Origin of the sequence: Nocardia sp. XZ_19_231 (assembly GCF_015355705.1) — a bacterium.
Taxonomy (GTDB): Bacteria; Actinomycetota; Actinomycetes; order Mycobacteriales; family Mycobacteriaceae; genus Nocardia; species Nocardia salmonicida.
Window position 1 is genome coordinate 1030473 of the sequence record NZ_JACUZI010000002.1, and the last position, 56683, is coordinate 1087155.

50 protein-coding genes (1 of these 50 running past the window's edge) are annotated in these 56683 nt (G+C 66.1%); 29 read left to right on the forward strand and 21 right to left on the reverse strand.

The genetic code is table 11. From position 1 onward, the window contains the following. Nucleotides 1–9: the final stretch of a type VII secretion protein EccCa gene (eccCa, locus tag IBJ82_RS11830; protein WP_194825919.1), read on the forward strand. Its footprint begins 4053 nt before the window's first position; 9 of the gene's 4062 nt are visible here — the last part of the coding sequence; the start codon falls outside the window, past its left edge; the stop codon is at nt 7–9. 1 nt (nt 10) lies between these two features. Here eccCa (IBJ82_RS11830) and IBJ82_RS11835 read toward each other — a convergent pair whose 3' ends face one another. After that, complete coding sequence (locus IBJ82_RS11835; RefSeq protein ID WP_194825920.1) at nt 11–598, reverse strand: GNAT family N-acetyltransferase; 588 nt, start codon at nt 596–598, stop codon at nt 11–13. Beyond that, nucleotides 595–1404 carry a GntR family transcriptional regulator gene (locus IBJ82_RS11840; protein WP_228536852.1) on the reverse strand — a complete coding sequence of 270 codons (810 nt, stop codon included), beginning with the start codon at nt 1402–1404 and terminating at the stop codon, nt 595–597. Before IBJ82_RS11840 ends, IBJ82_RS11835 begins: the two co-directional genes overlap by 4 nt. 281 nt (nt 1405–1685) lie before the next feature. On the opposite strand from IBJ82_RS11840, the gene IBJ82_RS11845 reads away from it, so the two are divergent. Further along, nucleotides 1686–2078 (forward strand): DUF4254 domain-containing protein, encoded by a 393-nt coding sequence (locus tag IBJ82_RS11845; protein WP_194825922.1) that lies wholly within the window; start codon nt 1686–1688, stop codon nt 2076–2078. Between the two features lie 28 nt (nt 2079–2106). On the opposite strand, the gene IBJ82_RS35330 is transcribed toward IBJ82_RS11845, so the two are convergent. Further along, the gene (locus tag IBJ82_RS35330) at nt 2107–5265 is read right to left on the reverse strand and encodes an AAA family ATPase (RefSeq protein WP_370585275.1); all 3159 of its coding nucleotides are present in this window, start codon (nt 5263–5265) and stop codon (nt 2107–2109) included. Between the two features lie 320 nt (nt 5266–5585). Between IBJ82_RS35330 and infA the strand changes: the two genes are divergently transcribed. From infA to IBJ82_RS11905, 11 genes are all read left to right on the forward strand, one after another. Next, nucleotides 5586–5807 carry a translation initiation factor IF-1 gene (gene infA / locus IBJ82_RS11855; protein ID WP_003418601.1) on the forward strand — a complete coding sequence of 74 codons (222 nt, stop codon included), beginning with the start codon at nt 5586–5588 and terminating at the stop codon, nt 5805–5807. A 145-nt stretch (nt 5808–5952) separates the two neighbouring features. Continuing rightward, complete coding sequence (gene rpmJ / locus IBJ82_RS11860; RefSeq protein WP_056818299.1) at nt 5953–6066, forward strand: 50S ribosomal protein L36; 114 nt, start codon at nt 5953–5955, stop codon at nt 6064–6066. Nucleotides 6067–6247: 181 nt separating this feature from the next. After that, nucleotides 6248–6619, forward strand: coding sequence for a 30S ribosomal protein S13 (rpsM, locus tag IBJ82_RS11865; RefSeq protein WP_194825923.1), 372 nt, complete (start codon nt 6248–6250; stop codon nt 6617–6619). A gap of 9 nt (nt 6620–6628) precedes the next feature. After that, the gene (gene rpsK, locus IBJ82_RS11870) at nt 6629–7042 is read left to right on the forward strand and encodes a 30S ribosomal protein S11 (protein WP_019045110.1); all 414 of its coding nucleotides are present in this window, start codon (nt 6629–6631) and stop codon (nt 7040–7042) included. Nucleotides 7043–7066: 24 nt separating this feature from the next. Further along, on the forward strand, nt 7067–7672 hold the full coding sequence (gene rpsD, locus IBJ82_RS11875; protein WP_067448178.1) for a 30S ribosomal protein S4: 606 nt from the start codon (nt 7067–7069) through the stop codon (nt 7670–7672). Nucleotides 7673–7763: 91 nt separating this feature from the next. Further along, entirely contained in the window at nt 7764–8822 is a 1059-nt protein-coding gene (locus tag IBJ82_RS11880) for a DNA-directed RNA polymerase subunit alpha (RefSeq protein ID WP_056818293.1), read from the forward strand. 21 nt (nt 8823–8843) lie between these two features. After that, on the forward strand, nt 8844–9359 hold the full coding sequence (gene rplQ, locus IBJ82_RS11885; RefSeq protein WP_194825924.1) for a 50S ribosomal protein L17: 516 nt from the start codon (nt 8844–8846) through the stop codon (nt 9357–9359). Between the two features lie 82 nt (nt 9360–9441). Further along, nucleotides 9442–10263 (forward strand): tRNA pseudouridine(38-40) synthase TruA, encoded by an 822-nt coding sequence (gene truA, locus IBJ82_RS11890; RefSeq protein ID WP_194825925.1) that lies wholly within the window; start codon nt 9442–9444, stop codon nt 10261–10263. A 305-nt stretch (nt 10264–10568) separates the two neighbouring features. Next, nucleotides 10569–11561 carry a helix-turn-helix domain-containing protein gene (locus IBJ82_RS11895; RefSeq protein ID WP_194825926.1) on the forward strand — a complete coding sequence of 331 codons (993 nt, stop codon included), beginning with the start codon at nt 10569–10571 and terminating at the stop codon, nt 11559–11561. A gap of 230 nt (nt 11562–11791) precedes the next feature. Beyond that, the gene (locus IBJ82_RS11900; RefSeq protein ID WP_194825927.1) at nt 11792–12742 is read left to right on the forward strand and encodes a helix-turn-helix domain-containing protein; all 951 of its coding nucleotides are present in this window, start codon (nt 11792–11794) and stop codon (nt 12740–12742) included. 255 nt (nt 12743–12997) lie between these two features. Continuing rightward, a complete protein-coding gene (locus IBJ82_RS11905) occupies nt 12998–13948 on the forward strand; it encodes a nitrilase-related carbon-nitrogen hydrolase (protein WP_194825928.1) in 951 nt (316 codons plus the stop codon). Between the two features lie 13 nt (nt 13949–13961). On the opposite strand, the gene IBJ82_RS11910 is transcribed toward IBJ82_RS11905, so the two are convergent. Further along, nucleotides 13962–15338, reverse strand: a complete 1377-nt coding sequence (locus tag IBJ82_RS11910) for an ATP-binding protein (protein ID WP_194825929.1) — start codon at nt 15336–15338, stop codon at nt 13962–13964. Nucleotides 15339–15618: 280 nt separating this feature from the next. Between IBJ82_RS11910 and IBJ82_RS11915 the strand changes: the two genes are divergently transcribed. Together IBJ82_RS11915 and IBJ82_RS11920 are read left to right on the forward strand one after the other, a co-directional pair. After that, a complete protein-coding gene (locus tag IBJ82_RS11915) occupies nt 15619–16584 on the forward strand; it encodes a helix-turn-helix domain-containing protein (protein ID WP_194825930.1) in 966 nt (321 codons plus the stop codon). A 109-nt stretch (nt 16585–16693) separates the two neighbouring features. Next, the gene (locus IBJ82_RS11920) at nt 16694–17566 is read left to right on the forward strand and encodes a nitrilase-related carbon-nitrogen hydrolase (protein ID WP_194825931.1); all 873 of its coding nucleotides are present in this window, start codon (nt 16694–16696) and stop codon (nt 17564–17566) included. A gap of 49 nt (nt 17567–17615) precedes the next feature. Here the strand turns inward: IBJ82_RS11920 and IBJ82_RS11925 are convergent, their stop codons facing one another. Next, nucleotides 17616–17951 carry a metal-sensitive transcriptional regulator gene (locus IBJ82_RS11925; protein ID WP_370585276.1) on the reverse strand — a complete coding sequence of 112 codons (336 nt, stop codon included), beginning with the start codon at nt 17949–17951 and terminating at the stop codon, nt 17616–17618. A 133-nt stretch (nt 17952–18084) separates the two neighbouring features. On the opposite strand from IBJ82_RS11925, the gene IBJ82_RS11930 reads away from it, so the two are divergent. After that, nucleotides 18085–18891 (forward strand): S-methyl-5'-thioadenosine phosphorylase, encoded by an 807-nt coding sequence (locus tag IBJ82_RS11930; protein WP_194825932.1) that lies wholly within the window; start codon nt 18085–18087, stop codon nt 18889–18891. Here IBJ82_RS11930 and IBJ82_RS11935 read toward each other — a convergent pair whose 3' ends face one another. Next, complete coding sequence (locus IBJ82_RS11935) at nt 18892–19872, reverse strand: GAF domain-containing protein (RefSeq protein ID WP_194825933.1); 981 nt, start codon at nt 19870–19872, stop codon at nt 18892–18894. It abuts the gene before it with no gap. A 104-nt stretch (nt 19873–19976) separates the two neighbouring features. Here IBJ82_RS11935 and IBJ82_RS11940 point away from each other — a divergent pair, with 104 nt between their 5' ends. After that, a complete protein-coding gene (locus tag IBJ82_RS11940; RefSeq protein ID WP_194825934.1) occupies nt 19977–20537 on the forward strand; it encodes an NADPH-dependent FMN reductase in 561 nt (186 codons plus the stop codon). A 4-nt stretch (nt 20538–20541) separates the two neighbouring features. Here IBJ82_RS11940 and eccE read toward each other — a convergent pair whose 3' ends face one another. After that, complete coding sequence (eccE, locus tag IBJ82_RS11945) at nt 20542–22185, reverse strand: type VII secretion protein EccE (RefSeq protein ID WP_194825935.1); 1644 nt, start codon at nt 22183–22185, stop codon at nt 20542–20544. A 113-nt stretch (nt 22186–22298) separates the two neighbouring features. On the opposite strand from eccE, the gene eccB reads away from it, so the two are divergent. After that, entirely contained in the window at nt 22299–23777 is a 1479-nt protein-coding gene (gene eccB, locus IBJ82_RS11950; RefSeq protein ID WP_194825936.1) for a type VII secretion protein EccB, read from the forward strand. Here eccB and IBJ82_RS11955 read toward each other — a convergent pair. The 3 genes from IBJ82_RS11955 to eccD all read right to left on the reverse strand — a co-directional run bounded on the left by IBJ82_RS11955 (nt 23774) and on the right by eccD (nt 28205). Further along, a complete protein-coding gene (locus IBJ82_RS11955; protein WP_194825937.1) occupies nt 23774–24541 on the reverse strand; it encodes a potassium channel family protein in 768 nt (255 codons plus the stop codon). The two genes, eccB and IBJ82_RS11955, sit on opposite strands and share 4 nt — an antisense overlap. A gap of 782 nt (nt 24542–25323) precedes the next feature. Continuing rightward, nucleotides 25324–26679 carry a type VII secretion-associated serine protease mycosin gene (mycP, locus tag IBJ82_RS11960; RefSeq protein ID WP_370585277.1) on the reverse strand — a complete coding sequence of 452 codons (1356 nt, stop codon included), beginning with the start codon at nt 26677–26679 and terminating at the stop codon, nt 25324–25326. A 59-nt stretch (nt 26680–26738) separates the two neighbouring features. Next, nucleotides 26739–28205 carry a type VII secretion integral membrane protein EccD gene (eccD, locus tag IBJ82_RS11965; protein WP_194825938.1) on the reverse strand — a complete coding sequence of 489 codons (1467 nt, stop codon included), beginning with the start codon at nt 28203–28205 and terminating at the stop codon, nt 26739–26741. Between the two features lie 187 nt (nt 28206–28392). On the opposite strand from eccD, the gene eccCa (IBJ82_RS11970) reads away from it, so the two are divergent. The 4 genes from eccCa (IBJ82_RS11970) (at nt 28393) to IBJ82_RS11985 (ending at nt 35394) form a co-directional block, all read left to right on the forward strand. Then, nucleotides 28393–32430, forward strand: coding sequence for a type VII secretion protein EccCa (gene eccCa, locus IBJ82_RS11970; protein WP_194825939.1), 4038 nt, complete (start codon nt 28393–28395; stop codon nt 32428–32430). Further along, nucleotides 32427–33857: a type VII secretion-associated protein gene (locus tag IBJ82_RS11975; RefSeq protein ID WP_194825940.1), complete on the forward strand. Its 1431-nt coding sequence runs from the start codon at nt 32427–32429 to the stop codon at nt 33855–33857. Before eccCa (IBJ82_RS11970) ends, IBJ82_RS11975 begins: the two co-directional genes overlap by 4 nt. Next, nucleotides 33854–34417, forward strand: a complete 564-nt coding sequence (locus IBJ82_RS11980; RefSeq protein WP_194825941.1) for a hypothetical protein — start codon at nt 33854–33856, stop codon at nt 34415–34417. The genes IBJ82_RS11975 and IBJ82_RS11980 overlap by 4 nt, the downstream gene beginning before the upstream one ends. Nucleotides 34418–34776: 359 nt before the next feature. After that, entirely contained in the window at nt 34777–35394 is a 618-nt protein-coding gene (locus IBJ82_RS11985) for a hypothetical protein (RefSeq protein ID WP_194825942.1), read from the forward strand. 122 nt (nt 35395–35516) lie between these two features. Here IBJ82_RS11985 and IBJ82_RS11990 read toward each other — a convergent pair whose 3' ends face one another. The 8 genes from IBJ82_RS11990 to IBJ82_RS12025 all read right to left on the reverse strand — a co-directional run bounded on the left by IBJ82_RS11990 (nt 35517) and on the right by IBJ82_RS12025 (nt 44399). Then, nucleotides 35517–35819 (reverse strand): WXG100 family type VII secretion target, encoded by a 303-nt coding sequence (locus IBJ82_RS11990; protein ID WP_194825943.1) that lies wholly within the window; start codon nt 35817–35819, stop codon nt 35517–35519. Nucleotides 35820–35852: 33 nt separating this feature from the next. Further along, nucleotides 35853–36176: a WXG100 family type VII secretion target gene (locus IBJ82_RS11995; protein WP_194825944.1), complete on the reverse strand. Its 324-nt coding sequence runs from the start codon at nt 36174–36176 to the stop codon at nt 35853–35855. Nucleotides 36177–36519: 343 nt separating this feature from the next. Beyond that, on the reverse strand, nt 36520–37752 hold the full coding sequence (locus tag IBJ82_RS12000; RefSeq protein ID WP_194825945.1) for a hypothetical protein: 1233 nt from the start codon (nt 37750–37752) through the stop codon (nt 36520–36522). A 24-nt stretch (nt 37753–37776) separates the two neighbouring features. Beyond that, on the reverse strand, nt 37777–39042 hold the full coding sequence (locus IBJ82_RS12005) for a hypothetical protein (RefSeq protein ID WP_194825946.1): 1266 nt from the start codon (nt 39040–39042) through the stop codon (nt 37777–37779). 31 nt (nt 39043–39073) lie between these two features. Further along, a complete protein-coding gene (locus IBJ82_RS12010; RefSeq protein ID WP_194825947.1) occupies nt 39074–40618 on the reverse strand; it encodes a serine/threonine-protein kinase in 1545 nt (514 codons plus the stop codon). Between the two features lie 87 nt (nt 40619–40705). After that, nucleotides 40706–41938 (reverse strand): hypothetical protein, encoded by a 1233-nt coding sequence (locus IBJ82_RS12015; protein WP_194825948.1) that lies wholly within the window; start codon nt 41936–41938, stop codon nt 40706–40708. Further along, entirely contained in the window at nt 41935–43128 is a 1194-nt protein-coding gene (locus IBJ82_RS12020; RefSeq protein ID WP_194825949.1) for a hypothetical protein, read from the reverse strand. Before IBJ82_RS12020 ends, IBJ82_RS12015 begins: the two co-directional genes overlap by 4 nt. Nucleotides 43129–43199: 71 nt before the next feature. After that, nucleotides 43200–44399 carry a hypothetical protein gene (locus IBJ82_RS12025; protein WP_194825950.1) on the reverse strand — a complete coding sequence of 400 codons (1200 nt, stop codon included), beginning with the start codon at nt 44397–44399 and terminating at the stop codon, nt 43200–43202. A 165-nt stretch (nt 44400–44564) separates the two neighbouring features. Between IBJ82_RS12025 and IBJ82_RS35335 the strand changes: the two genes are divergently transcribed. Then, entirely contained in the window at nt 44565–45875 is a 1311-nt protein-coding gene (locus IBJ82_RS35335; RefSeq protein ID WP_194825951.1) for an FHA domain-containing protein, read from the forward strand. On the opposite strand, the gene IBJ82_RS12035 is transcribed toward IBJ82_RS35335, so the two are convergent. After that, nucleotides 45872–47317 carry a metallopeptidase gene (locus IBJ82_RS12035; protein WP_194825952.1) on the reverse strand — a complete coding sequence of 482 codons (1446 nt, stop codon included), beginning with the start codon at nt 47315–47317 and terminating at the stop codon, nt 45872–45874. The genes IBJ82_RS35335 and IBJ82_RS12035 overlap by 4 nt on opposite strands. Before the next feature lie 107 nt (nt 47318–47424). Between IBJ82_RS12035 and IBJ82_RS12040 the strand changes: the two genes are divergently transcribed. The 6 genes from IBJ82_RS12040 (at nt 47425) to IBJ82_RS12065 (ending at nt 54528) form a co-directional block, all read left to right on the forward strand. Further along, entirely contained in the window at nt 47425–49959 is a 2535-nt protein-coding gene (locus IBJ82_RS12040; protein WP_194825953.1) for an FHA domain-containing protein, read from the forward strand. Between the two features lie 70 nt (nt 49960–50029). Continuing rightward, nucleotides 50030–51379: a hypothetical protein gene (locus IBJ82_RS12045; RefSeq protein WP_370585278.1), complete on the forward strand. Its 1350-nt coding sequence runs from the start codon at nt 50030–50032 to the stop codon at nt 51377–51379. Nucleotides 51380–51595: 216 nt separating this feature from the next. Then, nucleotides 51596–52039, forward strand: a complete 444-nt coding sequence (gene rplM, locus IBJ82_RS12050) for a 50S ribosomal protein L13 (RefSeq protein WP_194825954.1) — start codon at nt 51596–51598, stop codon at nt 52037–52039. After that, nucleotides 52036–52560, forward strand: coding sequence for a 30S ribosomal protein S9 (gene rpsI, locus IBJ82_RS12055; protein ID WP_194825955.1), 525 nt, complete (start codon nt 52036–52038; stop codon nt 52558–52560). The genes rplM and rpsI overlap by 4 nt, the downstream gene beginning before the upstream one ends. Nucleotides 52561–52704: 144 nt before the next feature. After that, nucleotides 52705–54042 (forward strand): phosphoglucosamine mutase, encoded by a 1338-nt coding sequence (gene glmM / locus IBJ82_RS12060; RefSeq protein WP_194825956.1) that lies wholly within the window; start codon nt 52705–52707, stop codon nt 54040–54042. A gap of 129 nt (nt 54043–54171) precedes the next feature. After that, the gene (locus IBJ82_RS12065) at nt 54172–54528 is read left to right on the forward strand and encodes a hypothetical protein (RefSeq protein WP_194825957.1); all 357 of its coding nucleotides are present in this window, start codon (nt 54172–54174) and stop codon (nt 54526–54528) included. Here the strand turns inward: IBJ82_RS12065 and IBJ82_RS12070 are convergent. Continuing rightward, on the reverse strand, nt 54525–54950 hold the full coding sequence (locus IBJ82_RS12070; protein ID WP_194825958.1) for a hypothetical protein: 426 nt from the start codon (nt 54948–54950) through the stop codon (nt 54525–54527). The two genes, IBJ82_RS12065 and IBJ82_RS12070, sit on opposite strands and share 4 nt — an antisense overlap. A gap of 4 nt (nt 54951–54954) precedes the next feature. Further along, nucleotides 54955–56595, reverse strand: a complete 1641-nt coding sequence (locus IBJ82_RS12075; RefSeq protein WP_194825959.1) for an ABC-F family ATP-binding cassette domain-containing protein — start codon at nt 56593–56595, stop codon at nt 54955–54957. Between the last annotated feature and the right edge of the window lie 88 nt (nt 56596–56683).

The window sequence follows — 56683 nt, forward strand, 5'->3', positions numbered from 1 at the left end:
CCGGTGTGAGTCAGTCCCGGACCGAAGCCGCCGAGAATCTCCGCTGTGCGGTGAACCTCGGCGGCAGTCGCGACGGCCAGGTGCGGGTCTGCCGCTCGAACAGGGCCTTCGACGGACCGGCGGCCGCCGGACCCGCGGTCCGCGTCAGTGCGAAGCCCGCGCGGCGGTAATAGTTGTGGAGTGCGGTGTTGGTCGTCCACGCGTCCAAGCGGACCCACGGCCGGTGTTCACAGTCTGCGAGGTGTGCCGCGTGGGCCAACATATGATCGCCCACCCGCAGACCCGCGAACCGCAGATCGACGATCATGAAATGCACGATCACCGACTCCGCCAACTCCCACGCCGACCACAGACCGGGATCGGCCCGATGATTGACCGTGATCGTCCCCGCGGACTCGCCGTCCACCTCCGCGATCCACGTCTCACCCTGATCCAGCGCCCGCCCGACCGCCCCGGCGAAGATCTCGATCGGCCGTCCGCGTCCCGCCACCGTCCACTGATCCGACCCGCGTGCGGTCAGCCACGACGTGCGCTGCACGCGCAGGCGGCAGATCAGCGGCAGGTCGCCCAGGGTTGCCGGGCGCAGGCGCACCGTCATGGCAGCGCGACGGCCAACCGGGGTGCGATGCCGAGGGTGCGGGCGATGATGTCGGTGCCCGTGGTGTCGCCGAGCTGGTAGGCCAGCTGATTGCGGCCCGCCAGGGAGCGGTGTCGGGTGGCGCGGGTGACGCGTTCGTGGTTGGCGCCGATGCGCAGGTGGTCGAGCAGGACGGTGCCGGTGGCTACGCCGAGGACCGCCGCCTCCTCGGCGGTGGCGGCGCGGGCCAGCAGGGTGTCACGGTGGGCGGTCTCGCTGTAGCCGCGGTCGGCCAGGCGGCGGGTGGTGCCCTCGGGGATGTCGTGGGGGGAGTCGATGCCCGCGGCTTCGGCGAGGTCGCGGGGGTAGAAGCTCACCTCCCACGACCACGGTTCGTTGTCGAGGTACTGCACCACCGTGCGGGCCAGTACCCAGGAGTCGGCGGCCAGGCCGAGCCAGCGCGCGACTTCGGTGTCCGCGGGTTCCATCCTGGTGCTGAACTGCTTGGACGGGACGCGGTTGGCCGCGCGCGCGATCTCTTCGAAGATGTCGTGCGACGACTGGGGCCGATCGCGACGGATGTGGTCGGTGACCACCGATTCCAGTACTTCCTGGTTTCGCACGATAGTGCCGCGGGAAGTCGCTGTGTAGACCAGATTTTCAGCGACCAGCACCTGAATCGCATTGCGTGAGGTGGTGATCGAGACCTGCATCTGATCGGCGAGCTCGGAGTGGCTGGGTAACCGGTCGCCCGGTTTCCATGTGCCCGCGCGGATCTCCTCACGGAGGAGGTTCGCGATCCGGAGATAGGTCGGACCGTCCGCCATCATGCTCCTCGGTAGGTCGTGCAGGTAACGAAGTGTACTCGTATCGGTTACCTACGGCCGAGTAATGCTTGACAGAAAGCTTGCGAGGTTTATTGTAATGAACGTCCTGATCCGGTGCTCTGCGGCGATGACGGCGAGGCAACGTGGCTGGTTCGGAGAGTTCAACAGTTGTAATGGCTTTCCCCGACACCGTGCGGAGTGTCGATACCGCCGGGCTCCCGGCAGCTACCGGTCCGTTACCCCTCTCGGACATTCTCGTCCGGGCGTGTCGCGGACATCGGGTGGTCGGTGGACCGCTGCTGTGGTTCGCGCGTGACCTGGCCGTGCTGCACGAGAAACGCGTCGTCGGGCGCGGGGGACGGGTCGACACCGATCCGGTGGTCCTACGCGAAATAGACTGTCGCCGTAGCGAACTGGTGCTGGCGATCGACGACTGGGTGCTGCGAGGAGTGCCGCAGCATCGTCTCGGCGCGTCGCTGCACACCGAGACCGTCGGCGCGGTCATCGACCGCATGGCCGAGGCTTCCGTGCGAGCACATCATGCCCTCATGACGTTGGCCGCCAACGACGAGATGCTGCACTGCGCGTGGCACCACCTGGCCGAACTGGCCGATGCCTACGACGATCTGGTGCGCGACGTGCTGTCCGGGCGCAGGCGGCTGCCGGAGTGGTGACCTGACGCTGCGTGGTTCGTCGTGCGCGTCAGCCGAGGCGGTGGTGGTGAACGCTGAACTCGTCGGCCACCGTCGCCGCCAATTCGACATAGGCGCGCTTGGTGGTCTTGTGCAGGCGGTGCAGGTCGATTTCGGCGCCCTCGGAGAGGTGCTCGTCGAAGGGGATGATGTGGACGGCGCGGCAGCGGGAGAGGAAGTACTGGCGCAGCTGCTGGACGCCGACGTTGGGTGAGCCCTCACGCGGCAGGTTGATGACGACGACGGCGTTGCGGACCAGGTGGTCGTGGCCGTGCAGCGACAGCCAGTCCAGGGTCGCGGCCGCGCTGCGGGCGCCGTCGATGGCGGCCGAGGAGATCAGCACGAGCGAGTTGGCGAGGTCGAGGACGCCGCTCATCGCCGAGTGCATCAAGCCGGTGCCGCAGTCGGTGAGGATGATGTTGTAAAAGCGCTGCAGGATGCGGGCTACGGCCCGGTATTCCTCATCGTTGAACGCTTCCGACGCGGCCGGATCACGCTCGCTGGCAAGAACTTCCAGGCGGCTGGAGCCCTGGGAGGTGTGCCTGCGAACGTCGGAGTAGCGCTGGATCGCCGGGTCGAGCAGCAGGTCGCGCACCGTCGAGCGAGTCTGGATGGCCACGCGCTGCGACAGGGTGCCGAAGTCGGGGTTGGCGTCGACGGCGATGACTCGATCGCCGCGGATCGAGGCGAAGATCGAGCCGATTCCGGTGGTGGTGGTCGTCTTGCCGACGCCACCCTTCAGCGAGAGGACCGCGATTCGGTAGTCGCCGCGCACGGGTTGGCGGATACGGGCCACGAGCTCCTGCAGACGCAGTTCCTCCGCGGACATACCGGGGTTGATCGCACCGCCGGACGCGTGGTGCACGGCCTTGCGCCAACCGCTGCCGGGGGCCTTCTTCGCGCGCTTGACCGGGACGTCGTCGAGCGAGGGCTGGTAGCCCTGTGGCTGTGCGCCCCAACCGGGTTGGCCGTAGGGCGGTTGCTGGCCCTGCTGGTAGTTGCCCGGCTGCTGGTACTGCGGCGGGGCCGCGTTGGGCTGCTGGTACTGCTGCGCCGGGGTGCCGTCGGGCTGGTACTGGGGGCCGTTGGGCTGGTTGTACTGCTGGGCCGGCGTGCCGTCGGGGTGGAACTGCTGGGCAGGGCCGTTGGGCTGCTGCTGGTACGGCGCGGGAGTGCCGTCGGGCTGGTACTGCGGTGCCGGGAACTGTTGCTGCGCACCCTGATTCGGCTGTTGATACTGCTGTGCGGGAGCCGCTTCGGGTCGATACTGCGGTGTCGCACCGTCGGGTCGCTGGGCGACGCCATCGGGTCCGTACGTGGGCAGACCATCGGGCTGCTGGTGCTGGGCCGGGGTGCCGTCGGGGCGGGGATACGGCGACGCGGTGTCGGCCGCTTGCACGAATTCACCCGAGCGATAACCGGTTTGCGCACCGCTCTGTCGGTTCGGCTGCCCGTGCTCGGCACTCGGCACACGATTCTGCAGCCGGGGATCATCGGACCGGATGACCTCGGTCCGTCCATCCGGCGCATGCGTCGGCACGGCAGGCGTGGGATCGCCGGGCACAGAGTTGTATTGCGTCGGAGGATAGGTCGTGGGCCGCGCGTTCTCGCCCGTCGCATACGGCGACCGCTGCTCGGTACCCGTCGGCCGTTGCGGAGCCACGGATTCGCCGGAGCTGTAGGGCGACCCGTGCTGTGGTGCGGATTCGCCCGTGGGGTGCGGGGATCGGGCATCCGGATGCCCGGCTTCCGAGGAGGCTTCGGGCGTCGAGGTCGGCGGTGTCTGCGCTACGTGGTGCTGCGGTGCGGATTCGCTGGTGGTCTGCGCGATTTCCGACTGCGGTTCGGCCACGCTCGGCTGCGCGGCGCTGTCGGCGACGACAGTGGTGTTCGCGGGTGCTTGCTCGTCGGGCATCGACCATCCGGTCGAGTGTTGCGCACCGGTCGTCTGCGATTCAGCCGACTCTGTGGAGGGAGTCGGTGTTGTCGCCGTGGATGATTCGGGCACTTCGGTGGCGGCCTGGCGAGGCGGTGTGGCCTGCTCGGCCGCATTGCGCGCGGAGGTTGCGGTGGGCTGCCCGCTCTCTTCACTGAGCGTCGCCGGTGGGGAGGTGGCGGGGCCTGCCTGCGCGACTTCCCGGTCAGCGGTGACCGGCTGCGATTCGGCGGCGGTCGGCTGCGGCGGGGCGGTCAGGCGTGGTGGGGCCTGGGTCTGCCGAGCGGGCGGGTCGGGCAGGGGAGGGGGCGGTGGGAGGTCGGGCCGCTGCTGGTTCGGGCCCAGCGGGGTGAAGCCGGTCGACGGTGGTGCCGGCGTACGCGTCGGGAGTGCGTTCGCGGCGTGATCCGACGCGTCGGTGGTCGGTGTGGCTGTTGCCGGGCCTGCGTGAGCATGCCCGCTGGTGGGCGACGGCGCGGGCGGGATCGGCGGGTGCGCGCCGGCGGAAGACGGCGCGGGATCCGTCGGTGGCTGACCCGTCTGCCACGGGGCCGGGCTGGGCGTCGACGCCTGGCCGACGGCCCACGGCGCCGGATCCGCTGCCGACGGACCAGGGGCGGACGACGGACCATGGGCGTCAGGCCGCGGCGCTGGAGCGATCGATGATTGCGGTGCGCTGGTCGGCGCCGTCAGGCGGTCCGGGGCGGCCTGCCTGCTCGGCTGCTCGGGCACAGCCTGCTGGTTGGGCTGCTGGTACTGCCCCGCCTGCTGATGCGGGGTCGGCTGCTGAAACGCGGCCTGACCCTGGGGTGGCTGCTGCTCACCGGGATAGTCGCGCCCCGGCTGCTGGTGTGGAGGCTGGTCGTAGGTGGGCTGCTGACGCGGCTGCAGGTGTGACGGGCCGGGGATCAGTGGGTTCGCCGGCGGCTGCGCGGACCAGCCGGACTGGTGGGTCGGCTCGGCCGGGCGTCGCTGGTCGACGGGTTCGGCCGGCCGCGCGGAGGGCTGGGCGGGGGCTTCTTCCTCGGATTCGCGGTCCTTGCGGCGGCGCCTGCCCTTGTCCTTACGCGGGGCATCGTCACCGCGGCTCATGAAGCGGCGGCGTTTGGGCGCCTCGTCGATCTCGTCGTCCTGGGGCAGGTTCTCGACCGGAGCCTCGTACCCGACCTGCGTGACGTCGCTTTCCGACAGCCACGGCGGCAGCATGGGGAGGCTGTCGTTGTTGCGGCTCACCGGCACGCCTCGCTCACCAGGGTCCCCCGATCTGATCGACCCACTTCTCCGACGTCGGTGAGTTTACGCGACAACCCCGGCGCGGTGGTGGCCGCCTCATGGCTCCGGATCGGCCCGTTGATAGCTCAGCGCGAGGCCCGGTCGAGGTGTACGGTTCGGGGCACTTTTGCCTCTGGCCGCCCGGCCCGGTAAGCTTGAGCGGCGGTGCACCTATGCGCCGACTGTTCGCATGCATGTCGACCGTTCGTCGTCGGCCCTTGCGAGTGAGCAGCACGAGGTAATTCAAACTCAGGTTGAGCGTAACCGGGATCGCGGAGGATATGGCGAAGAAAGACGGGGCCATCGAGGTCGAGGGTCGAGTTGTCGAGCCGCTGCCCAATGCGATGTTCCGGATCGAGCTCGAGAACGGTCACAAGGTTCTCGCGCACATCAGCGGAAAGATGCGGCAGCACTACATTCGTATCCTTCCGGAGGACCGCGTGGTCGTCGAGCTGTCGCCGTACGACCTCTCACGCGGCCGGATTGTCTACCGCTACAAGTGATGCCTGACGGCGTCGCGAGCCCTACCGGCGCGCGGCGTCGCACCGCGTCCCGGCAACGGGACGCACACCAGACTTCCCCAGTCTTCTGGCTGGGGAAAAACTGTGTTCACACCACCTGTGTGGACCAATAGAAGATTGGACTGACGTGAAGGTTAATCCGAGCGTCAAGAAGATCTGCGAGAAGTGCAAGGTGATCCGCCGTCACGGTCGGGTCATGGTGATCTGCGACAACCTGCGCCACAAGCAGCGTCAGGGCTGATTCAGCCTCACCACCGGGCACCGATCGTCTGATCGGACTGACCGAAAGAAGCACTCCCAGTTCCAGCGCGTACGTACGTGTGCGCGCCATCCACCGGCACGGAGGCCGGTGCCCCCACCAATGTGGAAGACGGGGGGACGGACTGGGAGCAGACCTCCGCAACCATTAAGGAACCTGCCACATGGCACGTCTGATGGGCGTTGATCTCCCGCGCGAAAAGCGCATGGAGATCGCGCTGACCTACATTTTCGGAATCGGGCGCACCCGCGCCACCCAGATCCTGGCCGAGACGGGCGTCAGCCCGGACCTGCGCTCCAAGGATCTCAGCGACGACGACCTGTCGAAGCTCCGCGACTTCATCGAAGGCACGGACTACAAGGTCGAAGGTGACCTGCGCCGCGAGGTTCAGGCCGATATTCGTCGCAAGATCGAGATCGGCTGCTACCAGGGCATCCGCCACCGTCGTGGCCTGCCTGTTCGTGGTCAGCGCACCAAGACCAACGCGCGTACGCGCAAGGGTCCGAAGAAGACCGTCGCCGGCAAGAAGAAGTAGGGATAGCGTATGCCTCCGAAGAGCCGGGCCGCTGGCCCGAAGAAGACTCAGAAGTCGCGTCGCCGGGATAAGAAGAACATCCCGCACGGCCACGCGCACATCAAGAGCACGTTCAACAACACCATCGTCTCGATCACCGACCCCGAGGGCAATGTCATCTCGTGGGCGTCGTCGGGTCACGTCGGTTTCAAGGGTTCGCGTAAGAGCACCCCGTTCGCCGCGCAGCTCGCTGCCGAGAACGCTGCCCGCAAGGCGCAGGAGAACGGCGTCAAGAAGGTCGACGTGTTCGTGAAGGGCCCGGGTTCGGGCCGCGAGACCGCGATCCGTTCGCTGCAGGCCGCAGGCCTGGAAGTGGGCTCGATCTCCGATGTCACTCCGCAGCCGCACAACGGCTGCCGTCCGCCCAAGCGGCGTCGCGTCTAATAGCGGGAAAGGAAAAAGCTCAAAATGGCACGTTATACAGGCCCCATCACCCGCAAGTCGCGTCGTCTGCGCGTCGACCTCGTCGGAGGCGACCAGGCGTTCGAGCGTCGTCCTTACCCGCCCGGCCAGCACGGCCGCGCGCGGATCAAGGAATCCGAGTACCTCATGCAGCTGCAGGAGAAGCAGAAGGCTCGCTTCTCGTACGGCGTCATGGAGAAGCAGTTCCGTCGTTACTACGAAGAGGCCAACCGCCTCAAGGGTAAGACCGGCGACAACCTGCTCCGTCTGCTCGAGGCTCGTCTGGACAACGTCGTGTACCGCGCCGGTCTGGCTCGTACCCGTCGTCAGGCCCGTCAGCTGGTCAGCCACGGTCACTTCATCGTCAACGGTGTCAAGGTGAACGTCCCCAGCTACCAGGTCTCCCAGTACGACATCATCGATGTCAAGGAGAAGTCGCTCCCGACGCTGCCGTTCCAGGTGGCTCGCGAGACCGTCGGCGACCGTCCGGTTCCCGGTTGGCTGCAGGTCGTCCCCGGCCGCCTGCGCATCCTGGTGCACCAGCTGCCCGAGCGCGCGCAGATCGATGTGCCGCTGCAGGAACAGCTCATCGTCGAGTACTACTCGAAGTAAGCGCTTTTGGTGGGGGCTGCTCACACAGCGGCCCCCGCAATCACTGACGAGGCATCAAATAGCGGATGCCCTGAACAGGAAGTAGATCCTCATGCTGATTTCCCAGCGTCCGACACTGACCGAAGAGGTTGTGGCGGAGAACCGCTCGAAGTTCACCATCGAACCCCTCGAGCCGGGCTTCGGTTACACCCTCGGCAACTCGCTGCGTCGTACCCTGCTGTCCTCCATCCCGGGGGCCGCGGTCACGAGCATCCGCATCGACGGCGTCCTGCACGAGTTCACCACCGTCCCCGGCGTGAAGGAAGATGTCACCGACATCATCCTGAACCTCAAGGGTCTGGTCGTGTCCTCCGAAGAGGACGAGCCGGTCACCATGTACGTGCGTAAGCAGGGCCCGGGCACCGTCACCGCCGGTGACATCGTCCCGCCCGCCGGCGTCATCGTGCACAACCCGGACATGCACATCGCCACCCTGAACGACAAGGGCAAGCTCGAGATCGAGCTCGTCGTCGAGCGGGGTCGCGGTTACGTGCCCGCCGTGCAGAACAAGGCGACCGGCGCGGAAATCGGCCGGATCCCGGTGGATTCGATCTACTCCCCGGTGCTCAAGGTGACCTACAAGGTCGAGGCCACCCGTGTCGAGCAGCGCACCGACTTCGACCGTCTCATCCTCGACGTGGAGACCAAGAACTCCATCACGGCCCGGGACGCGCTCGCTTCGGCGGGTAAGACCCTGGTCGAGCTCTTCGGCCTGGCCCGTGAGCTCAACGTCGAAGCCGAGGGCATCGAGATCGGCCCCAGCCCGGCCGAGGCAGATCACATCGCCTCGTTCGGTCTGCCGATCGAGGACCTGGACCTCACCGTCCGGTCCTACAACTGCCTCAAGCGCGAGGGTGTGCACACGGTGGGTGAGCTCGTTGCCCGCACCGAGTCGGACCTGCTCGACATCCGTAACTTCGGCCAGAAGTCCATCGACGAGGTGAAGGTCAAGCTGCACACGCTCGGCCTCTCGCTCAAGGACAGCCCGGCGTCGTTCGACCCGTCCTCCGTGGTGGGTTACGACGCGAGCACCGGAACGTGGAGCGACAGCGGCACGTTCAGTGATACCGACGGCGGCGAGCAGGACTACGCCGAAACCGAACAGCTTTAATACGCCCAGGAGAAACCCACAATGCCCAAGCCCAAGAAGGGCCGCCGGTTCGGCGGCTCGGCGTCGCACCAGAAGGCGATTTTCGCCAACCTGGCCACGGCGCTTTTCGAGCACGGTCGGATCACGACCACCGAGGCCAAGGCCAAGGCGGTGCGTCCCTACGCCGAGAAGATCATCACCAAGGCGAAGGCCGGCAGCCTTGCCGACCGTCGTGAGGTCATGAAGGACATCCGCAACAAGGACGTCGTCCACGTCCTGTTCGCCGACATCGGCCCCTCGTTCGAGGGTCGCGAGGGTGGCTACACCCGCATCACCAAGACGCTGCCGCGTAAGGGTGACAACGCACCGATGGCCGTCATCGAACTCGTCCGCGAGAAGACCGTGACCAACGAGGCCGATCGGGCCCGTCGTGTCGCCGCTTCGCAGAAGACCGAAGAGGCTCCGGCCGCTGAGGTCGCCGACGAGACCGTCGCCGACGAGACCGTGGCTGATGCCCCGGCCGCCGACGAGGCCACCGAGGACAAGAAGGACGCCTGATTCTCAGGAGTTCTGCCGAGCCCGTCACCCTTCGTGGGTGGCGGGCTCGGTTCTTTTCCGTGCGCGAAATCAGGAGGATGGCATGACTCGGGTGCGGCTCGGGATCAGTTACGACGGCACCGATTTCACCGGCTGGGCACGTCAGCCGGGGTTGCGCACGGTGCAGGGTGTGCTCGAGGAGTCGCTGTCGAAGGTGTTGCGCGAGCCGCTGCAGTTGACGGTCGCCGGGCGCACCGACGCGGGCGTACACGCCGAGGGGCAGGTCGCGCACTTCGACACGGAGTCCGAATTCGACGCCGACAAGTTGCTGTACCGCATGGCCAAGTTCCTGCCCAAGGACGTGCGGATCACCGAAATCCGTACCGCTCCCGCCGAATTCGACGCCCGCTTCTCCGCGATGCGCCGCCACTACGCCTACCGGCTCACCACCGCCCCCTACGGCGCGCAGCCGTTGCAGGCGCGCGGTGTGGTGCCGTGCAAGCCCGGCGTCGACCTCGATGCCATGCGCGCCGCTTCACGAAACCTGTTGGGCCTGCACAACTTCGCCGCGTTCTGCCGCCGACGCGAGGGCGCCACCACCATCCGCGAACTCCAGCGCTTCGACTGGGAACGCGACGGCGACCTGCTCACCGCCTACGTCAGCGCCGACGCCTTCTGCTGGTCGATGGTCCGCAGCCTCGTCGGCGCCGTCCTCGCGGTCGGCGAAGGCCGCCGCACCCCCGAATGGACCAAAACCCTTCTCGCCGAAACCGAACGATCCAGCTCGGTCACGGTCGCCCCCGCCCACGGCCTGAGCCTCACAGCCGTCGACTACCCCGCCGACGCCGAGCTCGCCGCGCGCAACATCCAAACCCGGGAAACCAGAACGGTTCCGGTGCCCGACGAAGGTTGCTGTGGCGACTGATCCCTGTGTCGGTTCCCCGAATTTGTGACACTCGACAATTAGAATGGCGATTAATTATCGCTTCGACGTGATGTCGACAGCCTGAGGATTGCGCAACTCCCTTGTGGCACTGCCCGATTGCGGTGGGCCCGCGCACGCTGGGGGTGTGTTTTTCGGTGGCGGTGCTAGGTTTCTCTCGAGTGTTGGTACGGCGATAGAAATAGGTGCGGACTGTGGAAACCTCCCCGGCCTCATTCGTTGAACGGGAAGCGGTCGTATCAGATGCCTGTGTCCCGATAGTCGCAGTGAAATAGCGGAATCCAACGATGACAGCGTTCGAGGGTTTTCCTGAGATCTGCTCCACCGCGCAGATCGCCGCGTCGGATGCGTTCGAGCACTGGGAACAGTTGGTCACCCGCGCGATCACCGAAGTGTCGATCTCACCCACCGTGCCGCGCCCGTTCGAGGGACGAATCAGATCGGCCGACTTCGGTGATATCTCCGTTGGCACGGTGATTGCCGAAGGCCACGAATTGCGCCGGACGCAACGGCATATTGTCAGAGCCGACGAATTCCATGTCGTCGGTAGCGTCGTACTCGCCGGGCGCGCCCAGGTGGAGCACGCGGGAAATCGCGTCGAGCTGACGCCGGGTGCGATGATCTTCTACGACACCGCACAGCCGATTCGGTGGCGCTCCGAGGGCATGATCGAGGATCTCACCATCCGCGTGCCCCGCCAGCATGTCGTCGACTACCTGGGGGTTCGTGCCGACGTACTGCCTGCTGGGATGGTGATCGGAGACGGCGGCGTCGGGCCGATGCTAGCCAGGTTCTTCCGGCAGGTCGCCGAGTTGCACCGCGTCGATCCGGAATCCGCGGCAGTGCTCGCGAGTAGCGGGATCGACCTTCTCGGCGCTGCGGCCACGATCGCGTCGGGCGGTCGACCTGGCCGGGCCCAGATCGAGGCTGTGAACGGGCAGCAGGTGCTGGACTATCTGCGCGCCAACTTCACCGACCCAGGCTTGACGATCGAGCGGATCGCGGACGCGTGCGGGGTATCGCGGCGCACGCTCTACCGGGTGGTCGCGGAATTCGAGGGCGGGCTCGGGGGAGTGCTGCGCGGAATGCGCTTGGAGCGTGCACAGGTGTTGCTGGCGGCGCCCGATTTCCATTCGGTAGCGGCAGTGGCGACGGCGTCGGGATTCGCCACTGAGCGACAGTTCTATCGTGCGTTCCGGACGGCGACGGGCATGACACCGGGCGAATACCGAGTAATAGCTCGTTCCAGCACCCACTTCCGAGGTCCCGACCCGCCATAGGGCGCATGGTGATGTGTCTCACATGGGGGTTTCACTATGAAAGACTCGTCGTGGATATTCGCTGGAATCGGCAGTGCTAGACGACTTTTCGATGTCGACGAATCATCCCATTCGGAAACATTAGATGGAAACGGAACGGTTGATCTGGCAGGCTCGGCACTAGGCGAGCCCGATGACTGTGTGCCGCCAGGTGTTTGCTGTTCGATTCGGATAGGAAGCGAGGTGCTGCCATGCAGTTCGCGCAGTCCCATGCCGGGGTTAGCGAATCGTTCGCCGAATGGGAGTCGCTGCTCTCGGAGAGTTACGTCCCGCTGATGGTCGATCTGACCGGTGAGGACGCCTTCCACGGCCGGATCGAGCGCAGCAGCCAGCCAGGCTTTGACCTGTCGACGGTCAGCGCGAGCGCCCAGCGCATTCGCCGCACCCCGCGCGGAATCGCGAAGACCGATGGCGAATTCCTCTTGGTCTCCATCCTGACCGAAGGCTCCGGGCTGCTCTACCAAGACGATCGAGTCGCGTTGGTGCGCCCCGGTGAAATGGTCTTCTACGACACCTCGCGCCCCTATCACTGGGATCTGAGCGGTTCGTGGGCACAGGTCGTCGTGCAGACACCGCTCGAGGTTCTGCGCCAACACCTGGGTTCCGATTGTTTCCCGTTGCCGACCGCGGTGACGGTCACCGCCGACAGCGCGGGCGGGGTGGTCGCCGGCTTCTTTCGCGATTTGGCCCGCATTCAGCAGAGCGCCCCCGGTCACGCGGCCGTGCTGGCTGACAACGGGGTCAAACTGCTCGCGTCCGCGGTCCGACTGGCCTCGGGGGAAATCCCGTCGGGTGAGCCTGCGCAGGCGTTGACCCGCGAGCAGGTGCTCGCTTTCATGCGGACCCGGTGCGCCGACCCGAGTCTGACGATCGATGACATCGCGCGTGCCTGTCTGGTGTCGCGCCGAACGCTGTATCGGCTGTTCGGTGACGTGGAAGACGGGCTCAGTGCCGTGCTGCGGCGCATGCGGGTGGAATGCGCGCGCACGCTGCTGGCTCGCCACCCCGGCCGGGCGACGGCGACCATCGCGATCGCGTCCGGTTTCGCCTCCGAACGTCACTTCTTCCGTGCCTTCCGGTTGGAGACGGGGATGACTCCCGGCGAATTTCGCATGATCGCGTCGAGTGCGTTGTCCGTCTGATCAACCGTATTACCGCATGTCCGACAGCGGCTGAATTCGATCTGCCCACACCGAAAGAATGGTCAACACTTCGGTGGTCTCGGCATGCCTCATTTACGGATACGATGGGCTTCCGTTCGGCCGAGTGTATCGACCTCAATCAAAGAATTGGCACGGAGGGTCAGTCGACTGGCACGGGATGACAGTTTGTGCGGCGCCATTCTGCGAGAGAGTGAATTGAACACTCTTCACTGGGTTGAGCGACAAGGGGGCATGATGAGTCGGATACGTGTGGCGGCGGTGCAAGCCGAGCCGAAGTGGTTGAATTTGTCCGCCGGAGTCGAACAAACAATCGAATACATCGAGATGGCAGAACGCGGCGGTGCGCAACTAATCGCTTTCCCGGAGACCTTCCTGCCCGGATTCCCGTGGTGGATGTGGCTCAATTCGGTGGATTGGGGTGAGGAATTCCTGGCCAGGTACCTGGCCAACGCGATGACCGCCGACGGCCCGGAACTGCGCGCCATCGCGTATGCGGCCCGCCGCACCGGCGTTCACGTCTCGATCGGCTTCGCCGAGCGGGCCGGACGCGAGGTCTTCATGTCCCAGGCCCTGATCGATGCCGACGGCACCATCGCCGTCGCTCGCAAGGCCGAACCGACCGGGCTCGAACGCACTGTCTTCAGCGGCTCGCCGGGCGGGAGACCGCTGGTCCGTGACACTGTGCACGGCCGGATCGGGGTGCTCGGCGGCGCCGATCATCTTCGCGCCGACCTGCGCGGACAGCTGCACGATCAGCGCGAACAGATCCACGTCTCGGCGTGGTCGGGCTTCACCGTGTACTACGGCGAGGGCAAGGAATGGGGACCCGATCTCAATACCGCCGCCAGTGTCCGCTACGCGATGGATGGGTCCACCTACGTCATCGCGCCCGTCGCGGTCGTGCCCGTGGCCGGCTGGGAGGTCGTCGACGCGCGTACACCAGAGCGGCGTCTGCTCCGCGGCGGTGGCGGGGTCTCGCGGATCTTCGGACCCGGTGGGCTCGAACTCGCCGCGCCGCTGGCCGAAGGGGAGGAGGGACTGCTCTACGCTGATCTGGATCTCAGTCGTAGTGTGCGCACGACCACAGCGGCTGTGCCGCGCGCCGAGCGCTCGCAGCCTCTCCGGGTGTCGGGCGGTCGGTCCGTGCGGCGCGAGCCGGTGCGGGTCGAGCCGGTGCGGGCGTAGACGTGGTCGGTGCTCAACGCAGCGGCACCGACACATCGGCGCCCGCCTCACGGGTCAGCCGCGTGTTCACCTTGGCCAGGGTGGGCGTCGGGACGAATCCGCCCGCCAGCAACGCCTCACCCTGGCGGAACCAGGGCGCCTGGGCCAGCAGGCCGCTCGGCGCGTAGCCGAAGTAGGTGCCGAGCTCGGCGAGGTCGGCCGGTGACGTCATCTTCATCAGGGCGAGGTTGTCGCACTGGGAGATGATGCCGGGGTGCACCTTCGACGGGCGTTGTGTCGAGAGCAGTAGCCACAGCCCGAATTTGCGGCCCTCGGCGGCGATCTGGATCAATCGTTCGCGCACCGCGACCGCTACCGGCGAATCGAGCGCGGGTGAGGCGAGGTTGTGCGCCTCGTCGATCACCAGCAGGACCGGACGCCGTTCCTCGCGCCGGGCCCACAGATCGTCGAGCACCGACAGGGCGACGACGAGTTGCTGTGCGGGCGTGGAGAATCCGCCGAGATCGAGGACCGCCACATCAGGGCGCTCGGCGACGATGTCGGTGACCGCCCGATCGGTTCCGGCCCACACCTCCCAGTCGAGCAATCCCAGATTCTCCACGCGCATCGCGAGGCGGCGGCGAGCCGGGGTGTCGACGGCGCGCAGGCGGGCCAGCACATCGGCGAGCTCGCCGACCAACATCGCCGACAGATGGATCAGCTCGTTGAACTCTTCCCGATCCGCCACCGGATCCAGCTGTAGCACAGCGGCTTTCGAGGTGAGCGTCATGTCGATGAACCTCGCACGCAGCCGACCGGGCGGGTCGCCCTTCGGTCGGAGCACACGGATATCGCGTTCCCGCAGAGCGTCCGCGGTCGGGCCGGTGGCACCGGGAATCACCTCGCCGATACGCACGAAATCGGAGTTCGGATCGAAGATGACGATCGGTAGCGCGGTATGGGCGATCAGCTGTTCGAGGACGACGCCGAGGGCGTAGGTCTTGCCCGAACCGCTCTGGCCGCACCAGAAGGTGTGTCGGTTGAAGCGGGTCGGTAGCAGGCGGGCCGGACCGCCGGGCGCCGACAGGCTCACCCCCACCTCGAGTTCGGCGCCGGTGGTGTGGTGGAGCGCGGCGACGGTGTCGCGATCGGCCGCGCTGACCGCACCGCCGTCGAAGGCATGACTCGCTCTGGTGTCGACACCGTCGTCGGTGAGCTCGCCGATCAATCGGCCACGCAACCCGATGGGCGCTGTCGCCGTCCGTTCCTCGACCAGCGCGAGTTGCCTACGCCCCCCGCAACTGACCACGATCAGCGATCCGGCGGGAAAGGGGCTGGCCGCGGCGTTGTCGACGATGAACGAGCGGCCGTCCTCCGATCGAGCGGACACGACGGCGGAATCGACAGACATGGACGTGTCCTCCCGGTGGCGAATCGACGAGCATCCTGCTGGCAACACTCAGTAAACACGGCTCTTTCACGTCTACCGGGACACCGCACACCAGTGTGTCGGGCATTGTCTGCGTCCTTCGTATCGGAGCTTGCTGAAAGAGGCTTGCGTAGAGCGGTTTTCCCTGTTCAGAGGAGAATGCAATTGCATATGCAATTGCATTCGAGGGGCGGGGCGAGGGTATTCTTCGGGCGATGCCGCAGTGACGGCAGTGCCCGATTCTCGTTTCTGGAGGTCGCCTGTGGCGAACGAAACGACGACGCTGGAGTTCTCGGCGCCGACACCGCGCAGCGCGGAGTTCGAGCAGTGGGAGGCGTTGATGACGAAGACGTATTTCCCACTCGCACTTGATCCCACGCTGGACGCACCCACGTTCGGCAGGCTCACCAGCAGTGCGTTGCCCGGCGTCGACGACTTCTCGCTGACCGCGCTCGCGGGTGGAAATCAGGAATTCCGGCGCACCAAGAAGCATGTGGCCTGCGCGGACGAGGAATACCTGCTGGTCAGCATTCAGGTCGCCGGAGAGGCCAGACTCACGCAGGACGGGCGCTCGGTGCTGCTGAAGCCGGGCGAGATGACGTTTCTCGACACCGGCCGACCTTCGCTCTGGCACGACAGCGTGTCCTACGAGCAGGTGCTCGTGCGAGTGCCGACACGGCTGCTGCGCCTGCAGCCGGGGCTCGGTGAGGTCCGCATCCCGACCGCCACCGCCATCGCTCCGGGCAGCCCGGCGGGCGTGGTGGCCACCTACTTTCGTGAGCTCGCCCGGGTGCGCGCGCAATCGCCTGCGCAGGCCGACATCCTGGCCAGAAGCGCGCTCGACCTGCTCGGGTCGGCGGTGTTGCTCGCCGCGGGGAGCGAACCTGTCGAGGCGCCTGCCGACGCGCTCAGTCGCGAACACGTCATGGTCTACCTCCGTCAGCGTTGCACCGACCCGCAATTGTCCGTCGACGAGGTGGCGGCGGCCTGCCACATCTCGCGTCGCACACTGTTTCGAATCTTCGGCGGTACCGGCGACAGCCTCAGTACCGCGCTGCGCAGGCTGCGAGTGCGGCATGCGCAGAAACTGTTGGCCCGTAACAGAAGCCACCCACCCGCAGCAGTCGCTTACGCCTCGGGATTCGCCTCCGAACGGCATTTCTATCGGGTGTTCCAGCAGGAAACCGGAATGACGCCCGGCGAATATCGGCACTCGCACCTCGGCTGATCAACGTGGCACCGGTTGTCAGAGGCCTGGCGCGGGAGGACTGTGCGCACGATCGTTGCTGCATCACACTGGATTTCGTTGGGCCAGTGCGGTGCGAGGGGAGATCACGATGTCGATTCGGATCAGGGCGGCAGCGGTACAGGCGGAGCCTGCGTGGCTGCATCTGTCCGCCGGTGTCGCGCAGACGATCGGCTTCATCGAGGACGCAGGCGCCGGTGGGGCGCAGCTCGTTGCATTTCCCGAGGTCTTTCTGCCGGGTTACCCGTGGTGGTTGTGGCTGAACGCGGTCGACTGGGGGTCGGAGTTCCAGTCTCGGTACCTGGCCAATTCGATGACCAGAGACGGCGCCGAGCTGCGGGCCATCGCCGACGCGGCGCAGTGGGCGGGGGTGTGGGTGGTGCTCGGGTTCGCCGAGCGGGCAGGCGACGAGGTCTACATGGCGCAGGCGATGATCGGTCCGGACGGGCAGGTGCGGGTGGCGCGCAAGCAATGGCCGACGCCGCTGGAACGTGAGATCTTCGCCGACGGTGTGGGGCCGACGGTGGTTTACCACACCGAACTGGGCCGGGTCGGCGTCCTGGGGGGAGCCGACCATCTGTGCCCGGGCCGGCGCGTGGACCTGTGGCGGGAGCAGGTCCACGTCGCCGCGTTCTCCGGATTCACCGTGTATCACGAGGTCGGCGACGACCTGATCGCGGTGAACAGCGCGGTCGCCGAGCAGTACGCGCGCGACAACGGGGTCGTGGTGATCGCGCCGACGGCACTCGTGCCGATAACCGGCTGGTCGGTCGTCGACGCGCGGTCGCCGCAGCATCTGCTGCTCAGCGGCGGTGGTGGGGTGGCCAGGATCCTCGGTCCGGACGGTCTCGATCTGGTGCGGCCGTTGCCGCCCGGCAAGTCGGGGCTGCTGTTCGCCGACCTCGTCGTCGACGGGGCAACGAATCCGTGGACCGACGGACAGGACTACATACGGACCGGCTGACGATTCGGCTCGCGTACTCGCCGAGCGTGCCCGAACAGGCTCGGTGGGGTCAGGACCTGACCAGCCGGGCGATCGCGTCGGTGGCCTCTTTGATCTTGGCTTCGGCCTCGGGTCCACCGGCGACCGCCGCATCGACGACGCAGTGCGAGATGTGGTCCTCGAGCAGCCCTATCGCAACCGCCTGTAGTGCCTTGGTCATGGCGGAGACCTGGGTGAGGATGTCGATGCAGTATTTTTCCTCTTCGACCATCCGCTGCAGTCCACGCGATTGGCCCTCGATGCGGCGCAGTCGCTTGAGGTAGTCGTCCTTGGCGGTGATGTAGCCGTGGCCTGCATGGCCCGCGTGTTCGTCGCCGGTCGCGGTGTCGGGGGTGGGTGTTGTCACCGAAGGTCTCCTCGCCTGCCTGGTAGCTCGCGTGGCGAACTAATACCCCCCTAGGGTACAGTTTCGCGGTGAAATTGTCAGATGGCAGTCCCCGGTGCTGCGCGCGGTCGGCCCGGACGGAAGAATCGACGGCATGAGTTCGCTTCCACGGCCCGCACTCGCCGTCATCGGCGGCAGCGGCTTCTATGACTTCTTCGACAACGACGCGATCCACGTCGAGGTCGACACACCGTATGGCGCGCCGAGTGCTCCGGTCGCGATCGGGGAGGTCGAAGGCCGTGCCGTCGCCTTCCTGCCGCGCCACGGCAAGCAGCACGAGTTCGCGCCGCACACCCTGCCCTACCAGGCGAATATGTGGGCGCTGCGCTCGCTCGGGGTGCGCCGGGTGTTCGCGCCGTGCGCGGTCGGCAGTCTGCGCGCCGATTGGGGTCCCGGCAGCGTGGCGGTGCCGGATCAGCTCGTCGACCGGACCTCGGGTCGTCCGCAGACCTACTTCGACGGCGGCGGCGTGCATGTCTCCTTCGCCGATCCCTACTGCGACGATCTGCGCGCCGCCGCGGTGAAGTCGGCGGGTGAGCTTCGTGTCGAGGATCGCGGCACGATGGTCGTCGTGCAGGGCCCGCGCTTCTCCACCCGCGCCGAGAGCCGCTGGTTCGCCGGGCAGGGTTGGGACCTGGTCAACATGACCGGTCACCCCGAAGCAGTCCTCGCCCGTGAACTCGAAATGTGCTACGCCGCAGTCGCTCTCGTTACCGACTTGGACGCCGGTCTCGAGGAGGGCCACGGAGTGCACGCGGTCGACGTGTTCGCCGAGTTCAAGAAGAACCTCGGACCGTTCAAGGAGCTCATGCGTCGCGCGGTCACTGCGGTCGACAGCACCGATGCCTGTGAGCGCTGCCGCGTGCACGTCGGGGTGTCGCTGCCCTTCGAACTGCCCTGATCATCCCGGCGGTGCGGTGACCTGTAACTGAGCGAGGATGAAGGCAGGCGCCGGGCCGCCGTTCGGCAGCGGTGACACCTCGACGTCGACGGTGAACCAGCCACCCGCCTCGGCGGCCAGCCGCAATCCGCTCAGCCCGGCACGCGTGGCACCGGCCAGCACCTCGGCGCGCAGCGCGGCGATTCTCGGGCGGTCGTCGGGATGCGGGACGGTCCGCTCGTCGACCCCGCGCCATGTCAGCCCGGGCACCGGCTCGGTGACCCACCGCACCGCGCGAACCTGCGCGGTGTCGAGGATGACCAGGTACAGGCCGGGCCGGGATTCACGCAGCAACTCGAGCGTCGAGGCTTCGAACGACTTGCGTTGCGGGGCAATGCTGTCGGTGACATCGACGGTGACCCCACGCCACGCGAACTGTCGCTGCTCGCCACCGCCGTTGCGTGCGGCCACCAACAGCGAACGCGGCCCGATCTTCGAATGCACGGTGGCGACTCCCGACCATCGGCTCCGCGGTTCCGAACGGTGCAGCGCGGCAACGAATTCCAGGGCGCGATCGAAGCGCTCGATGCGCTCGAACGGCTCGGCACCGCTGTATTCGACCGGCGCCGAACCGAAGTGGGGTCCGAGACCGGGATGGGTGCGCACGACGCGGGCTCGTGCGTCGACCCGGAACGGAGCGACCCGCAGTTCCTCCGCCGGGACGTCCGGCCCGACCCACACCTTCACCGCGTGCGTGTGCGCATCGGGCCACCGCACCGGCACCGCGCGAAACCGCAACTCCGACCACTGATTGCGCGACTTCGGCAGTACCTCCTCTACCGGCGCACCCGTCTCGTGCGCGGCCGCGATCAACGGCTGCAGCCGAGCAGGAATCGCCCGCTGATACGACGCCCATTCGCGCGGCGTGGTCCCCGCGGTCAGCATCGACCAAGTCTGCGGTGTCCCCAGCGTCTCCACCAACTGCCAACGTCCGATAATCACGTGCGACCCCCTGCGCCCCATGAACGAAACCGACAGCTCTATCGTGCACGAGTCGACCAGCGGCTCCGGGACCGGGGCAGTGCGGTGTCGATAAGCTCGGCGCCATGAACGCACCGCTGCGGTTGGAGATCATCGTCGCCAGTACCCGCCCCGAGCGATTCGCTCCCGTGGTGGCCGGCTGGCTGGTCACCGCGCTCGGCGAGCGGCCGGAATTCGAGGTGGGGGTGCTCGATCTGCGTGATCTGGCACTGCCCGTCGACCTCACCGAAACGCCGGAGGTCGAGGCGTTTCGGGCCAGGTTGGCCGCGGCGGACGCGTTCGTCGCCGTCACCTCCGAGTACAACCACGGCTATCCGGCTTCGCTGAAAACCGCGCTCGACAGCGCCAAGCACGAGTGGCGGGCCAAGCCGATCGGGTTCGTGTCCTACGGCGGGCTGTCGGGTGGGTTGCGCGCGGTCGAGCAGTTGCGTCAGGTGGTCTCGGAACTGCACATGGTCTCGGTGCGCGAATCGGTGAGCTTCGCCCAGGCCAAGCGGCGCTTCGACAAGACCGGCATGACCGACGACGATGCCGCGGTCGATGCGTGCGACCGCATGCTGAACCAATTGAACTGGTGGGGAACCACTTTGCGGGCAGCCCGCACTGTCGAACCCTATCCGGGCTGACCGGTCAGGCGCCGGCCATCGCGCGCTGACCGCGTGGCTGGCCGATGTAGGTCGACTCGCGGGGGATCGACACCAGCGTGAGGTTCACCCTGGTCGTTCCCGTGCGCAGCACGACGCGGTTGCCGATCGCGCCCGGCTGGAAGATCTCCAGGTCGGGGCGCGAAGCGGGCCAGCCGTTCGGATCGCCGGTGAGGTAGATCGTGGTGACACCGGCGTGTGGGGCGGGCGCGAGCACACCGTCGACGACCGTCGCGGTGAAACCCGCGTCGGACTGGTGTGTTTCGACGGCGATGGTCAGCCGCTCCGGATTACCGACGGTTGTCACCAACTGCTCCCAGGCTTGGGCCCGGTCGGTGCGCACCAACACCCGTTCGCCGACGGCCAACGCGCGGAACACCAACTGCTGGGCCAGATACAACTCGCCTGCCACATACACGGTGGAGATGCCGACGCCGACGATCCTGGTGGCGACGCCGTTGCCCTCGTCATCGGAACCGAGCAGCTGCCCGCAGCCCGAAGACGGAAGATGCAGCGCGCCGATGATATCGATCGGGTACTCGATGGTCGGGATCGTGTCGTCCACACCGGGAACCGCGATCGGCAGGTGCGCCAGCAGCGCGTCGCGATGACGGCCGCTCATCGATACCATGCCCTTGGACTTGGTCTTCTCCGGAAGTTCGCGCGCGGTCAATCGCCATGCGGCGCCGACGCTGACGGATTCGGCGTTGCTACCGGGACGCAGCCGTACGGCGACGGTAGTGCCCCGCGACGGCGCGACCCACAGCTGCGCGAGCAGATCCGAACCTAACTGCTTGGGATCCACCGCACTGCCGATATTCACCGCGTTGCCGATCTCGGCGTACTTCCATCGTTGACTCAGCGTGCGCGGGTCCAGACCCGCGGTGATCTGCTGCACGGCCTTGCGGATCTCCGGCGCGGTGAGGATGCGCGCGTTGCAATCGGCGTCTTCGAGCGTGCGCATGATCCGCTGGGTGGCGATGGTGACCGAGCGGGAAGCGCCATCGGTGCCGCCACCGCGACGAGCCGTCGCATCGGGGCAGGCCACCGCGTCGAAACTGATTGCGAGCCATACCGTGCGGTGCGCGGTCGCAGGCAGCGGGCCGAGCAGCGATTCATAGATCGCGCCTGCGGGCGTACCGGACCGGCTGCGGTGGCCGTGGCTGATGATGTCGATCCCGCTGAGCAGGATGTCGTGCTGGTTGAGGCACGCGGCCAATTCGGGCAGCGGCAACAGGTGTGAGGCGTGCACGGCAGTGCGGGCGATCCTGGTCAGCCCGCCGCGCGGCGGCAGCACCTCGACGACGGTGACCACGCGACTGCCGTCCCAGTACAGCCCGAGCGAGCGGCCGTCGGTGTCACGGAAGTCGACGGTGTCGCCGAGCGTGTATTCGCGCTTGCCGGAATACCGGCGAATGGTCGAGATCCAGTCGAGGATGGTGCGCTTGCCGATCGGGATCAGCGGTACCAGTGCCACCGCGATGGCGATGCCGAGTGACGCCAGCGGATCGAGCCCGCAGATCAGCGCGACAACCCCCGCGGTCAGGCCGAGGACCTGCGCAATGAGTAGGTGCGGCAGCGAAATCCGACCGAACAGCGGGCGCGGTCCCGCCCCGGTGAACTCAGCCATTCGTTCCTCCCCCAGGTACCCGATTGTCGATCGACCGATGGCCGAATGCGAACAACTGCTGCCGGGAACTGTACTGTGTTGCCCGGACGAGAGCACTGTTCGGGGGAGGAACCATGCCTTCAAAACCCACAACGCGCTGGCAGGTCAGCGGATACCGCTTCCTGGTGCGGCGGATGGAGCACGCCCTGGTGCGCCGGGATGTGCGAATGCTGCACGATCCGATGCGCGCGCAGACCCGTGCCTACGTGGTCGGACTGGTGCTCGGCATCGTAGTTCTCGCAGGTTGTGGTGTGCTCGCACTGCTGCGCCCGCAGGACAAGATCGGCGACAGCAAGATCCTGATCGCCAAGGAATCCGGCGGCGTCTACGTGGTGGTCGACAATGTCGTGCATCCCGCGCTGAACCTGGCCTCGGCTCGATTGGCGGCCGGTGAAGCGTCCAAAGCGGCGATCGTCAAGGAATCCGAGCTCGGCAAGAAGCCGCGCGGTCAGCTGATCGGCATTCCGGGCGCCCCGTCGTCGATCCTCTACGACAAGGCCGGCAAGGGTCGCACGTGGACGGTGTGCGATCAGCTCAAGTCCGATGGCACAGCGGATCTGACCACGTCGGTGCTGGCCGGTGACCCGAGTCTGGGCGCGAAGGCGTCGAAGGTGGACGAGGGCAAGGCCATGCTCGTGAAGGGCAAGGACGCTACCTACCTGGTGTACGACGGCAAGCGTGCCCGCGTGAAGATGGACGATCCGGCTGTCACCCACGCGCTCGGCATCACCGGCGTCACTCCGCGTCCCATCAGCGAGGGCCTACTCAACGCCATTCCCGAAGTGCTGCCGCTGATCACCCCGACGATCGCCAATCCGGGTGGCACACCGGCTTACAACGTGAGCGGCCACAAGATCGCTGACGTCGTCCAGGTCTTCAACGAGCCCAACCAGAACTACGTGGTGCTCCAGGACGGGCTGCAGGAGATTTCGGCGCTGACCGCCCAGATCATCCGCAACTTCTATCCGACGATGATGAATGGCACGACCATTCAGTCGACCGACCGAACCTACGCGACCATCGTGCGGTCGTTGAAGGTGCAGGACTACCCGCGTGACCGGCCGACGTTGATCGCCGCCAAGGACCAGCCCGTCAGCTGCATGTCGTGGAAGCCGATCGCGGGCGCCACCGACAACACCGACGCGACCGCTCGCGCCGAGCTGACCTTGCTCACCGGCATCGATCTGCCGATCCCGGACAAGGCGAAGATGGTCGATCTCGCGCAGGCCGACGGCGCGGGCCCCAACGCCGACACGGTCTTCATCCCGCCCGCCTCGGGTGCCTACGTGCAGTCCACCGGCATCGAACCGAACAGTCGCCGCAAGGACAGCCTGTTCTACATCGCCGACACCGGCGTCCGTTTCGGCATCAAGAACGCCGACGCGGTCAAGGCACTCGGCCTCGATCAGGTCACCGCCGAACCGGCGCCGTGGCCGATCGTCGGACTGCTCGCGGGTGGGCCGACCATGGGTCGGGAAGAGGCGATGGTCGCGCACGACGGTGTCGCACCGGATCCCTCGCCCGCCAAAAAGCCTGTCGCCGCGGCGAATTAGTCGGGCGGGGTCGTCGGCCTTCCGCAATCGGAGCGGAGTTCGGCGACCTCGATCCGTAAGGCTTTGACCTCGTCGACCAGTTCGCTGAGCATGCTCTCCGCGCGGTCGGCGGCGTCGTCGACGGTCTTGAGTTGTTCGACGACCCAGCTGGTCATGGTGCCGATGGCGAAGGAGATCAGGCCGATCCCCAACGTCATCAGGACAAGTGAGACCAGTCGGCCCTCGGTGGTCACCGGGTAGACGTCGCCGTAGCCGACCGTCGTCACCGAGACCGCCGACCACCACAGGGCGTCGCCGAAGGTCTCGATCTTGGAGTCGGGTGCGCCGTATTCGGCGTCGAAGAAGGCCAGGCTCGACAGCAACAGGATCAGCACGGAACTGGTGGCCACGAAGGTCACCAGGCGCGTGCGCGGGTGCGTCGCGCGGTTGAGGGCGTCGAGCAGCAGCAGCGAAGCCCGCAGCAGGCGCAGTGGACGAAACGGTGGCACGAGCACGACCAGCAGGTCGAGTGGATGTTTGCGGACGAAGCGCAGCCGGTCGCCCGACAACCACAGCCTGACCACGAAATCGATCAAGAACACCGCCCAGATCGCGATATCCGCCAGTACGAGGCTGGTATCGAGCCGCGGTGAGACCTCGGTGTCGAGCACCCGCCACGCGTACATGATCACGAATACCACCGCGAGCACCATCAAGGGCAGATTGGTCGCGCGCTCCCACCGCTGTCGGCGGGTGAGTGGACGTTCGGTCGTTGACGAATTCATGCGGCTACCTGGGTCGACGGTGCTCAGACCAAGAGACCGTACCCTGCTCTTCGGTAGAGCCGGTCAGGGAATGTCGAAGGACATCCCGAACGTGGGGCCGATCGGAACGAAGCGAGGACGCCAAGGATCACGATGAGACCGATCGCGCCGAACACACTTCCGACGGGTGGCGCCGACAGGGAGAGCTTGTCGGCGTTGGGCTCGCGATGGTGTGACGGCCGACGATTCCGCACAGGTACGCATCGACAGCAGCCGGACAAGTGTGATCTGGTTCATATTTTTCGTTTGGGTCGATATGGAACCGGAGTCGTCCGGCCTGCGTCCAATCAGTATGTAAGCCAACGAGACTCGCATGCCAGTGAAAGCAAACAGGACGCTGAGGGCTGGCATGGGTGGAAAAAATCTGAAGGGGTATATGCCCCATCAGTAACCGGAAGGCAGGGGAGAGAATGAACTTCAAGATGCGTGCCCGAGTGGCGCTTGTGGCGGTAGCCGTCGCGGCTGGGGGGATTAGCGTTGCCAACTCGGGGATTGCGGTCGCCGACCCCACTGGAGTGTTGTATCCGTCCGAAGAAGCATGTCAGATGGCGAAACCCGCTCGCAAAGCCTCCACCGATCCGATCTACAACTGTGAGTACACGGGCAATGGAACATGGCGAATGAATACTTGGTAGTTCTGCCAAACTGACTCGGAGCTTATCGGCTGCATGGAACCGATAAGCTCCGAGTCGATTCGTGTTGGGGCGGACCCACCGCCATACTGTGTGCTTCGGTCAAGATGGTCAGAGATCGTCGACCGACATCCCGAACCTACGGCGGATCGGGAACGACGCAAGCACACCGAGGACCAGGATCAGGCCGATCGCACCGGAACCGATCAGGGCCACATTGCGCGCGGTGTTGTCCGCGGGCGGGGGCGGTGCGGGCACCGGCAGTTGCAGGCTGCGCGCCGGGCTTGCCTGCTTCGGCGGAAGTTCTCTCGGCACCTCGTTGGTTAGCGCCGCGACAGGATCGACTGCGCCGTAACCGATGTATGGATTCCAGCCCTCGGCGGGTGCGTGGGCCGTGGCCTGTAGCCGCTGGATGACCTGTCTGGCGGTCAGATCAGGGAACCTGTCGCGTATCAGGGCGGCGACACCGGCGACATAGGGCGAGGCGAAACTCGTTCCGCTGTAAGCCATGTACTTGCCTTGGTTGTCGTACTTGCCGTCGGAGATACCGGTGGTCCTGGCGTCGAGCGAGGTGATGCCTTCGCCGGGTGCGGCGATGCCGACCCACGGACCGGGCACAGAGAACGAAGATGGTGCGCCGTTGGCGCCGATGGCGCCGACCGACAGCACGTAATCGTCGTACCAGGCGGGATTTACGTATGTCCGGACCGTGCTCCAGAGATCCTGTGCCGGCTTGAGCGGGTCGGTGCCGGGATTGCCTGACTTACAGTTGTTATCGGTATTGCCCGCCGCGCTAATAATCACCGCGTCCTTTTCGACCGCCGCATATTGCACCGCCGCACCGAGGGCACGGAACGACGGCTCATTCGCTGGGGAACTAGGCAAGCACGAGACCAGTGAGATGTTTATTATTCGGGCGCCGAAGTCTGCCGCCCGCCGGATCGCGCTCGCGAGCGAGGAGACCTTGCCGTAGCCCTCGGGGAAGTCGTCGGGTCCCTTGTTCCGCCCGGCGCCCTCGGACTGGTAGAGCGAGCTGGTCTGGCGAATGCTGAGGATGCGGGCCTCGGGCGCGACACCGGAGAAGCCCTGGTTGTCGATCTTGGTCGCGCCGATGATTCCGGCGACGACGGTGCCGTGCACGTCGCAGTCCTCGGTGCCGTTGCCACCGGCGGCCACGTAGTCGCCGCCTGCCCACAGATCGGGCAGACGGGGGTGCGGCTCCACACCGGTGTCGATTACCGCGACGAGTTGTCCTGCGCCACGCGAGAATTCCCACGCCCGTTCCAGATCGAGAGAGCGCTGGCTGGGAGGAATCACCGCCAGCGCGGTGCTCGCCTGGGTGCGGAAGCACAGTCCGTTGGCGCCACTGCCGCGCTCGGTCTTGTCCGGCGGCGCGGCGGGATCACCCGCGGGCAACATTCCGGGGTCGATCGCGGGCGGCCGATCAGCGAAAGCCGTTCCGCTCACACCGAATCCGGCGTTCAGGCCGACGACAAGTGCAACGGCCGTCAGTCGAAAGCCGAGCCTCACAGCCCGCGAACCAGCGAGTAGAGATCGGCGACCCAGAACACCAGCGGCAGCACCGCGGCGACGAACGCGTACTCGAGCAACTCGACGGCCCGGCGCATCGGCGGTGTCGCGGACTGGTTCGGCACGATCAAGCCCATCACCAGCGCCGAGATCAGAATCACCAGTGCGGCGCCGAAAACGACCAGGGGCTGGCGCATTTCGAGCGCGACGCCGATCAGCATCATCAGCACGATCGCCGAGCCACCCGCGATCAACACGATGGCCTGCTCGGCGCCCGCGTAGGTGCGGCTGCGGAACATCAGCACCACCGCGCACACCAGCGCCAGCGAGATACCGGGCCAGTAGGGATCTTCGGCGCCGGCGTTGATCGCCAGCAGCGCGCCGACGACGGTGACCAGCGTGGTCGCGCTGACCAGGCCGGCGAGGTAGTTACGGGCCCGCTCCGACCGCGCGCGCAGGGCGTCGAGAGTCGGCAGGGCGCGGTGGTCGTCCGGGTCGTCCTCGGTCGGGTCGATCGGGGTGCCGGGGGAGGGGACCGGTGGCAACGGCAGCTTGGCCAGCAGCATCGAAACACGCGGTGAGAGTGAGAGTCCCGCCAAACCGAGCGCGGCGACGACAGCGCCGATCGCCTTGACCGGCTGATCGGTGAGCAACCCCACCAGGGCGGCGGGCACGCCGAACACCGAGACGGTGGCTGTCCCGATGAACAGCGCAAGCCCGATGCCGGTGACCCGCCAGGCGAGCACCGCGATGGAGCCGAGCAGTGCGAATCCGAGCAGCAGATGCGCCGCGCCGTAATGATCGGGGACCAGCAGCATGCCGCCGGTGAACGCGGTCGGCAGCGCACAGCCGCCGAGGACGAGCGCGGCCGAGGTGTCGCGGTACATACGGCTCAGCACCGTGCCCGCCACCACGCAGAGGATCGCGACGAACAGCGCCAGCGACCCGGAAACCCAGAACGGCAACGCATCCGGCGCGGCCAACAGACCGAAGCAGCCGACCAGCATGGTGAGCGCGGCGAGTACCGAACCGGTGATGCGGGCCGTCTTCGGCGTCCAGCTGCGGTAGTGCTCGGCGTCGGCGACCGCCACGTTGTACATGATGTCGTCGAACAGGGGCGTCGGCGCCGCGTGCGAAGCGCTCTCCAACATGAGCAATTCGCCGTCGCGCACGCCTTGTTCGCCGAGGCTCAGCGAATTCGAGAACGGTGGGTGGCCGATGCGCGCGAGCACCCATTCGGCGGGTTCGTAGCGTTCGCCGTCGTTGTCGAAATCATTCGAGCGGCTGTGCTGCGCGACCATGTCGACCACGCTGGGAATGACGAGAGCGACCGGTACATCGACCGGAATAGCCATGTCTACCTGCGTGTGCTTGGCCAGGATGGTTACTCGGGCAAGGTCCGGCGCGCGCACGATGCCGCGCGCGGAGTCCTCTTCCACATGATCGAGTCGCGCGTGCGTCAAAACTCCCCCAGTTCCGTCTCTACCTCGTGTTTCCGCTCGACCGCTCTTAACGGTCGACAGTTTGCGGAACCCACCGTTCGGACAGCAGAATGCCTGACGAACCATACGACATGTCGGCCGCGACCTCTACACTGAGCCCGTCGCGACGACAGATGAGCGAGTAGTCAAGCAGGGGGAGTCTTCGACCATGAGCACCGTCAGGTTCCAGCGCCGTGCCCGGCGCGAGATGCCGCGTACACCGGGTGGCGAGGTCACGTTGCAGCCGCCGCCGGAGATCCCGCGGATCACCCCGGGCAGCCTGCTGATGAAGCTGATGCCCGTCGTGATGGTGGTCGGCATGGTCGGCATGATGGCGCTGATGTTCACCCAGGGCAGCGGCATGCTGTCCAACCCGATGTCGATGATGTTCCCGATGATGATGATCATGTCGATGGTCACCATGTTCGGACAGGGTGGCGGCAAGGGCGCGAAAGCCGCTGAGGCCAACGAGGATCGCAAGGACTACCTGCGCTATCTCGATCAGGTTCGTAAAGATGTCGACGAGACCGCCAAGCAGCAGCGTGCCGCCGTCGAGTGGAGCCACCCCGAACCCGGCTTGATCTGGATGCTCGCGGGCACCAGCCGGATGTGGGAGCGCCGCTCCGGCGACAAGGATTTCTGCCACGCGCGCATCGGCCTCGGCGGCCAGCGCCTGGCGACCAGGCTGGTGGCCCCGGAAACCGGCCCGGTCGAAGAACTCGAGCCCATCGCCGCGGTCTCGCTGCGCCGCTTCGTACGCGCGCATTCCACGGTTCCCGACCTACCCACCGCCATCGCGGTGAAGGGCTTCGGCACCGTCGCCCTCGACGGCGACCGCGCCCAGGCGCGCGACATGACGCGCGCGATGTTGTTGCAGCTGTGCATGTTCCAGGCGCCCGACCAGGTGCTCGTCGCCGTGGTCTGTGGCCCGGACACCGCGCGCGAGTGGGAGTGGACCAAGTGGCTGCCACACACCCAGCACCCCGAGGTGCAGGACGGCATCGGCACCCAGCGCATGTTCTACGGCTCCATCCGCGAGGCCATGAGCGGGCTGCATCCGCTGCTCGGCAACCGGGTGCGTTACTCGCGTAACCAGCCGAACAACCCGAACATGGTGCACGTGGTGATCGTCGTCGACGGCGGTCTGCTCGAGGCCGAGGACGACCAGCTGCGCGAGTCCGGGTTCGAGGGTGTCACCATCATCGACCTGTGCAATTACGCACCGCGCCTTGCTGTTTCGCGTGGCATCAAGATGGTCGTCGAAGACGGCGAGTGCCTCGGTCGCGGCGCCACCGGCAACCAGGAACGCTTCGCCACCATCGACCGCGTCAGCGCCGAGCAGGCCCAGCAGCTCGCCCGCAGGCTCGCGCCCTACCGCGCGGCCACCCAGCGCAGCAGCGACGTCGAGACCGACGAGACCGAGACGATCTCCACCTGGTCGCAGCTGATGAGCCTGGGCGATATCGGCAACTTCAACCCGGCCAGCGCGTGGCGTCCCCGCTACGGCCGCGAGCGTCTGCGCGTGCCGTTCGGCATCGGCGCCGATGGTGCCCCGGTGGAACTCGACATCAAGGAAGCCGCCGAGAACGGCATGGGCCCGCACGGCCTGTGCATCGGCGCGACCGGTTCGGGTAAGTCGGAATTCCTGCGCACCCTGGTGCTCAGCCTGCTCGCCACCCACTCACCCGACCAGCTCAACCTGGTCCTCGTCGACTTCAAGGGTGGCGCGACGTTCCTGGGCCTCGACGGCGTTCCGCACGTCGCCGCGGTCATCACCAACCTCGAAGACGAAGCCGACCTCGTCGACCGTATGAAAGACGCGCTGGCCGGCGAGATGAACCGCCGCCAGGAAGTTCTGCGTCAGGCGGGCAACTTCGCCAACGTCTCCGAATACGAGAAGGCCCGCGCCGCGGGCGCCGACCTGGACCCGCTGCCCGCGCTGTTCGTCGTGCTCGACGAATTCTCCGAACTGCTCACCCAGCACCCCGACTTCGCGGAACTGTTCGTGATGATCGGTCGACTCGGCCGCTCGCTACAGGTCCACCTCCTGCTCGCCTCGCAGCGTCTGGAGGAAGGCAAGCTCAAGGGCCTGGAATCGCACCTGTCCTACCGCATCGGCCTGAAGACCTTCTCCGCCAACGAGTCCCGCCAGGTCCTCGGCGTCCCCGACGCCTACAACCTGCCGAGCACCCCCGGTGGCGGTTACCTGAAATCCGACTCGGGCGAGATCCAGCGCTTCCAGGCTTCGTACGTATCGGGCCCGTATGTGGGTGGTGGATCGGCGCGCGAGGTCACCAGCGCCGGCATCGTCGGCGGCGAAATCGATGTCAACGCACGGCCTTTCGCTGCGACCCACGTCGGTTTCCGTGCGGCGGACCGGGTGCCGCTGCCGGTGGAAGCCGAGTTCGAGCCGGAGCCGCTCGGCGACGAGAACGAGCAGATGTCGAACCTGAACATGTTGGTCTCGCGGATCGCGGGCCACGGCAGGCCCGCCCACGAGATCTGGCTGCCGCCCCTCGATGAGGCGCCGACCATGGACCAGCTCGTGCCGCGCTCGATCCTCACCGGCGAGTACGCCGCGATCGCCACCCTGCGTGCCCCCATGGGCATCGTCGACCGCCCCTACGACCAGCGCCGCGACCCGTTCGTCGTCGACCTGTCGGGTTCACGAGGCAACGTCGCGATCGTGGGTGGTCCGCAGTCGGGCAAGTCGACCGCCCTGCGCTCGATGATCATGGCGATGGCATTGACGCACACCGCCGAACAGGTGCAGTTCTACTGCCTCGACTTCGGTGGCGGCACGATGACCAGCCTGCTCGGCCTGCCGCACGTCGGTTCGGTGGCCAGCCGTCTCGACGAGGATCAGGTCCGGCGCACCGTCGCCGAGATGACCACGATCGTGCGCACCCGTGAGGCGAAGTTCCGTCAGCTCGGCATCGAGTCGATGGTCGAGTTCCGGCGACTGCGTTCGATGGATCCGGCGTCGAGCCCGGCTGCCGCGGGCGCGCACGAGGATCCGTTCGGTGACGTGTTCCTGGTGATCGACGGCTACGGCTCGATCCGCCAGGATTTCGACGCACTCGAGCAGGTCATCATGAACCTTGCGGTGCAGGGTCTTTCGTATGGCGTGCACGTGGTGATCGCACTCGCGCGCTGGGCGGAAGCTCGTCCCGCGCTCAAGGACCAGATCGGCACCCGTATCGAGCTCCGCCTCGGTGACCCGATGGATTCCGACCTCGGTCGCAAGTTCGCGTCGTTGGTTCCGCAGGGTCGGCCGGGTCGCGGTATGACCGCCGAGTGCCTGCACATGCTCACGGCATTGCCGCGGATCGACGGTTCCGCCGATCCGTCGAACCTTGGTCAGGCTGTGTCCAGCGCCGTCGAGACGATCGCTCGGATGACACCGGGACGTCCCGCACCGCAGGTCCGCATGCTGCCCGATAGTCTGCCCCGCGAACAGCTGCTGTACCTGGCGGGCAACTGGCCCTCGCGGGTCGATCCGGCGACCAAGTGCCTGCGTATCCCGATCGGTATCAACGAGGCCGAGCTCGCTCCGGTCTACATCGATTTCGCGGAGAGCCCGCACTTCATCATCATCGGCGACTCCGAGTCGGGTAAGACCACGCTGTTGCGCTCGATCATCGAGGGCATCGCCGCGTCGAACTCCCCGAACGAGGCGCGGTTCATCGTCGGCGACTACCGCCGTTCGATGCTGGGCATCATTCCTGAGGGCTACCAGGCCGGATACGGTTCCACCGCACCGCAATTCACCCAGAACATGGCCGACCTCGCGGCCTATGTCGCCAAGCGGACCCCAGGTCCCGAGGTGACGCCGCAGCAGTTGCGTGAGCGTTCTTGGTGGACCGGCCCTGAGCTGTATGTGCTCGTCGACGACTACGACCTGGTCGCCACCTCATCGGGCAACCCCGTCTCGGCGCTCGTGGAGCATCTGCCGCACGCCCGAGACCTCGGTTTCCACCTGATCATCGCTCGTCGCTCCGGTGGCGCCAGCCGCGCCATGTACGAGGCGACGCTGGCGCGGATGAAGGACCTCGGTTCGGCCGCGCTGGTGATGAGCTGCAGCAAAGACGAAGGCGTCATGGTCGGTACCACCCGTCCCGGCCCCAAGCCCGCCGGGCGCGGCACCTTCGTCACGCGTAATACCGAGGGCCTGGTCCAGACCGCGTGGATGCCGCAAGCGGAATGACCGTCGTCGAGCTCGTTGTCAGCGAAGCCAAGGTGTGGGCGCGTGGCGCCACCACCCATTGGGATGTCGCGCCGTCGGTGGTGTTGGGCAGCAACGGTTCCGATCTCGTCGTCGGTGAGCCGCTGACCCCGCCCACCCAGGCGGTGTCGGTGGTGCAGTACCTGGCAGGCGGCGTGATCGCGTTGCCGCCTCGGATGCCGACGGTGGGCCAGGCCGTGTCCGCGGTGCTCGGGGCGATCATGGACACCCTGCGCGTCACGCCATTGTGTGAGCGGATCGTCGTCGTGCACCCCACCTCGTGGGGGCGGCCCGAGCTCGACCTGTTCGGTACCGCGGCGCAGCAATTCACCCATGAGGTTGTCTTCGAGACCTGTGCGCTGCGTGCGTCGGCGGTCGACGTCACCGCCAGCCGTAGCCGCCGCACCGCGATCATCGAGTTCGGCATGTTGTCGACCTCGGCCTCGTCGGTCATCTACGACACGAACGGCACTCATGTCGAGGCGGTCGAGGTCGAACCCAACCTCGCGGCCTCGGAACTCGCCGGCGAGGACGGCTTCGGCCAGCTCGCGGCGCTTCTGGGTCGCCTGCTTACCGACCGCCCGGCCGACGTCGTACAGGTATTCGGCACGACCGATCCTGCGGTACTGGACGCGGTCAGACAGGTCGTCGAAAGTGTGTGCGGTGCAGGGGTAACCGTAAGTCCACTGACGGGCACGGACCTCGCCCGCCCGACCCAGAAGACCCCGGCCTACACGCCGAACATTCCACCGGCGGCCGAGTGGATGCAACCCCTGCGCGAACGCGCCGCGGCCACCAATCCGGTCGACCGTCGTCCCCTCTACATCGGCGCCGCGGCCCTGGTCGCTGTCGTTGCCGCGGCGGCTGTCGGCGGCTTCTTCTTGTTCGGCTCCGGTGATCAGGAAGCGACCGCCGCCGTCGCGACCGCCGCCGTGCCGACAACCATCAGTTCCGCGCCTCTGCCCACGTCGTCGAAGCCGAAGCCGAAGCCTTCCACCGAAACAGTCGGTCGAGTCGTCGTAGAAGTCCCCGCGGGCTGGCATCGCACCACCGCCACCGATGCTCGTGCCGACCTCGTCCCCGACGATGCCGCCCGCCATCGCATCACCATCACCCAGAAACCGGTCACTGCCGGGGCGGGCTACGACGATGTCGCCGCCGACCTCGCCGCCCAAATCGCCAAGAAACCCGCAGGCACAGTCACCCCTGTCCGCCGAGACGTAGTCTTCGCAGGCCGCCCCGGCCTCTCCTACGAAGAACGCCCCGCCGATGGTTCAACCGTCCGCTGGCAGGTGCTGGTCGAACGCGGCGTCCAAGTCAGTGTGGGCTGCCAATACGCCGAAAATGGTTGGGCCGGTGTGATGTCCGCTTGTGAGCAGGTTGTCGGAGCCGTCCACGTCGGGCCATGATCCGCACTTTCCTCATCGCACTGTTGGCATCGTGCATCCTGGCCTGCACCCCCGCAGACCTGACGATTTCGAACGCGCCCTCGTGCCCGGCTGACATTGCCTTCGCCACCACCACCCACTCGGCCGGTTTCACCATCCACGCACCACAGCCCCCGGGCTGGTCGACCCGGCCGGTCGAAGGTGGCGGTCTCGTCCTCCACCGTTTCGAGGCGGCCATCGAAGGCGCCGACCCACCCTTCGGCATGGCCACGGTCACCGTCGCCACCTTCAGCCCCGCGAATACCGCCGATGCCGCGAGCAATACCCTCCGAATCCTCCGTCCCAACGAATCCGACTGGCACCGAACACGTTCCGAAGAGGTACAGATCTGCGGCAACACCGCCCACCTCACCACCGGAACCACCGCCGACTCCCACCACGACTACCTGGAATTCGCCTATCCGCTGGGCGACAAGTTCTACCCCATTCAAATAGCCACCCAGCCCCCCGTCGCCAACGTCGCCCGCTATCGGGCAGACCTGGACGCGATTCTGAGCGGTGTGCGAATCAGCGCTATGTAGGCATCTCCCGTGCGCATCCGGAGATCGGGCGGATTTTCTCGATTCGGGTTCGGCGGTGTGCGCAAGTACGCTCGCAGCGGGTCGCCTGCGCATCGGGTGCGCCCTGTGAAATGGGAGGGGAAACCATGACTTATCCACCGCCGCAGCAAGGTCCGGGTTGGGCTCCTGGGCCGGGTTCGCCGCCGCAGTACACCGGGCAGCCATATCCGTCGACGCACCCGCCGCATGGTGTGCCGCCGCAATACGGCTCGCATCCGCAGCAGGGCAGTCAGCCACACCCACAACAAGGTTGGGGTCAACAGCCGCAGCAGGGATGGCCTCAACCGCCGCACCAGAACCCGTGGTGGAGATCGCCGCTAGTGTTGGTCGGCGGTGCTGTCGTCGTGGTCGGTGTGCTGGTAGTCGGGCTTGTCGCTGTCTCCAGCGGAGGCGACGACGAAGCGAAAACAGTCGCAGCGCCCCCATCGGCAGTCCAGGAAGCGCCCTCTGCGCCCACCTCGGCGAAGAGCACTTCCAAAGCGGCACCGACGACGAGTAAGGCCGCCCCACAATCTGTTTCGGCGGACGCCAAGGCTGTCCTCGAAGCGTTGCCCGCATCCCTGCGGGACGTCGTCGCGGTCAACAACATCACCGAGAAGGCTCCGATCGGCAACGACCCGTACGCGGTGCGAGTGGTGTTCACGGTCCCGGCCAAGAACAGCCTCACCGTAGGCCTGCTCAGGACGGCCGTCGACATCGACCGCTACCCGATCGCCTGGATCGATACCAACCCGGACAAGCTGCTCCGTCAATGGAGCAGCCAGCACCCGGAGTGGCTGATCGATAAGGGCGAGAAGAAGTTCCGCATCGACGACACGATCCCGGGTGGCGGAGCCACGGTGGAGACGTTCAACACGACAACGAAGCTGTACACGTCGATGTCAGGGTTCAAAGACAAGGACTCCGCCTTGAAATACCTCGAGCGAGCTGGATTCTAGGACAGCTCGCTCAGGTGTGTACCCCGCTCCCTTTCTGAATGCGGCTGCCGTGGGAGTGCACTGTTCCTGAAACAAATCAGGCCCCGGCTGTGAGCCGGGGCCTGATTTGTGGCGTGCTGAGATCAGAACAGACCCGCGAGAGCGGTGTCGGTGCCCTTGAGATCCGAGTTGCCGGACTGGACCAGCGTGCCCGCACCCTCGAGGGTGGTGTTGAGCTGCTGCACGTGGGTGTTCCACTGTGCCTGCAGCTGAGTGAACGCATCGTTCGCGTCACCAGCCCAGTTGTTGGTGACGAAGTCGGTGACCTGCTTGTGGAAGTCTTCCAGCTGGGTCATGATGCCGCGGGCATCCTGGACGATGCGCTGAGCACCGGCCTCGACCTCGCCGAAGTTAGCGGAAATCCGCGTGACGTCGTTGCCTGCCATCGATGGCTCCTTACTAAGTGTGGTGGGGTCGGATCAGAGAGCGGGGAGATCGAGCGAGCTGACCTGGGCCTTCACCTGCGAGGCGAAGTCGTGGTCCTGCTCGTCGTACTGCTTCCCGGCATTGCGCAGGTTCTCGCAGGTCTCGAGGAGCTTGTCGTTGAGCTTGTCGGCCTGGAAGTAGTAACGCTCCATGAAGGAGTCGAACGCCGCGCGGGCGCCACCACTCCACGTTGCAGTGGTCTGATCCTCGAGAGTCTTCAGCGCCTTGATCCCGTTGACCAGATCCAGATGCCTTTGCTCGGAGGTCTTCACGAAGTCGTCGATTGCCTCTTTACTGGCACTGAGCTGACCCGCCATGGTGTGTTCCTTCCGGTTGCTGGGAGTCGAGAGCAACTGCTCCGGTCGACCCGTTCATATGATTGGACGCGAGCCAGGGTGGATCGGTTCCCACATCTTCCGAGATTTTTTCGGCCCCCGGGATGACGTCGATGTCCACCCTGCTGTACCTGCGGATTCATGGCTCCGCCGTCGCCCGAGCGACACGAGGCCGACATGTCCGCGAATCTTTCCCCCTCCTTCCCCTGCCACAGCCCGAGTCACAAGGCCAGCGGCACTTCGCGTATCACCATACCGATCGCGACGCTGTCTGCACACCCCACTCCGCCGCCGTTGTTGGACAGGAGCATCTGCGCAACGTCAGCTACTGGGCGTTGGCGAAGACGGCATACTGCGCAGCCGCGCGCTGATGCGCGTCATTGATCTGGTGGCTGCTGACCACCCCGACGTATTGCCGATAACGCACCGAGCACGAGTACCGCTTGATGTCACTAGAGGTGACCTTGTTCTCGATGCAGTTGGTAGCGGGCACTGCGGCAGGCGAGTTCGCCGGGCCGAATCGCGGGCCCTCGAACATCCCGGCCTGGAACTTCTCCGCAGCAGAAGCGTCTCGTGCCTGGAAAACGGTTGCGTCCCAGCCGATCCCGATGTGATCGACGCCGGTTTCCTCGTATAGGCCCCGATGTTCCTGCTCCGCACGTTGTACCTGGAGGAAGCCCTGGAGACCGTATGAGGCCGACCGCGTATCTTCCGGCCCGCCCAACTGTTCGCGGTTCAACGCGCGTTCCAGCACATGGGCAGGATCGTGATCGAGCATCAGAATTTCCATCGGCGTGAGCGCCGGCAACTTGTCGAGCCGTGGCAACTGAGCATCCAGAACTCGGCTGGCGAGATCCTTCATTTGTGGCAGGTCAGCAGCTGACGGCATACCCACCTGCAGGCTCACGACGTAGCTGCCGCGGGCGATGTTCGCGGCCATGCTCGGTACTCCGGGGCGCCAGTGCGCGTGGGCCGCCGGGTACTTGTCGATGGTCAGCTTCTGGTTCTGGTCAGCGGCTACCTGGAAATCGAGGACCTCGATCGATTCGGCCGCGCGCCGTGCTGCGCCCTCGTCGGGAAACTGCATTACACGCATTCCGAAGTAGGTCGGTTCGAGTGAACGCTGAGAATCTGCCAGGACGTCATCGCCGGGCGACAGCGTAAACGGGCCGAAGTGTTCCTTGTCGGTGCTCCCCGTACTGAATCCGTAAAGTAGCCGATGCTCTTTGAGTGCTGGCTTCACGGTGTCGCTGAACTCGCTCAACAAGGTTTCAGATGTAAACGAACCCCATGCTCCGTACTTCAGGCTCGGATCAACATCGGTGCCGAGTACGAGATGGTCGGCGAGGCGCATAGCTGCCAGTTCCTGACCGTATCTGTAGCCATGCTTGTACTGGTAGTAGGCGCTGACCGGGAGCGTCTGGTATTTCCCTACATCCAAGGTTCTGGCATCGATTTCGCCGGGGAATGCTGTTCCGTCGACGTGCGATCCGCAGCCTGATGCCATAATCGACGAAATAATAGCTGCGACCGCAATTTTGGCAACGTGTTTGCGCATGATCTGTCCTCGCTTTCGTCTGGCTTATTTAGAGTTCGCCAATAGCGAGTACTGGGCAGAAATGCGCTGATGTGCATCGGTTAATTGGTTTGCGGATATCTGGGCCGCATACCTCCCGAAACTGATCGTACAGAAGAACCGTGGGTTGACGCCGCGGAATTTTTCACGATTTTCGTGACACTTGGCAGACGGTAGTCCTTGCGGGCTCGGTGCCGTAATAAACAAACGGCCGCGTTCGCCCCGTCGCTTTTCGAGCAGTTGCGCGGACTCCGCATTCTTGGTTCGATATAGTTCCCCGCCGTTGAAAGCGGCCAGGTCAACGCCTGTTTCATCGAACAATCGCTGGTCTTCGGTGATATTTAGTGATACCTGCAATGCGCCGTGCTTCTGATATGTAGCGGGAATCGTGGCGCCGTCGGTTACGGAGTCGTTAGTAGCGGGAACTGTCATGGCGAGCATTCCGTCGACATCGCGGTCCAGTGTGCTCCATTTATCGCGTGGAGTCGGTGTGAATTTCGACAAACTGGGCTGGATTGCCGCAATGACCTTCTCGGCCTTGGATTGCAACCCGGGTAGGTCGTCGGATCCGATTTGATCACCGAGGTTGTCTCTGACGACAGTCAGTACCAAGAATTGACCCACGGAATGCCACACGTATATCGAATCGTATCGTGGGGTCCATACGGCATGAGCCTCGGGAAATCGTGCGAGCTGCGTGGCTTCATAGTGCGCCCCGAGAATTTCTTTGTGCTTGACGCCCAGGGATGGCACGGCCTTCTTGGCTGCCTCGGCGTCAGTAAACAGAAGAGCGAAGTTGTTCAATGTCCAAGAGAGATTCCCATTGAAATTAGTTCGTCCCTCGCTGTAATGACCGGATATGAATCCAGGTGCGAAAGTATTGAAATCTTCGCGGCTCATAAGTAGATCTCGCGACAATGGGTAATGCGAGACATCTGTGAACGTCCGACTCTGGTTGAATCGGTCTGTGAAATTCAGCGCTGGGTCGATCTCTGTTGGTAGAGGCATGGCCTCGGCAATGCGTCGCGCTTCGACCAGCGCTGCCTCGTCGTCGGTTTTAACCATTCCCAAAGGATTCGGTTTGCTCGGGTAGTTCCCCATTTCGAGCTTGCTCAGGTCGACCTGTACCTCTGGAGCGGCCACCGGGCCGGCCGGGCTCGCTTCGCCCCCGCAGCCTGTCACCAAAAGGCATGCGACAGAAACTGTTGCGCTCAATGCCGCTTTGCATGCTCGTTTTCTCAGTGCTTTTGATAATTTCAATTCAGAACGCAAAATATCCCCCGGCGGTAGTTTTCGGATTTCTCTATCTGATCTTTGATTTGAGGACGGGAACCAGCTTGCTGATCATCAGTGCCTCGGATTCGGGTGACCAATTCCGCATGGCGGACACCGTGCTGGGATCGTCGATGGGAACGACAATTGCGCGTGAACTAGTTATTCCGTAAGGGAGACCGAGAAGTCCACCGCCACCGGCCTTCTCGTCGCTACGGAGCACGATGACATAGCTATCGTCCGGTGCTTCGAGTGCGCTCGAGCTGTCCGAGACCACTTTGGGTGACGGAACGCCTTCGGTATTCGTGTACTTGAAGTTGTAGACGAAACCGAGCTTTTCCAAGAACTGCGTCTGCGGGCTGCCGGTCAAATAAAGTCCGAATTTGTTCGGTTGCTGCGTGACATCGAGGAGAGTGACAGTCTTGCCCGCAAACTGGGGATTGTCCTTGCGCTCCTGCTCGATCGGCGGCAGGGCTGAGGCCGATGTACTGGTGGTGGTGCCGGTCGTCGGGTCGGATCCGCCGACGGCCCAAATGCCGACTCCGGTGCCGATTCCGACGACGAGCACGATTGCTCCGCCGATCACTGCCGCGCGCTTGGTCTTGCTCGGAGCGGTCGGAGTGGACGCGGTGAAGCCGTGCAGCGATACCGGTGCCCGAGGATCGGTGTACTCGCGGGGCGGCGTCACTTGGATCGGGTACGTCGGTGATGTGTTGTGGCCGGTGGGGTTGAAGCCCGGAGTCAGCGCGTTCGATGCCGCGTCGGTGAATTCACGACAGGTGGCGAAGCGTTCGGCGGGGTTTTTGGCCATCGCGCGGGCGAAGACGTGGTCGATGGCGTGGGGGAGGCCGGGACGGACTCGGGTTGCCTGGGGTGGGGGCTCGTGGAGGTGGCCCATCATGACCATGGCGGGTTGGACTGCGGGGTAAGGGTTTTGGCCGGTCAGGAGTTTGTAGAAGGCGCAGGCGAGGCTGTAGATGTCGGCGCGGTGGTCGAGGGAGGCGCCGCTGAGTTGTTCCGGCGGGGCGTAGGCGATGGTGGCGAGGAAGCTGCCGGTCTGGGTGAGTTCGGTGGCGTCGTCGGTGGATTTCGCGACACCGAAGTCGGTGAGCAGAATGCGTTCTTCTTCGCCGTCGCTGCTCGACAGCAGGAAGTTGGCGGGCTTGACGTCGCGGTGCAGCAGGCCACGGCGGTGGGCGTAGTCCAAGCCCTTGCCGACCTCGGTGGTGATGCGCAGGGCGCGCAGCGGGGTCATGGCGTGCGGGTCGCGGGCGAGTTCGGCGGCGGCGTCGGTGCCGTCGACGTACTGCATGGCGATCCACAGCTGACCGTGCTCTTCACCGCGGTTGTAGACCGAGACGATGTTGTTGTGGTCCAGGCCTGCGGCGAGATTGGCCTCACGTTCGAAACGGGCGCGGAACTCGGGGTCGCGGCTGAGTTCGGCGCTGAGCACCTTCAGCGCGTCCATCCGCGGCAGGCTGGGATGTTTGGCCAGGTAAACCGTGCCCATGCCGCCGGCGCCGAGCACTCGCTGCACGCGGTACCCCCCGACGATGGTGCCGTGGCTTATCACCATCTTTTACGATCTCCTGACTCAATGCCGCACACTGCCGCTCTCCCGGCTGGAGCATATCGGACTCCGAAGGGGGTGGCCGGTGTGGGATTATTGGCTGTTGGCGAATAGCGCATATTGCGCGGCCGCACGTTGATGGGCGTCCAAAAGCTGGTTGCTGCTCACTATTCCGACGTATTCGTTGTAGGCGAGGATGCAGCTGAAGCGTTTCGACGCGCCTGGGCGTTTGTTGTCTACGCAGGCGGAATCGGGGAGGTTGGGTGGGTTGGCGGCTTCGCCTTCTACCTGCCAGGGGAACATCTTCTCGGTGACCGCGCGGCGGGCGGTTTGCGCGTCGGGGGTGCGGATGCCGATCGAGCCCCAGGACAGGGCCACCTGCTGGGCGCTCATCTTGGTGAGCTGCTCGTCGATGTAGTGGCGATCGGTGGGGAGTTGGTCGCCGGAGTAGTGCAGGATGCCGTGCTTGCCGGTGACCAGGTAGTAGCCGGAGCCCTCGGGGGTGGCCAGTTGGTCCGGGTTGAGGGTTCGCATCAGGAGGTGGTCGGGGTCCCAGGGCAGGTCCATGACCTGTTCGTCGGTCAGCGGGGTGGTTTCGGCGAGTGCCTCGATCTGCTCGGTGTAGGCGGTCGAGGCGAGGGTGGTGAGCGCTTGCTGGTCGGGGGTGGCCACCGACAGTAGGAAGGCGATCACATAGGGGCCGTGGGGGAGAACGGTGCGCAGGAAGGGGGAGTCCGGGCGCCAATGTGACAGGGCCGCAGGGTGTCCGGCGACCGCGACCGGCTGGTTGCGACCCTCCTGCATACCGAAGTCGGTGTCGTAGAACTCTTTCGCCGCGGCGGACGCTCGCTCCGCATCGGGGAACTGGAGCACCATGGTGGTGGCGGTGAGCCTGTTGTCGGCCTTCTTCGTCGGCCAGCCGCCGTAGGTTTCGACGCGTGAATCCTTCGAGGCGCCACTGGATTCGAAGCCGTACAGCATCTTGTGCTTCTTCGCGATGGCCGACATCGCGGGCTCGTCGCCGAGAGCGGAGGGCATCACGCCGGCGGAGACGGTGGTCGCGCGTTTGCCGTAGGTCATCTGGGCGTCGACGTCGCGGGAGTTGATCACGTAGTCGGCGATCCGCATCGCCGCTACCTCGTACATCTCGTAGAACGGCGGGATGGGATCGTCGTCGTGGGCGTTGATCGGCTCGGTGGGGTACGAACCGACGTCGAGGGTTCGGACATCGATCTCGCCGGGCAGTGCCTGACCGGACAGGGTGGATCCGCACGCGGTGAGCACGAGGGTCAGGGTGGCCGCGAGCGCGGCGTAGTGGATTCTCATTTCGCGTTCACCAACAGCGCGTACTGGGCCGAGATCCGCTGCTGGGCGTCGAGGAGTTGGTTCGACCAGACGTAGGCGGCATAGCGGTCGTAGGACACCGCGCAATAGAAGCGGATCGCTATCCGTTGCTGCCTGCCGATGTATTCCTTGCACTTGGCGCTCGGCAGGTTCTTCGGAGCGGCGGAGGCGGTGAATTTGCGGGTGAGGCCGCCGAGTTCGTCGCGGACACCCTGGGCGCCCGCGATATCGCGGGCCCGGTAGACCTCGGCGCCGTCGTTGGCGTAGAGGTCGATGCCGAAGTCGTCGATCATCTTCGTGGTGCTCACCGGGTCGGAGACGAAGTGGCGGGCGGTGCGGCCCGCGTAGACGCCGGGAGGGTTGATCCAGGAATCCTCACGGGCGCGGGGTGCGGTACGGCCGAGCATGCCCTCGCGGTCGCGCTGCAAAGTCATCAGTTCGGTGCTGGGGGTGGGGGTGAACTTCGCTACCGAGGGGACGATCGTGTCGAGGCTCTTGCGGGTCAGATCGAGCAGTACCTGCTTGTCGACCTTCTCCAGGTAGATTTTCAGGTAGTCGTAGAACCAGGTGTAGATCACCAAATGGCCGGTGGCGAACCAGGATCCGATCGATTGCTGGTCGGGCTGCCAGTGTGCGGTCGCCGCGGGGTAACCAGGGATCTCGATGCGCTGATTGTTCGGGGCGTAGCCGAAATCGAGCTTCTCCAGCTCGGAGGCGGCGGTGGCGGCCCGCTGCGCGTCGGGGAAGATCATGACCGCGTTCACCATGTCGAGGCCCATATTCTTGGGCTCGGTCTCTGCCGAGCTCACGAATCCGCCGATGAAATCAGGGGCGACCTCGGCGAACCGGTCGACCGCCATGATCTTGCCGAGCGCGGCTTCGGCATCGAGGAATACCGACGCGATCGTCGGGTTGGTGTGGATGAATCGGGGATCGATGTCGGCCGGTGCCGGTACGAAGTCGCCGAGGCGTTCGGCCTCGATGAAGCGGCCCTGGTCCAGGTTCGAGACCACCCCGACCTGGCGGGGTTGGGTCGGGTAGTTGCCGACATCGAGAGTGGCGAGGTCAACGGGGGCGTCGGTGGCGGCGACTTCGTCGGGACCACCGCAGGCCGCGACGACGGTGGTCAGCAGTGTGGTCGCCAGGACACAGACGACTTTCGTGGCTCGCAACTCATTCCTCCCCGAAACGATTGTCGGCGGAATCCTACGTCACCGCCTTCGAGGAATGGGGGCGAGCGAACTCACAAGCTATTGGCCAGCAGGGCGTACTGGGCGGTGATTTTCTGACGTACTTCGGGTTCACCGTCGGCGCTGACCATGGCCAGGTAGCGCTTGTAGGCGACGTAGCAGCGGTAGACGTAGTCGTTTTCTTTGTTGCCTTTGTCGTTGAGCTTCAGGCAGGTCGCAGTGGGGACGTCGGCGGGGGCGGTAATCGGGTCGTAGTGACCCGCTGAATCGATGAGCCCCTGCATGAGGGATTGGCCGGCGGACTGGTCGCGGACTCGGGTGACGGCGCCGCCCTCGACGACCGCGTGGGCATCGACCCCTGTCGCGGCGATGAGGTTCTGGCGGGCGGTGAGGTCGGCGGCCTTGTTGATGAGGTGTTCAGGGGCATAGGAGGCGAAGGAGTACTGGCCGGGGTGCATGGCGGAACGGTCCTCGACTACGGCGCGGGCCAGCAGCCCGGTGGGGTCGACGGGCAGGTCGGCGATCTTCTCGGCGGGGGTGGGGTCGAACTCGGCGAGCTGGGCGAGTTCGGCGGCGAGGTTCTTGTCGATCCAGGACGTGAGATCGGTCGCGTCGGCGCGGGGGCGCTGGATGAACAGCGAGATCACGAATTCTTTGTGGGCGAGGAACGCGCCGATGGTGGGAACGCCGGGGCGCCAATGGAGGTAGGCGTCGGGGTACTTGGTGGAGGCGAGTTTGCGGTTGTCGGGGGAGACCGCCAGGTCGACCTCCTCGAGCTCGCGCGCGGCGAGGGTGGCGGCGGTCGCGGTGGGGAAACGCAACAGTGCCGTGGTCAGGGCGGTCGCGTCGGGGCCGGGGCGGGTCTTGCCCTCGGGATCGGCCTTGTCGGCGCCGAGCGCGACATAGCCGGTCACGAATTTGCGGTTCTCCAGAACAGGTTTGGAGACATTGGCGATGAAATCCAGCGCGCTGTCGATATCGGGGATGATCACGCCGCCGCGTCCGTGCGACAGCGATGGATCGATGCGCAACGCGGGCACCACGGCCGCCGACATCCGCGCACCCTCGACGATCGCGCCTCTGTTGCCCGCGGTGTCGGTGTAGGTGTGCCGGTCGGTGGCGAAGGTCCCGGTCTCCAGACCACGCACATCGGGCTCACCGGCGACAGGCGTGCCGCTCACCGCGCAGCCGGTGAGGGTGAGCAGGGCGCCACCCAAGGCGAGCGCAATGCGAACTCTGGTCGAACCGATCATCACAAGCCCCTCGATGTCCGCCGCGAGGTGCGTACCTCCGCCATCGCTACTCGGTATGAAGTTACCGGACCGAACCCGCCCAGGGGGACCGATGTGGGGTGCTTGCCATACTCTGGATGACATGGCGACCCCCCTGCTGTGCAGTTCCGGTAGAGGCCGATACCTGTGAGGGATCGGCAGGTCGAAGTGGTGCTCGGAAGTCACGCGGTCGCGCGGGTCGCGGGCGCGGTGATCGTGGTGGCGCATCGCGGGCAGGGCAAGCTCACGCCCGGTGATACCGCGGCGATCGCGCTGGAATCGCTGGCGGAGTTGGTGCGTGACGCGCACGAGCAAGCGCCGTCGGGGCCGGGTTCGGTGGTGGCGCGTGAGGCGACCCGATGGTTGATGAAGTACGCCGAGCAGATTTCGCCGGGTGTGCCGATCGATTTCGGGGTGCTCTCCGCCGCCGACAACGGGGGCGTGGCAATCTTCCTGCACGGCTCGGTGACTGCCGTTCTCACCGATGATCGGGGCCCGGAGTACTACCGGGGTAGCGACGCGGCGTTCACCGTCGATCGGGTGGCCTCGGAGCCGGCGAAGGCTGTCGCGCTGTTCGTCGACGATGCCAAGGGGCGCATTCCGGATCTGCCGCCGGAACGCGGAATCGGTTGGCTCGTCGAAGGAATCGCCCAGGCAGGCGGGGCCGTGATGTGGTCCAACGATGTGCGCAGTCACGTGCGGACCGCGGACCCTGTGGGGCAAACACGCAGGCCGCCACCGGCTACCGCGCGCATCGATCGGGAACCGCGTGCGCCGCAATCAGATCCGCGACCCAGCGAGCGGCCCGCGACCGGGATGCAGCCCGCGACGTCGCTGATGGACGCTGTCACCGGCACGGTCGACACCCCGATCGTCGACCCGCACAATGCCGAAACCCGGCTCTCCGGAACCAATCCCGCGCCCGAACCCGATCCCGACCTGCAGCGCAGGCTCGAGGCCACTGCCAAGTCGACGGTGCTGGCGGTGAAGGTGATGGGGTTCAAGTGCGCGCGTGCGCATCCCAGCGATCCGCGCTCGGCGTTCTGCACGGTGTGCGGCATGCCGGTCGACCAGACCCAGGCGCTCGCCGAGGTGGTCCGCCCGCCGCTCGGCATGCTCGTGCTCGACGACGGCATGACCTACCTGATGGCCGCCGACGCGGTGATCGGACGTGACCCGGAGTTCTCCGACGCGGCTCAGCGCGGACTCATCCCGCTACGTATCGACGACACCTCCGGTGGCATGTCGCGTGCGCATGCCGAAGTGCACCTGGTGAATTGGGACGTGCAACTCATCGATCGCGGTTCCACCAACGGAACTCGCAGCCGGCACCCCGGCTATCGCGACTGGGTCCGGCTCACGCCGAATCAGCCGATGGTGCTCGTCCCCGGCACCGAGGTGATGATCGGCAACCGGGTATTGCGCTACGAACCGGCCGCACCGCCGCCGTTCGGCTAGGAATACCTCGAGAGGCAAGTGGTTTCGCCGTTGAGGACGCCTGCTCGGAAGGCGTCGACGCGGGAGAATCCGCTGGGCACCGTGTTGCCTTCGGCGTCGCTGGCGGCCAGGCCGTCGGTGAGCAGGCCCGAGACCGCCTCGTCGAGGTCGCCCGCGGACAGCTGGATGTCGCCCTGGCTCACGGGACGCCCCGGCTGGGCGAGTTTCCCGGTGACCACTCCGGACAGGCAGGCCGCGCGCAGACCGGTCTTCGCGCCGGTCAACTGCTGGCCGTGACTGCGCTGCACGGCCAGGGTGTAGCGGGAGATGAACACCACGTAGCCGTTGTAGTCGCCACTGACCTTCACGGGCAGGGGGCCGTCGTCGTCGGTGTCGGTGGCGCCGCGTTCGGCCAGGCCGGGCACGTCGGTGGCGATGGTGTTCTTGGCGGGGCAGTAGGTGACCGGGTCGGTGACCGCGCCGTCCTTGCAGTCGATGCGTGAACCCGCGTAGTCGTAGGTCGGGGCCTCTTTCACCGGCAGGATCGCCTGCAGCGCCTTGCTCAGCTCGACCAGGTTCTCCTTGGAGACGGGGTACTCACCGCGACCGCTGTCGTCGGCGAAGCTCTGCGGGAGGTTGCCGCGGCGCGAGTCGATCTCGTCCTCGTCGATGCCCTTGCATCCGCGCGGCCCGTCGGTGAACCCGATCTGCACGGCGGTGACCCGTTCGAAGGCTGAACCGTGCACGCTCTCCGGGTCGTCGGGATCGGAGTCGCGAATCGAAACAGTCGCGGCCAGCACGGAATTCAGGCCGTCGGAAGTGTTGATCGTGAAGTGGTTCGACTTGCCTTCCGCGACATGGCGCATGAACGCGCCCGCGAAGCAGTCGGCCTGCTGTTCCTTCACCAGGACCGGGGTCTTCTTGGTGACCATCTTCGCCATGGTCTGGATGGCGTGGCCGTATTCGTGGGCGAGCACCATCACCACCGACATCGTGCCGAAGGTCTCGCTCATGGTGGGCAGCAGCATCTCGCGGTCCCAGCCGATGGAGTTGTCGCTGCGGCAGTAGGCGGCATTGACCAGGTGATAGGTGGTTTCCTTGCAGAATTCGATCGCCTGACTGCGGGCGGCGCGCGCGTTCCAGGAGATCAGCTTCTCGACCGGGTCGAAGGTCTCACCGGGGAATTCGGTGCCGAAGCCTGCCTGCCAGTAGGACTGGATGTCGTCGATCGCGTTGAGCGCCAACTTGTCCACGTCGCCGCCGTCGCCGTTGGTGGCGGTGAGGGGCGAATCGGCGACGCCGGTGCGTGGACCATTCGGCCCACCAGTGGTCGGCAATCCCGCCACCTGGAACGGATCGTCATAGATGGAGACGCCGTGCCCTTCGATCGCCCGCGTGCAGCCGACACCCATCAGCGCGCATAGCACGACAGAGATCGCAACGAACACTTGGGCTTTCGGCATACGTCCCCCTGGTCGGCCGGATACACGTGCAGGTCGATCGCCGGATCGGGTTCAAAGCCGTCTCGGGGGCACCGCCGATGTCCGGGCGATGGCATAGTATCCGCTCCATGTCTTCACCGGGGGCGCAGACCATCACCGTGCGCCATGATGGAACCGAACGAGTCTTCGAAGCGAGCCAGCAGATCACCATGGGCCGTGCGCCCGAGGTCACCCTGTTCGTGGACAGTCCGCTGGTCTCTCGTGTGCACGCCACTCTTCGATTCAGCAACGGCGCGTGGGTACTCGCCGACAACGGCAGTACCAACGGCGTCTTCGTCGACGCGCGCAGGCTCAACCAGCCCGTCTCGATCGACCGACCCACCCAGGTACGCCTGGGTGACGCGATCACCGGGCCGCTGCTGCACCTGGTCCCCGCGGCGCCTGGGGCGCGCCACGCGGCGACCATGGTCGCGCCGCCTTCACAACCACAGCACCAGCCGCACCACCAGCAACCCCACCACCAGCAGCCGCGTCCGCAGCAGCCGCATCCCGGCTTCCAGCCGCCGTCGCGCCCGCAACAACAGCAACCGCAATACGTTCCCACCTCGCAGCTGCCCGCGCAGCCGCAGGACAACATCAATATGACCCGCCGCGCCGACTCGTCGATGCTGCCGCCGGTCCGCAAAGCGGCCTCGACCGAACCGGTCGCGCGGGGGGACCGCATTCCGCCCGGCGGCCTGAGCATCGGCCGCACCTCGGACAACCAGATCGTGGTGAACGATCCGCTGGCCTCGCGCGCACACGCGAAGCTGTTGTCCTCGCCCGAGGGTTTGGTGATCGAGGACCTCGGTTCGGCCAACGGCACCTTCGTCAACGGGCACCGTCAGCAGCGCTCGGTGCTGCACGAGCGCGACATCGTCACCATCGGCAATATCGACTTCGTCGTCACCCAGGGCGCGCTGGCGCATCGGCAGAAGCCGGTCGCCGAGCAGGGCCTTTCGGTGCACGGAGTCGGATTCACGGTCGAGAACAACAAACAACTGCTCGTCGATGTGAACATGACGGCGGGACGCGGGACGTTGACCGCGCTGATCGGGCCGTCGGGCGCGGGTAAGTCGACGCTGTCGAAGCTGATCGCGGGCAACACCCAGCCCTCCGGCGGTGTGGTGACCTTCGAGGGGCGCAACCTGCACGCCGAGTACGAGGCGCTGCGTTCGCGCATCGGCATGGTGCCCCAGGACGACGTGCTGCACCGTCAGCTCACCGTTCGCCAGGCGCTCGGCTTCGCCGCCGAACTGCGGCTGCCGCCCGATACCACCAAGAGCGACCGGCAGAAGGTGATCGACGGTGTGCTGCAAGAGCTTTCGCTCACCCAGCATGCCGATACCCGGGTGGACCGACTCTCCGGTGGTCAGCGCAAGCGCGCGTCGGTGGCGATGGAGTTGCTCACCGGTCCGTCGCTGCTGATCCTCGACGAGCCGACCTCGGGCCTCGACCCGGCGCTGGACCGACAGGTCATGCAGATGCTGCGCGAGCTGGCCGACGCGGGCCGCGTGGTGATCGTGGTGACGCACTCGGTCGCCTGCCTGGATATGTGCGACCAGGTGGTGCTGCTGGCTCCCGGTGGTAAGACCGCTTTCGCCGGTCATCCGGGCGGAGTCGGAGCGGCGATGGGGACGAGCGACTGGGCGGAGATCTTCGCCGAGGTCGCGGCCAACCCCGATCAAGCGTTCGCGAAGTATCGATCCAGGCAGGCGTATGTGCCGCCACCGCCGCCGGCTCAACCCAACCGCGGCAACGTGGGCGCTCCGCCACAGTCGAACGGCGTGCGTCAGTTCTCGACGCTGATCCGAAGACAGTTGCGGCTGATCTTCGCCGATCGCGGGTACCTGGCGTTCCTGGTGGTGTTGCCGTTCATCCTCGGTGCGTTGTCGCTGGTGGTGCCGGGTAGTGACGGGTTCACCGCGGCGCCCCTGGTGCAGCTGCCGGATGGTTCGTTCGGGCGGGCCAGTGGCGGTGAGGCGCAGCAGCTGCTGGTGGTGCTCATTCTCGGCGCGTGCTTCATGGGCGCCACGCTCACGGTGCGTGACCTGGTCGGCGAACGGTCGATCTTCCTGCGGGAACGCGCCGTCGGCCTGCTGCCATCGGCGTACCTGATGGCCAAGATCGTCGTGTTCAGCGTGACCGCGTTCTTGCAGTCGGCGGTGCTGATCGGCATCACCTTCGTCGGCAAGAAGGCGCCGGGCGAGGGTTCACTGATCCCGAACGGCAGCGTGGAACTGTATTTCGACATCGCGATGACGGCGGTGTGCTGTGTGGTGTTCGGCCTGCTGATGTCGAGCCTGGCCAAGTCCAACGAGCAGGTCATGCCGATGCTCGTGGTCATGATCATGGTGCAGCTGGTGATGGCCGGTGGCCTGATCCCGGTGACCGACCGGGTCGGCCTCGAGCAGTTGTCGTACCTGTTCCCCTCGCGCTGGGGTTACGCGGCGGGTGCGTCGACGGTGGACTTGAAGGAGCTGGTCCTGGGTACTCAGGAGGACTCCCTGTGGACCCATTCGGTCGGGATCTGGATTCTCGACATCGTGATGCTCATCGTGATCACCTCGATCCTCGCGCTGTTCACCTGGAGCAGACTGCGACTGAAGAAGTCACAGGCATGATCGGCCAGGTCAGAACCATTTCGGTGGGCAAGATGCGCGTGTCTGTCGCCGACCGGGCACACTTGAGCCTGTGACCGTTCGAGTTGGGGCCCTACATCTGGGGTGGGACGTGGTGTCCGTGGCCGCGGGTGGCGGCGCGACCCCGGTCCGGCCGGTACAGGTCGAGGGCACTTATACCCCGCCCGCCTACCTGCTCGCCGATGCCGCGGGCAGGTTGCACACCGCCGGTGTCGACCGGCAGCGACCGGATCTGGGGATGGCGATCGCCGATGTGCGCGACATCCTCGGCCACCCGCAGATCGTGATCGCCGGCGCCACCTGGCCTGCCGAGCTCGTCTTCCGGGCCCGGCTCTACAACCCGCTCGCGGCGATCGGCAAATACCTGCAGGGCAAGCCGCAGCTGGTGGCGCTGCCGTATCCGGACAGCTGGCCCGAGGACAAGGTCGAGGTGTACGCGGCGCTCGTCGAGCAGCTCGACGTGGTCGTGGAACCGCTGCCGGAAAGTGTCGCGCTCTCGGGCTACGTGCGTGCCCTCGGCCTGGTCTCCCCGCCCAGCGAGCGGCACCACACCGGCATCGGCGCCACCGGGATCTACTCCGACGGGCGCGCGCTGCTGGTGGTCGCGGTGCACGGCGACGACGAGCAGCCGACCGAATCGACGGAGGTCGCGGTCAGCGCCGAGGCGCTGCGCGATGCCCGCACGGCCGACAACGTGGTGATCGAGGCGATGGCCGCGGCCCGTTCGATCGGCGCCGACACCTCGACGGTGCTGCTGGCGGGCAATGTCTGCTTCAACGACGCCCTGCGGTTCGCCTTCCAGAACCATCTCGGCCAGCGTCTGCACGTGGCCGACCATCCGATGCACGCGCTGGTACTGGGCGCCGCGCATCTGCTGGTGACCGAGCCCGAACTCGACGACGAGGAGGACGACTATCCGGACTCGGGACATCCCGGTCAGGCAGTCGCCGCCCAGGTCGGGTGGGGTGCGCAACCCGCTGCGCCGCCCACCGCCCAGCCGCCGGGCCCGGCCGGGTTCGTCGCCGGTCCGCCCGCCGCGCAACCGCCGCGTCCTGCCTCCAGCGCACCGCGGCACGCGCTCGAACACGACGACTCCGACGACGACGACCGCCGCGGCAAACTGCTCGGCAAGGTGAAGAAGGGCTTCTTCGGCGCACCGGCCGTGGTCGGCGCGCTGGCGCTGGTCGCATTCCAGCCCGATCCCGCCGTTGCCACCGCCGCCGAACCGGTGAGCTGTGCGTTCACCCCGTACACCAACACGGTCCCGCGTGAGGGCATCGCGACCGCGCGTGGCGTGCTCGTCGACGACCACGCCTGCGTCACGCCGGGCATCGACACCCTGCGCTACCTCATCCCCGGCCCGGCGCGGGCGACCGATCCGGGACCGCCGGTAGTGATCTAGCGGCGCCACGCGGTCGGCGATCGTGATCGCCGGTGATCGGCATCGCCCGATTGTGGGTCGGTGATGCGTGGCTGGTATCGTTGCCGGTTGGCGTGTGGAACGTCGAACCGTTCGCGGATCGGCGTCTCCTCGATGTCCTGGGTCTCCACCGGCCGCCAGGACAGGCTCGATCCACACATCAGGGCCGGCAACACCGACGACAGACAGGGAACGACTGTGCCTACGTACAGCCCCAAGGCGGGTGACGTCACCCGCAAGTGGTACGTCATCGACGCCACTGACGTAGTCCTCGGCCGTCTCGCCGTGCAGGCCGCTGGCCTGCTGCGCGGCAAGGGCAAGCCGACCTACGCACCCCACGTCGATGGTGGCGACTTCGTCATCATCATCAACGCGGAAAAGGTTGCCATCTCCGGCAACAAGAAGCAGGACAAGCTCATTCACCACCACAGCGGACACCCGGGCGGCCTCAAGTCGCGCACTGTCGGCGAGGTGTTGGCGACCCGTCCCGATCGTCTCGTGGAGAAGGCCGTCAAGGGCATGATCCCGAAGAACAAGCTGGGTAACGCGATCGCGGGCAAGCTGAAGGTCTACGCAGGCCCGAACCACCCCCACGCCGCGCAGCAGCCGGTTCCGTTCGAGATCAAGCAGGTGGCCCAGTGACCGCTCCTGAAGAGTTCGCAGCCGAAGAGTTCGACGCCACCGACGAGGTCGTAGTCGAGATCGTCGAAGACGGCGAAGCCTACGACGACGCCGAGTACGTCGAGGAAGAGCTCGCTTTCGAGCCGCTCTCCATCGACCGCCCGGTGCAGACCGTCGGCCGTCGTAAGGAAGCCGTCGTTCGCGTTCGCATGGTGCCCGGCACCGGCAAGTTCGAACTGAACGGCCGCACCATCGAGGATTACTTCCCGAACAAGGTGCACCAGCAGCTCGTGAAGTCCCCGCTGGTCCTGGTCGAGCGTGTCGAGAACTTCGACATCTTCGCTCGCCTGGTCGGTGGCGGCCCGTCGGGTCAGGCAGGCGCCCTGCGTCTCGGTATCGCCCGTGCACTGATCGTGGTCACCCCGGACGACCGTCCCGCCCTCAAGAAGGCCGGCTTCCTGACTCGTGACCCGCGTGCCACCGAGCGTAAGAAGTACGGCCTGAAGAAGGCCCGTAAGGCGCCTCAGTACTCGAAGCGCTGATTTACGTACTGTCGACCGCCGTCTTCGCTTAGTTTGGTTGAGACGGTACGGTCGGCGGAGCACGTGTGCGAGAGCAGGCTTCCAGCACGGCTGGTCGCCTGCTCTCGTGCTGTATTCGGGGACTAACTACAGGTAGAGGGTTTTATGGGACGGCTGTTCGGCACAGACGGTGTTCGTGGGCTCGCCAACGAGTCGCTGACCCCGGAACTGGCGATGCGCGTCGCCGCGGCGGCAGCACAGGTGCTCTCGCGCGGCAAGAAGCGCCCGGTCGCGGTGCTCGGTCGCGACCCCCGCGCCAGCGGCGAGATGCTCGAGGCCGCGGTGACCGCGGGCCTGACCTCCGTCGGCGTCGACGTCCTCTCGGTGGGCGTGCTGCCCACCCCGGCCGTGGCCTATCTGACCGGCCTGTACGACGCGTGCTTCGGCGTGATGATCTCCGCCTCGCACAATCCCATGCCCGACAATGGCATCAAGATCTTCGCGGCTGGCGGGCACAAGCTCGACGACGTCATCGAGGCGCGGATCGAAGCCCTGATCGCCGAAGGCGTCACCGTGCGCCCGACCGGCGCGGGCATCGGCCGGGTACGCGGCGACTACACCGTCGAGGGCACGCACGAACGCTATGTCGAGCATTTGCTCGAATCCACCGGGCAGGATCTGTCCGGGCTCACCGTCGTTGTCGACTGCGCGCACGGTGCGGCCGCCGAGGTAGCCCCGCAGGTGTACCGGGAGGCGGGCGCGACGGTGATCGCGATCAACGCCGAACCCAACGGGCTCAACATCAATGATGGTTGTGGCTCGACGCATCTGGACAATGTGCGGGCCGCGGTCCTGAAAAATGGCGCCGACCTCGGCATCGCGCTCGACGGTGACGCCGATCGGTGCCTCGCGGTGGATGCGGCGGGCGAGACCGTCGACGGTGACGCGATCATGGCCGTGCTCGCGCTGGCGATGCGCGACGCGGGCGAGCTGGTCGACAACACGCTGGTCGCGACCGTGATGAGCAACCTCGGTCTGCATATCGCGATGCGCGCTGCCGAGATCACCGTGATCACCGCCGCCGTCGGCGACCGGTACGTGCTGGAGGAACTGCGGCGCGGTGGGTTCAGCCTGGGTGGGGAACAGTCCGGCCACGTGGTGTTCCCGCGGTTCGGCACCACCGGAGACGGGGTGCTCACCGGCCTGCGATTGATGGCGCGGATGGCGCAGACCAAGGCCACGTTGGCCTCGCTGGCCTCGGTGATGACCACGGTGCCGCAGGTGCTGGTGAACGTCGCGGTGTCGGACAAGGCTGCCGTCGCGGCTGCTCCCGAGGTGCGTGAGGCCGTCGCCGAGGCGGAGCGGATCCTCGGCGAAACCGGCCGGATCCTGTTGCGACCCAGCGGGACCGAGCAGTTGGTGCGGGTGATGGTGGAGGCCACCGATCCGGCACAGGCGCGTCAACTGGCCGATGATCTGGCGAAACGGGTCGCCGCGGTCTAGTCGCCTGGCGGGGCCGGTGCGCTGCAACTAGTATCGAGATTCGCCGTAAGGACCTGTGTGCCCGTGGCGCGTGTGTGCTGCTCGGCGCAGGCGGTTATTTTGGCGCGCAGCACGATTCGAAGGGGGCCGATGATGGTTCCGCCGTTGCCTGCCCGCAACTATGAAGACCAGTACCCGTACGAGTACGGCGAAGTCGATCAGCCGCACCGCTGTGGTGGGGCCTGTGGGCGACCGGGATGCCGCGAAGTGCCGCAAGGCTATTCGCCTACCGTCCCGATCCGCGACGAAGGCTACGGCCAGTCGGCGTATGAGCAGCCCGCGAGTACGCGCCCGTTCGCGGCGCCACGGGTGCCCCGTTCGCGATCGTTCATCGCGGTGGTCGCCGTGCTCGGTGTCACCTGCGGAGTCGGGCTGATCGGGGCCAAGCTCGGTTCCGATATCGACCTGTTCGGCGCTGCCGAACCGGCTGTGGTGCAGTCGCTCTAGAACTGCCCGACGACGAACCCACTGAGCAGCACAAGGAAGCCGCCGGTCTCGCCCGCGATCAGCCCGTACATCGACAGTCGTAGTTCGGTGGGAATCCGCCCGCCGAACTGGTTTGTGGTGTCACGGCGCAGCCCGTGCAGGGCGTAGCTGGCGATCGCGCCGACGAAGAACGCGAGCACGACCAGGTCCGCGGTCAGGTTGACGATCGTCGGCCAGGCGCTGAGCTCGGTGAACACCGCGAGCAGGATCCCCGCGAAGGAGTACATCAGCGCCGCGCGGTGGGCGATGTCGACATAGACGTGTGCCGCGCCGGCGATGCGGATGCCGTGGTACTTCCAGACCCCGAGCAACAGGGCGCTCAGGAAGATCAATCCGGTGACGAGCAGCGTGATCCGGGTATCGATGCCTAATGCGTAGTCCATGTGCCTATTCCTCGGTGAGTAGCCCACCGGACATATGCCAACGACGGGTCGCACGAACAGAATCCAGCATCCGGCGATCATGCGTCACCAGAATCAACGTGCCGGTGAAGGAGTCGACCGCCTCCTCGAGCTGTTCGATGGCGGGCAGATCGAGATGGTTGGTCGGCTCGTCGAGGACGAGCAGGTTCACCCCGCGTGCCTGGAGCAGGGCCAGTGCCGCGCGGGTGCGTTCGCCGGGGGACAGGGTGTCGCAGGCGCGGGTCACGTGCGGCCCGCGCAGGCCGAACTTGGCCAGCAATGTGCGGACTTCGGCGTCGGGCCAGTCGGGCATCGCCGCGGCGAAGGTGTCGGCCAGCGCGTCGCCACCACGGAACAGCCCACGGGCCTGGTCGACCTCGCCGATCTCGACCCCGGAACCCAGTGCGGCGGAACCGGAATCGGGCGCGATCTTGCCGAGCAGGAGTCCGAGCAGGGTCGACTTGCCCGAGCCGTTGGCGCCGGTGAGCACGATCCGGTCGGCCCAGTCGATCTGGGTGGTGATCGGGCCGAGGATGAACTCGCCGCGCGCGAGGGTGGCGTTGTTGGCCGTCGCGACCACCGCGCCGCTGCGGGGTGCGGTCGCGATCTCCATCCGCAGTTCCCATTCCTTGCGCGGTTCGTCGACCACGTCCAGGCGCTCGATGCGGCGCTGGGTCTGGCGGGCCTTGGCGGCCTGCTTCTCGGTGGACTCCGCGCGGGTTTTGCGGCCCATCTTGTCGGAGTCGTTCTTGCCCTTGCGGCGGGCGTTGCGCACACCGTGCTCGAGCCAATTGCGCTGCATCTGCGCGCGCGACTCCAAACCTGCTTTAGTGTCGGCGAATTCGTCGTAGGCCTCGCGGGCGTGCTTGCGGGCGATCTCGCGTTCGGCGAGGTAGGCGTCGTAGCCGCCGTCGTAGAAGCCTGTTTGCTGCTGAGTCAGATCGAGTTCGAGGACGCTGTTGACGGTGCGCGCCAAGAACTCTCGATCGTGGCTGATCACCATGAGCGGGACCCGCACGCCGGTGACGAACCGTTCCAGCCGGTCGAGGCCGTCGAGATCGAGGTCGTTGGTCGGCTCGTCGAGCAGCAGAATGTCGAAGCGCGACAACAACACCGAGGCCAGCCCCGCGCGGGCCGCCTGACCGCCGGACAGGCCCGTCATCGGGGTGTCGAGGCCACTGGCCAACCCGTTGGTCAGCCCCAGATCCGCGGCGACCTCTTCGGCGCGCTGATCGAGATCCGCGCCGCCCAATGCCAGCCAATGTTCCAACGCGGGTGAGTATTCGTCGTCGCCGCCGTCGCCGAGGCGTTCGGCCGCCGCGTCCATCACCTGCTGGGCATGCGCCACTCCGGTTCGGCGCGAGAGGAATTCGAGCACCGTCTCGCCCTCGATGCGCTCCGGTTCCTGTGTCAGGTAGCCGACGGTCGCATCGGGCGGGCTCAACGCGATGGTGCCCTCGCCCGGCTCGCGCTCGGCCAGCATCCGCAGCAGCGTCGACTTGCCCGCGCCGTTCACCCCGACCAGCCCGATCACATCGCCGGGGGCGAGAGTGAAATCGAGGTCGGCGAACAGGGTCCGTTCGGCGTGCCCCGCGGAGAGGCCGCTGGCGTGCAATGTCGTGCTCACCTCGACAATTGTGCCCGTCTCGGGGTCTGACCCTGAGGTCGGGGCCTGTCGAAATCAGGGTGCGGATAGGTCTGTGGACCGATGCGGG

What these genes read in the sequence shown, in the direction of transcription:
- IBJ82_RS11835 (WP_194825920.1), bottom strand. Translation starts at nt 598, where the DNA reads ATGACGGTGCGCCTGCGCCCGGCAACCCTGGGCGACCTGCCGCTGATC.
- IBJ82_RS11840 (WP_228536852.1), bottom strand. Translation starts at nt 1,404, where the DNA reads ATGGCGGACGGTCCGACCTATCTCCGGATCGCGAACCTCCTCCGTGAG.
- infA (WP_003418601.1), top strand. Translation starts at nt 5,586, where the DNA reads ATGGCGAAGAAAGACGGGGCCATCGAGGTCGAGGGTCGAGTTGTCGAG.
- rpsM (WP_194825923.1), top strand. Translation starts at nt 6,248, where the DNA reads ATGGCACGTCTGATGGGCGTTGATCTCCCGCGCGAAAAGCGCATGGAG.
- rpsK (WP_019045110.1), top strand. Translation starts at nt 6,629, where the DNA reads ATGCCTCCGAAGAGCCGGGCCGCTGGCCCGAAGAAGACTCAGAAGTCG.
- rpsD (WP_067448178.1), top strand. Translation starts at nt 7,067, where the DNA reads ATGGCACGTTATACAGGCCCCATCACCCGCAAGTCGCGTCGTCTGCGC.
- IBJ82_RS11880 (WP_056818293.1), top strand. Translation starts at nt 7,764, where the DNA reads ATGCTGATTTCCCAGCGTCCGACACTGACCGAAGAGGTTGTGGCGGAG.
- rplQ (WP_194825924.1), top strand. Translation starts at nt 8,844, where the DNA reads ATGCCCAAGCCCAAGAAGGGCCGCCGGTTCGGCGGCTCGGCGTCGCAC.
- truA (WP_194825925.1), top strand. Translation starts at nt 9,442, where the DNA reads ATGACTCGGGTGCGGCTCGGGATCAGTTACGACGGCACCGATTTCACC.
- IBJ82_RS11895 (WP_194825926.1), top strand. Translation starts at nt 10,569, where the DNA reads ATGACAGCGTTCGAGGGTTTTCCTGAGATCTGCTCCACCGCGCAGATC.
- IBJ82_RS11900 (WP_194825927.1), top strand. Translation starts at nt 11,792, where the DNA reads ATGCAGTTCGCGCAGTCCCATGCCGGGGTTAGCGAATCGTTCGCCGAA.
- IBJ82_RS11905 (WP_194825928.1), top strand. Translation starts at nt 12,998, where the DNA reads ATGAGTCGGATACGTGTGGCGGCGGTGCAAGCCGAGCCGAAGTGGTTG.
- IBJ82_RS11910 (WP_194825929.1), bottom strand. Translation starts at nt 15,338, where the DNA reads ATGTCTGTCGATTCCGCCGTCGTGTCCGCTCGATCGGAGGACGGCCGC.
- IBJ82_RS11920 (WP_194825931.1), top strand. Translation starts at nt 16,694, where the DNA reads ATGTCGATTCGGATCAGGGCGGCAGCGGTACAGGCGGAGCCTGCGTGG.
- IBJ82_RS11930 (WP_194825932.1), top strand. Translation starts at nt 18,085, where the DNA reads ATGAGTTCGCTTCCACGGCCCGCACTCGCCGTCATCGGCGGCAGCGGC.
- IBJ82_RS11940 (WP_194825934.1), top strand. Translation starts at nt 19,977, where the DNA reads ATGAACGCACCGCTGCGGTTGGAGATCATCGTCGCCAGTACCCGCCCC.
- eccE (WP_194825935.1), bottom strand. Translation starts at nt 22,185, where the DNA reads ATGGCTGAGTTCACCGGGGCGGGACCGCGCCCGCTGTTCGGTCGGATT.
- eccB (WP_194825936.1), top strand. Translation starts at nt 22,299, where the DNA reads ATGCCTTCAAAACCCACAACGCGCTGGCAGGTCAGCGGATACCGCTTC.
- IBJ82_RS11955 (WP_194825937.1), bottom strand. Translation starts at nt 24,541, where the DNA reads ATGAATTCGTCAACGACCGAACGTCCACTCACCCGCCGACAGCGGTGG.
- eccCa (WP_194825939.1), top strand. Translation starts at nt 28,393, where the DNA reads ATGAGCACCGTCAGGTTCCAGCGCCGTGCCCGGCGCGAGATGCCGCGT.
- IBJ82_RS11975 (WP_194825940.1), top strand. Translation starts at nt 32,427, where the DNA reads ATGACCGTCGTCGAGCTCGTTGTCAGCGAAGCCAAGGTGTGGGCGCGT.
- IBJ82_RS11980 (WP_194825941.1), top strand. Translation starts at nt 33,854, where the DNA reads ATGATCCGCACTTTCCTCATCGCACTGTTGGCATCGTGCATCCTGGCC.
- IBJ82_RS11990 (WP_194825943.1), bottom strand. Translation starts at nt 35,819, where the DNA reads ATGGCAGGCAACGACGTCACGCGGATTTCCGCTAACTTCGGCGAGGTC.
- IBJ82_RS11995 (WP_194825944.1), bottom strand. Translation starts at nt 36,176, where the DNA reads ATGGCGGGTCAGCTCAGTGCCAGTAAAGAGGCAATCGACGACTTCGTG.
- IBJ82_RS12000 (WP_194825945.1), bottom strand. Translation starts at nt 37,752, where the DNA reads ATGCGCAAACACGTTGCCAAAATTGCGGTCGCAGCTATTATTTCGTCG.
- IBJ82_RS12010 (WP_194825947.1), bottom strand. Translation starts at nt 40,618, where the DNA reads ATGGTGATAAGCCACGGCACCATCGTCGGGGGGTACCGCGTGCAGCGA.
- IBJ82_RS12015 (WP_194825948.1), bottom strand. Translation starts at nt 41,938, where the DNA reads ATGAGAATCCACTACGCCGCGCTCGCGGCCACCCTGACCCTCGTGCTC.
- IBJ82_RS12025 (WP_194825950.1), bottom strand. Translation starts at nt 44,399, where the DNA reads ATGATCGGTTCGACCAGAGTTCGCATTGCGCTCGCCTTGGGTGGCGCC.
- IBJ82_RS12035 (WP_194825952.1), bottom strand. Translation starts at nt 47,317, where the DNA reads ATGCCGAAAGCCCAAGTGTTCGTTGCGATCTCTGTCGTGCTATGCGCG.
- IBJ82_RS12040 (WP_194825953.1), top strand. Translation starts at nt 47,425, where the DNA reads ATGTCTTCACCGGGGGCGCAGACCATCACCGTGCGCCATGATGGAACC.
- glmM (WP_194825956.1), top strand. Translation starts at nt 52,705, where the DNA reads ATGGGACGGCTGTTCGGCACAGACGGTGTTCGTGGGCTCGCCAACGAG.
- IBJ82_RS12065 (WP_194825957.1), top strand. Translation starts at nt 54,172, where the DNA reads ATGATGGTTCCGCCGTTGCCTGCCCGCAACTATGAAGACCAGTACCCG.
- IBJ82_RS12070 (WP_194825958.1), bottom strand. Translation starts at nt 54,950, where the DNA reads ATGGACTACGCATTAGGCATCGATACCCGGATCACGCTGCTCGTCACC.